The organism is Pseudomonas sp. P1_F7, assembly GCF_056405655.1.
This window is the reverse complement of record NZ_JBFUBR010000003.1, coordinates 113,187-170,857: the sequence shown is the minus strand read 5'-3', so window position 1 is coordinate 170,857 and position 57,671 is coordinate 113,187. Positions and strand designations below refer to the sequence as shown.

Genomic DNA, 57,671 nt, shown 5'->3' with positions numbered 1-57,671 from the left:
CCTGTTCTAGGACTGAAGACAGCCTTCATGTCTAACTCCTTCGCGGCTTATCGCGGTCGAGCCCTGCAAGCAGTCAGCGGTTTTCCTGAGCACGTAATCTTCGCTGAGGACATGTATGTAGCAGCCAAGATGGTGTTAAGCGGTTGGAAGGTTGCCTATGCGGGGGACGCCAGCTGTCGGCACTCACACAACTACTCACTGATGGAAGAATTTCGACGCTATTTCGACATGGGAGTATTCCATGCTAGAGAACCTTGGATTCGCGAGCGCTTTGGTGGTGCGGGGGGGGAAGGCCTGCGCTATGTGAAATCCGAATTGAAGTTTCTCGGACTGTCCCGCCTTCATCACTGGCCCTCAGCAATCCTGCGTAATGCGTGCAAGCTGTTGGCTTACAAGCTCGGTCAAAAGGAGCAGCGCTTGTCGACTGGGTTAAAGAAAAAACTAGGCATGTACAAAGGTTATTGGAATAGTCCCTACGCGGAGAAACAATGATGCGCGTTCTTGTTACTGGCGGCGCAGGCTTTATCGGCTCGGCCGTAATTCGCCACCTGATCGACAGTACCGTCACGGAGATCGCCAACCTCGACAAACTCACCTATGCCGGTAACCTGGAGTCGCTGGCTTCAGTAGCTACCTCGTCACGCTACCGCTTCTATCAGGTGGATATCTGCGACAGCATTGCGCTCGATATGGTGTTCCGCGAGTTTCAGCCCACGGCGGTGATGCACCTGGCGGCCGAGTCCCATGTGGATCGCTCCATCGACGGGCCGTCTGACTTTATCCAAACCAATATTGTCGGCACTTACAGCTTGCTCGAAGCGACCCGCCGTTATTGGAGTGACTTGCCGGCGACGGAGAAGAGCGCATTCCGCTTTCACCATATCTCCACCGATGAGGTGTATGGCGACCTGGAAGGCACGGATGACCTGTTCACCGAAACCACACCCTATGCACCCAGCTCGCCGTATTCCGCCTCCAAGGCCAGTTCGGATCATCTGGTCCGCGCCTGGCAGCGTACCTATGGGCTGCCGGTTCTGGTCACCAACTGCTCGAACAACTACGGGCCGCACCACTTCCCGGAAAAGCTGGTGCCGCATGTAATCCTTAACGCCTTGGCGGGCAAGCCGTTGCCGGTGTATGGCGATGGTTCGCAGATTCGCGACTGGTTGTATGTGGAAGACCATGCTCGGGCGCTGGTCGAGGTGGTGAGCAAAGGCATAGTAGGTGAAACCTATAATATCGGTGGGCATAACGAGAAGCGCAACCTGGAGGTGGTCGAGGCCATTTGCGAGTTGCTGGATGAGTTGGTGCCGTTAGAGGCAAATCGCGAGCAAGCTCGCTCCTACAAGGAGCTGATTACTTTCGTGAAGGATCGGCCGGGACATGATCGGCGCTATGCAATCGACGCATCGAAAATCGAGCGTGAATTGGGCTGGGTACCGCAGGAAACATTTGAGACCGGCCTGCGCAAGACCGTGCAGTGGTATTTGGATAATCGCCAGTGGTGGCAGCGCGTGTTGAGTGGGGACTATCGATTGGGGCGCTTGGGTAGTGATCATTAAATCAAGCGCTTCGTGCCGTGGCAGCGATCCTGCGGAATGGCACCCCCTGGAATACATTTGATTCGTTTTTTAAGGACATTAATATGAAAGGCATCATCCTGGCCGGTGGCTCCGGTACCCGCCTGCATCCCATCACCCGTGGCGTATCCAAACAATTGCTGCCGGTTTACGACAAGCCGATGATCTATTACCCATTGTCGGTGCTGATGCTCGCGGGCATCCGCGAAGTGCTGATTATCTCTACCCCTGAAGATTTACCGAACTTTCGCAAGTTGCTGGGTGATGGTTCGGAGTTTGGTATTGAGCTCAGCTATGCCGAACAACCTTCACCAGACGGGTTGGCCCAAGCCTTTTTGATCGGTGAAGCCTTTATTGGTGACAGCAATGTTTGCTTGATCCTCGGCGACAACATTTTTTATGGCCACGGCTTCAGTGCGATGCTCCACGAGGCGGCCAGTCGTGGCACCGGTGCGACCGTGTTCGGCTATCACGTCAGTGACCCGGAGCGTTTCGGGGTAGTTGAGTTCGATGCAGGTAACAAGGCGATTTCCATCGAGGAAAAGCCCAAGACGCCGAAATCCAACTATGCAGTCACCGGCTTGTATTTCTACGACAACTCGGTGGTGGAAATTGCCAAGCAGGTAAAGCCCTCTGTTCGTGGCGAACTGGAAATCACCGATGTGAACAATGCTTACCTGCAGCGTGGTGATTTGCATGTGAGTTTGTTAGGGCGTGGTTTTGCGTGGCTGGATACCGGCACCCATGACTCACTGATGGAAGCCAGTCACTTCGTTCACACCGTTGAGGCGCGCCAGGGCTTGAAAGTCGCCTGTCTGGAAGAGATTGCCTATCATCAGGGCTGGCTGTCAGCCGAACAGTTGGCTAGCCAAGCCGAGGCGCTGAGCAAGACCGGATACGGAAAATATCTGCAGCGTCTGCTGGTGCAGGAACTCGCGTAATGAAGGTCATTGAAACAGCGCTGGCGGGCGTCCTGATCATCGAGCCAAAAGTGTTTGGCGATCAGCGCGGCTTCTTTCTCGAAAGCTTTCAAACCGAGCGTTATCGCGAGTTGGGTATTGAGTTGCCCTTCGTGCAGGATAATCACACACGCTCGCAGCGCGGTGTGCTACGCGGTTTACACTTTCAGCGCACCCGCCCGCAAGGCAAGTTGGTCAGCGTCAGTCGTGGCTCAGTGTATGACGTGGCGGTGGATATCAACCCCGACTCACCGACCTGTGGTCAGTTCGTTGGCGTCGAGTTGAACGATGAAAATCATCGTCAGCTCTGGGTACCACCGGGCTACGCTCATGGTTTCTGCGTGCTCAGCGAGGTTGCGGATTTTCAGTACAAGTGCACCGATCTGTACTATCCCGAGGACGAGGGCGAGCTGATCTGGAATGACCCTGAAGTCAATATTCCCTGGCCTATCGAAAACCCGAATCTTTCAGGCAAGGATCAGTGCAACCCCACACTGCGCCAACTGCTGGGCAATGAGGACTGAGCATGCGCGTATTGATTACAGGTGCTCAAGGTCAGCTTGGCCACGAGCTGATGCGCTTGGCGTCGCAAGGTTTTGACACGGTGGGAATGGGCTCGGCAGAACTTGATATCAGCGATGCCGAGCGGGTGGCCGCGGTGATCGCCGAGCTACAGCCACAGCTGATCATCAATGCTGCAGCCTACACAGCGGTCGACAAGGCCGAGAGCGAGATGGAGCGCGCTTGGGCGGTCAACCGCGATGGCGTCGCCCATCTCGCAGTTGCCGCCGAGCGGCTGAGTATCCCGGTGCTGCATGTATCGACTGATTATGTGTTCGCCGGTGATGCTCGCGAACCTTATCGGGAGTGCGATCCTACAGGCCCTACCGGGGTGTACGGCACGAGCAAGCTAGGGGGTGAGTTGGAGTTGGCTGCAAAATGCAGTCGCTACATGATCCTCCGTACCAGCTGGGTGTTCGCAGCCCAAGGCAACAACTTCGTCAAGACCATGCTGCGACTGGGTCGTGAGCGGGATCAGTTGGGTGTCGTGGCCGATCAACAGGGTTGCCCGACTTCAGCTGCAAGCATCGCCCGCGCTTTGTGGACACTGGCAATGCAGTACCGTGATCTGGGTTCGCTGCACTGGGGCACCTATCACTTCAGCGGTACCCCGGCCTGTACCTGGCATGAATTTGCCCTGGAGATTTTCCGCCAAGGGCATCAGCACGGTTTAATAACCAAAATACCGCAAGTACGGGGCATCGATTCGGCTGAATATCCTACGCCGGCGAAGCGGCCAGCCTGGTCGGTAATGGATTGCTCGAAATTGCGGGAACAGCTAGGTATTTCGCAACCGGACTGGCGCCTGGAGCTTGCCGCTGTCATAACTGAATTGGCGCAATCGGAAGTCGCTTGAGAAACATGCTTCACTTATGTAATTGAATAGAAAAAGCGGAAAAAAGCCTTCCTCTAAGCAGCTCTAACTTGCATTTCAGACACCTACTGAAATACCCTTAGTCCAATAACCCCCAAGGATTATCCCTTCAAGGAGCATGAATATGAAAAAGCTACTGGCCATCGCCCTCGCTACCTCCATCAGCCTGCCATTGATGGCTGCTGAAACCGCACCTGCAAAAGCCCCTACCACCGCCGCTACAGCGCCTGACGCAACTTCCGGCCTGTCCCTGTCCACTCCAATCGCTGGCGGCGTAACCGTCGGTACTGGTCTGGCAATCGGCGCTGGCGTAATCGCTGCCGGTGTTGCTGCTTCCAACAGCGGTGGCGGCGGCGGTAACGACGGTACCCCAGGTACTACCGGCACCACTGGTACTACCGGCACTACTGGTACCACTCGGTAACAGACCCCTGCTTAAAGTTCGATACGCTAACCTCCCAGCCCGCTGGGAGGTTTTGTTTTGCCTATTCCCTTGAGCAATTTCGACAATGAATCGCGCGCTTCCTTTGGCCATGCTGGTTGGCCTGACCCTGCAAGGCTGCATATTTTCCCCTGGTCAGCACATGGACACGGGCAATCTGGTACGAGAAGGTTCGCCAGAAAGCAGCCGTATCGAGCTGGTTCCGATTACACCGAAGCTGGTCGCTATTGAAGCGGCGGCAGACCACTCCAACGTGGTAGCCCCGGAGCTCCTGCGCTATCAACCGGCCGAGTACCGGATTGGTGCTGGCGACCTGATCTACATCACCGTTTGGGATCACCCCGAGCTGACTGCTCCGTCCGGTCCACAGCAGCAAATTGAAGCAAACGGACGCCTGGTTCGCCCGGATGGCACGCTCTTCTATCCCTATGTAGGTACCATCGAAGCGGCCGGCAAAACCATTGACGAACTGCGTTCGATCATTGCCTCTCGCCTGGCCAAGGTGGTTGCCGAACCTCAAGTGGATGTCAGCATCCTGCGCTTTGTCAGTCAGAAAGTGATTCTCTCGGGGGCCTTTGGTAAAACTGGCCAGTTGCCGATCACCAACACGCCTTTGAGCCTGTTGGACGCTGTTGGCCAAGGTTCAGTACAAACCGGCACTGCCGATATTTCCGGACTGGTGCTCAAGCGCGACGGCCGTGAATACCTGATCGATCTCGACGCGCTCAATCGCAAGAATTCGAATCTGCACAATCTCTACCTGAAAGACGGCGACCAATTGCACCTGCCCTACAACGACCAGAAAAAGGTCTATTTGTTGGGTGAAGTCACTGCAGCCCGTCCGCTTATTTTCAAGGGCAGCAATATGAATCTCACCGATGCCCTTGGCAGTGTTGGCGGCCTACGTCAGGAAACCTCCAGCGGCAAAGAGGTTTATGTAATCCGTGGAGTTGAGAATCTGGCAGACGACCCAGTCAAGGTGTTCCAGATCGACTTGAAGTCGCCGTCTGCGTTTGCCCTTGCCCAGCAGTTCAAACTGAAGCCCCAGGATGTGGTTTATGTCGGCCCGGCCGATGTCACCCGCTGGAACCGCTTTATCAGCCAGGTCTTCCCAACTGCCAACCTGCTGCGTACGGGTGTTGCTATTCAAGATGACATGGGCAGCGAAAACTAAGATTTGGAATTCTTGTGAAATTTCTGCGACTGGCCACCCTATCGGTGGCCTCCTTGCTGGTGAGCGCCTGCAACCCGTTGATGACCGCTTCCATGGACACGCTGAAAGCCGCTTTCGAAGGGCCTGAGCCTCTGGAACTCACACGCCAGCAGGTCGATGCTACGCCTTACTACCAGATCACCATCGAGGCGCCTACGGGTGAAGCGGTGATGGCTTTGGTGCGTCTGCAGGACGGTGTCGGCTTCTGGATGGCTTCGACCCGCCAGATCCTGATGCTCGAGGACGGCCTGGCCATTCGCAGTGTCGGTTTCAACGACAATCTGGATGGCACTCGCTTCGACGGCGTGTCGCCGTTCAAGACCGGACTGCACCGTATTCCCGATGACTTGCAAACCCGACGTCAGGTGGACTTTACCGACGGCTATCGAATGGGTGTCAGCGTGACCAGTCGCTTCAACAAGAAGGGTCTGGAGACCGTGCACATCCTCGACCGCGACGTCGAGTTATTGCGCGTGGACGAAGAGATCTCAATGGACGGCCTGGGCTTCACCGCGCAGAACCGATATTGGGTTGACCCGGCCGACGGTTTTATCATGGCCAGCGTGCAACACCTGACCCCCGAATTGCCCCTACGCATTGTTCAAGTGCGCCCGAATAAGCCGGTAGTGCAATGATTTTTCGCTCTTCCTGGCTGCTTTGCTGCAGCCTGCTCATGACTTTTGCCGTAAATGCCGACTCGCTGGTCACGGTGCAGGGCGATGCCGCCAAGCCCGGGCGTTACTCGATTGTGGACGGCACGCGCCTGCATGACGTGCTGCTGGAGGCTCAGGTGAGTCCCAAGGCTTATCTGCTCGGCGCAGCCTGGTTGCATGCGCCTCTGCGTGATGCGCAAGAAAGCCTGAAAGTCGGCGTTCTTTTCGATCTGTCGACCTTGCACAGTAATGCGCTAGTGGGCGATCAGGCTGGTTTGGCAACGCTTGCCGCACGTCTTCGCGACAAGGTGCAGGCCATGCCGGTGACCGGGCGCAAGGTTGCCCAACTTGATCCGGTACAGGTTGAATTGAACCGCATTAATAACCGCTTCCTGAGTGACGGCGATGTGCTGCTTTACCCGCCTCGCCCAACCACGGTTCGGGTCGAAGGCGCAGTACTGGGTGAGTGCGAATTGCCGTTCCAACCGTTACAAGCTGCGATCGACTATCTCAAGGCTTGCCCACGCGATCCAAACGCTGACGCCGATTGGCTGTTCGTGATTCAGCCTGACGGCCGGGTGTTCAAGGGTGGCGTGGCGTTATGGAACGAAACCACATCCGTACCTCCGGCTCCGGGCGCACGCATTTACGTGCCGGTGCACAACAGCAAACAAGGCGATCCCACGCCTGATCTGAATACCGAACTGGCTGCCTTCATTGCCACCCAGCCGTTGCTGGAGGTGAAGCCATGAAGTATCACTTGATCCCTTGCTTGTTGCTGGGTTGCAGCACGTGGGCGGTGGCAGAGCCGCGTTATACCCAGAATGACTTTGGTGGTGTGGGGCTGCTGCAAACGCCTACTGCGCGTATGGCGCCTGCGGGCGAGTTGTCACTGAACGCTAACCGTACCGATCCTTACAGTCGTTACAGCGTGTCGTTTCAGCCGTTTGATTGGTTGGAGGGGTCGTTTCGCTACACCGCTATCTCTAACCGTGATTATGGTTCGGAAGAGTTGAGTGGCAACCAAAGCTATAAGGACAAGGCAATCGACGCCAAAGTGCGCCTGCTCGAAGAGTCTCACTGGATGCCACAAGTGGCGCTGGGTGCGCGTGACATTGGTGGTACCGGCTTGTTCTCCAGCGAATATTTTGTCGGCAACAAACGCTTTGGCAATTTTGACCTGAGCCTGGGCCTGGCATGGGGTTACATCGGCAATCGTGGCGACATGGACAATCCGTTGGGCTGGATCGACGACAAGTTCGATGAACGTCCCACTACCAACAATAGTCAGGCAGGTGACTTCAACGGCAACCAGTACTTCCGCGGATCGCCCTCCTTCTTTGGCGGCGTAACTTACCAAACGCCCTGGGACCCACTGTCTCTAAAGCTCGAATACGAAGGCAACGACTACCAGCACGAGCCGCAGAACAACAACCAGATCCAGGACTCGCCAATCAACCTCGGCTTCGTCTTCAAAGCCAACGACTGGATCGATCTGAACGCTGCCTGGGAACGCGGCAACACCGCGATGTTCGGCATCACCCTGCACACCAACTTTGCCACCCGCAAGGCACCGACCAAGAGCTTCGACCCGAAGCCTGAACCTGTGTCCGACACCAAACCCATGGTCGCGCCGCAAGATGTGCAGTGGGCCGGCGTCGCCAAGCGCCTGCAAAACAACGCGGGCTACACGGTTTCGCGCATCACCCAGCGGGATTCCGAAGTCATTGTTTATGGCGAGCAAGGCCGTTATTTCTACACGCCGAAAGCCGTGGGCCGCGCTTCGCGCATTCTGGACAACAGCGTCAACGACGAGATCGACTGGTTCACCATGGTCGACACGCGCTACAGTCTGCCGGTCGAGGAAGTCAGCCTGCCGCGGGATACCTTCCGTGAAGTGGTGCAAGAGGATCGTCCGCTGGAAGACCTGCGTCGGGTGACCGAGATGAACGTCCCGGTACCGCATCAGGAGAAGACCCTGTTCGAGCAAAAGCCTGACCCGCTCAGCTATGGCTTGGGTCTGGGCTACAAGCAAAACGTCGGCGGCCCCGACGGGTTCCTGTTGTACCAGCTCAGTGCGGACTTGAACGGCGAGTATCGCTTCAAGCCTGACCTGTGGTGGAGCGGCACCCTGAGCGCGAACCTGGCGAACAACTTCGACAAGTTCAAGTACGACGCACCTAGCGGTCTGCCGCGTGTGCGTACCGACGTGCGCCAGTACATGACGACTTCGGAAGTGACGATGCCGACCTTCCAGATGAACAAGGTCAAACAGCTGGATGAAGACCTCTACGGCATGCTGTACGGCGGCTACCTGGAGTCGATGTTCGCCGGTGTCGGCGGCGAAGCGCTGTATCGTCCGATGGGCGAACGCTGGGCCGTGGGTGTGGACATGAACTGGGTCAAGCAGCGTGAATTCGATCAGGGCTTTGGTTTGCGCGACTACAGCACCGTCACCGGTAATGCCACGCTTTACTATCGCAGTTCGTTCCAGGACATTCTCGGCGCGGTCAGCGTTGGACGTTATCTGGCCGGCGACTACGGGGTTACCGTGGACTTGTCTCGCGAATTCAACAATGGCGTGCGTTTCGGTGGCTGGGTAACGCTGACCAATGCGACCAAGGATGAGTACGGCGAAGGTAGTTTCGGCAAAGGTATCTACTTCTCGATTCCGTTCGACGAATTGATGGCCAGCTCCACCACCCGCCGTGCCAGCCTGGCGTGGACGCCTCTGACCCGTGACGGTGGTGCCGCACTGGCGCGCAGCTACTCGCTGTATTCCCTGACGGAGCGTCGCAACATCGACCTGTTCCACAACAACTTCTACAAGGTCACCGAATGAAGCAGCGAATCCTGCAAACCCTGCCCAAACTGGCGTTTTTCGTGATCTTGCTGGTGCTGGTTTTCGCCGGAATGCGCGGTGAGCCGGTGCCTCAGGTGTTCGAGAACCAGGACAAGCTGCATCACTGGGCAGGTTTTGCCTGCCTGACGGTGAGCGCCTATCTGGCGTTCCCCGGCACGCGGTTGATCTGGTTGTTGTTCTGGCCGTTGGTGGGCTCGATGGTGATTGAGCTGGAACAGAGCTTCATGCCGCTGCGCAGTGCGTCATGGGGCGATATGGTGGCTAATGCCACGGGCGTGACGTGCGGCATGCTGGTGATTCTGGCGTGGCGGGGGTATCGGAACACCAAGTTCAAAAAGACTTCCGAACTGGCGTCGTGAAGCGCTAGCTGATGTTTTGCGGGAACCAGCGCGCTCCCACTCTTTGTTAATTGAAACTATCGAGGCTTATGAATTAGCTGGCTACGTCGCCTGAAGACCTAGCCAGCTCAAAGGTGATGCCTCTCTAAGCGTTTTTAATTGCTACCCAGCAACCTTGCCAATCCGATACTCATCGATGTCTGCTCAGGAAGCTTGAATCGTTCGAGTAATCGCTTGTTGTTCGCTCGCGAATGACGGATGTCACCCGAGCGACCCGGGCCATAATTGATGGGTGGCAACTCTCCCAATACTTCAGTTAAAGCATCGAGCATTTGGTTAAGTGTCGTCGCGCGATTCATTCCGACATTGATTGCGCCTATCTCAACCTGTGGCACCTCAATCGCTTGCACCAACACGTTAACCAAGTCTTCTACGTATACGAAATCTCGGGTTTGCTCACCGTCGCCGAAAATCGTGATAGGCAGTCCTTTCCGAGCTCGCTCACTAAATATGCTGATTACGCCGGAATACGGTGAAGATGGGTCCTGGCGCGGGCCAAAAATATTGAAAAAACGAAATACTACGGGCTCCAGTGCATGCTGGCGCTGGTAGAAATCGAGATAATACTCGCTCGCCAGCTTGTCCGAGGCATAGGGAGTCAATGGCGCTTTTGGTGTTTCCTCATCGATTGGGAAACCCTCACCATTATTTCCGTACACCGCTGCACTCGAGGCAAATACAACGCGTTTGACTTTAGCTTGGCGCATAGCCTCACAAACGTTCATCGTGCCAACGAAGTTGCTTTGATGGGTCCGTACCGGATCATCAACCGAAGCCTGGACTGAAGCCACTGCAGCCAGATGTGCAACCGCCTGACATCCAACCATTGCTTGAGCAACGGCACCGGCATCGGCAACATCGCCCACAATCAACTCAAGCAAAGGGTTATTTAGCGGGAGATTGCAGTGTTTACCGGTCGACAAGTCATCGAAGACCCGAACAGCGTAACCTTTAGCAAGCAATGCGTCTGTCAGGTGGGAACCAATAAATCCGGCACCCCCAGTGATTAAAATAGGGCCATTAGCCATGATCAAAACCTATCCATAATTTTCGGGAGGGATTTACACCCTCTCGATGATGTTCCCTGGTTTCAGTTTGAGTGCAAAGAATGTAAAGCACTTACTTAGATTGCGACTCAGCGAAGTCGAATTATCCCACAGATCATTCGGTAAACACGAGATTGGTTAATGCTAAGCGGTCCATGGATCACGATTTATACCGCTCATCGACTTCTGCATCCGGGCATCGGACGTATCTCGCCTCTGTGCTCGGCGTAAATGTCAGACGCAGGCTTTGGAGGACTCCTGCTGGCGAAATTACCTATTGGGTGAGCACCTCTAATGCGAAAAAATCTGTTCCCATACGCATTTAAATGGACCTCTCGCCCCTCATTTGAAAAATAAACTCAACAAATCCCCTCCCCCGCCGACACCCTGTCAAAGCCTCACGGATTGAAAACGCCATGCGTAACAACCAGCCTATTACACAACGCGAACGAACCTTCCCCGCTCAGCAACGGTTGATTTCCACCACCGATGCCAAGGGCATGATCACCTACTGCAACGATGCCTTCGTTGAGATCAGCGGGTTTTCTCGTGATGAGTTGATTCGTGCACCGCATAACCTGGTGCGTCACCCCGACGTTCCGGCCGCGGTGTTCGCGCACATGTGGGGCACTCTGAAGCAAGGTTTGCCATGGATGGGTATTGTGAAGAACCGCTGCAAGAGCGGCGATCACTACTGGGTCAACGCCTATGTGACGCCGATCTTTGAAGGCAATCAGGTGATCGGTTACGAGTCGGTGCGGGTCAAACCCACCGCCGAGCAGATCCGCCGTGCCGAAGCGCTCTACCAACGCATCAACCTGGGCAAGTCGGCTGTTCCCGCCTCGGATAAATGGCTGCCTATGCTGCAGGACTGGCTGCCGTTCATTCTGGTCAGCCAATTGAGCTTCATGATCGGCGCGTCGCTGAACTCCCATTGGGGGTTTGCCCTGGCGGCCGGTCTTTCGGTGCCGCTGGGCCTGATGGGCCTTCAGTGGCAACAACGCGGCCTCAAGCGCTTGCTGCGCCTGGCCGAGCAGACCACCTCCGATCCGTTGATCGCACAGATGTACACCGACAGTCGCGGCGCCCAGGCGCGTCTGGAAATGTCCATCCTCAGTCAGGAAGCACGCCTGAAAACCTGCCTGACGCGCCTGCAGGACACGGCCGAACACCTGACCGATCAGGCCAGACAGTCCGATGCCCTGGCGCACAACAGCTCCAGCGGCCTGGAACGTCAACGGGTCGAGACCGAGCAAGTGGCCACCGCGGTCAACCAGATGGCCGCTACCACCCAGGAAGTCGCCAGCCACGTGCAACGCACTGCCGACGCTACCCAGGAAGCCAATCGCCTGACCGGTCGTGGTCGTGACATCGCCGGGGAAACCCGCGAAGCCATCCAGCGCCTGTCGGTGGTGGTCGGTGAAACCGGCGTGACCGTGACCCAACTGGCCAAGGACAGCAACGAAATCGGTGGCGTGGTCGACGTGATCAAAGGCATCGCCGACCAGACCAACCTGCTGGCGCTGAACGCCGCCATCGAAGCGGCCCGTGCCGGCGAGATGGGCCGTGGTTTTGCGGTGGTGGCCGACGAAGTCCGTCAGCTGGCGCAACGCACCAGCGAGTCCACCGGGCAGATTCATGCGCTGATCGCCAAGCTCCAGCAAACCGCCGGCACTGCCGTGCAAACCATGGAAGCCGGGCATCGCCAGGCGGAAGAAGGCGTGGCGCGGGTACTGGAAGCGGACCAGGCACTGGTGGGGATCAGCGAAGCGGTGGCCAACATCACCGACATGACCACCCAGATCGCCGCCGCAACCGAAGAGCAAAGTGCCGTGGCCGAAGAAATCAGCCGCAACATCAGCAACATTTCGGAACTGGCAGACCAGACCTCGGAACAGGCGCAGAACTCGGCGTTGTTGAGTGAAGAGCTGACCAAGACTGCGAATACACAGTATTCGTTGGTGGAGCGGTTTAACCGCTGATTGCTGCTGGAATGACAAAACCCGGACAGTGGAAGCTTCCGGGTTTTTTATTGCCAATCTGAAAATGATGTTGCCCAGGAGTGCCTCATCGCGAGCAAGCTCGCTCCCACAGGGTTTTGCGTTGATCACAAAATCAAGTCGCACCACAAATCACTGTGGGAAGCTTGCTCCCACAGGTTTTTTGCATTGACCACAAAATCAAGTCACACCACAAATCACGGTGGGAAGTTTGCTCCCACAGGTTTTTTGCATTGACCACAAAATCAAGTCACACCACAAATCACGGTGGGAAGCTTGCTCCCACAGGTTTTTTTGCATTGACCACAAAATCAAGTCACACCACAAATCACKGTGGGAAGCTTGCTCCCACAGGTTTTTTGCATTGACCACAAAATCAAGTCACACCACAAATCACTGTGGGAAGCTTGCTCCCACAGGTTTTTTGCATTGACCACAAAATCAAGTCACACCTCAAATCACTGTGGGAGCGAGCTTGCTCGCGATGGGGCCATCACAGCCTGCACAAAACCTCACTGAAGGAATGAAGCCACCTTCTGCGCCGCAGCCGCCAAATGCTGCTCATGACTAAACCCCGAAGCCTTCAACGGCTTCAAGTCATGATCCCCCGCCACCAGCCAGAACACCTCGATACCCGGCGATAGCGCATACCCCTCGACCGCCTCGCGATTGCCCAGCGCATCGCGCTCGCCCTGCACGATCAAGGTCCGGGTCTTCAGCCCGGCCAAATGTTCGACCCGTGGTTTCTCCGGTTTACCCACCGCATAGAACGGATAGCCCAGGCACACCAGCGCATCCGCACCCAACTCATCGGCCAGCAGACTGGCCATGCGCCCGCCCATGGACTTGCCGCCGATGGCCAGCGGCCCAGCGACATGGCGTCGCACTTGGGCGTACACCTCGCGCCAGCATTCCAGCAGTTTCGGCGCCGGGTTCGGCGGGCGTTTGCCGCCATCGATGCGCCGCTGCGCCATGTAGAGAAACTCGAAGCGCAACACGTTGACGCCTTGTGCCGCGAGGCGTGCAGCCATGTCGCTCATCCAGTCGCTGTCCATTGGCGCGCCGGCGCCGTGGGCGAGGATCAGCGTCGCCGCAGCCTTGCCAGCCGCGGCATTCCACAACCATCCATGATCCCGCACGCACTGCGCCCATTGATCCCCGTCAATACCGGCCTTGTGCCCTTTGTCCATGCTTGCCTCGCTTTTAGTCTGCCTATAACTCCGGCCGAAGGGTGCGCTGCCTTGCGCGAGTGCGCTCACTTCGGCTGAACCGTGGATGGGGAACCATGAACACTTCTATCAGTACCGCCTACAACTACAAGGTGGTCCGCCAATTCGCCATTATGACGGTGGTGTGGGGCATCGTCGGCATGGGGCTCGGGGTTTTTCTCGCGGCCCAATTGGTCTGGCCCGAACTCAACTTCAATTTGCCGTGGACCAGCTTCGGCCGCTTGCGCCCGCTACACACCAACGCGGTGATCTTCGCCTTCGGCGGCTGCGCGCTGTTCGCCAGTTCGCTCTATTCGGTGCAACGCACCTGCCAGACCCAATTGTTTGCGCCGAAAATCGCCGCGTTCTGCTTCTGGGGCTGGCAGCTGGTGATTCTGCTGGCGGCCATCAGCCTGCCGCTGGGCTACACCAGTTCCAAGGAATACGCCGAGCTGGAATGGCCGATCGACATCCTGATCACCATCGTCTGGGTCGCCTACGCCATCGTGTTCTTCGGCACGATCATGCAGCGCAAGACCAAACACATTTATGTCGGTAACTGGTTCTTCGGTGCGTTCATCATCACCGTGGCGATCCTGCACATCGTCAACAACATGGAATTGCCGGTCAGCTTCACCAAGTCCTACTCGCTGTACTCCGGTGCCACCGACGCGATGGTGCAATGGTGGTACGGGCACAACGCCGTGGGCTTTTTCCTCACCGCCGGTTTCCTCGGGATGATGTACTACTTCGTGCCGAAACAGGCCGAGCGTCCGGTTTACTCCTATCGCCTGTCGATCGTGCACTTCTGGGCGCTGATCACCCTGTACATCTGGGCCGGTCCGCACCACTTGCACTACACCGCGCTGCCGGACTGGGCGCAATCGCTGGGCATGGTGATGTCGCTGATCCTGCTGGCGCCGAGCTGGGGCGGGATGATCAACGGCATGATGACCCTCTCGGGCGCCTGGCATAAGTTGCGCAGCGACCCGATCCTGCGCTTCCTCGTGGTGTCGCTGGCGTTCTACGGCATGTCGACCTTCGAAGGGCCGATGATGGCGATCAAGACGGTCAACGCCCTCTCCCACTACACCGACTGGACCATCGGCCACGTACACGCCGGCGCGCTCGGTTGGGTGGCGATGATTTCCATCGGCGCGCTGTACCACATGATCCCGAAAGTCTTCGGACGCGAGCAGATGCACAGCATCGGCCTGATCAACGCGCACTTCTGGCTCGCCACCATCGGCACTGTTCTGTACATCGCCTCGATGTGGGTCAACGGCATCGCCCAGGGCCTGATGTGGCGTGCGGTGAACGAGGACGGCACGCTGACCTACTCCTTCGTCGAGACCCTGGTGGCCAGCCACCCTGGCTTCGTCGTGCGGCTGGTGGGCGGCGCGATCTTCCTCAGCGGCATGTTCCTGATGGCCTACAACACCTGGCGCACCGTGCGGGCCTCGCAGCCTGCCGACGTCGCCGCTGCCGCGCAGATGGCCTGAGGAGTCCGCCATGAAACACGAAACTATCGAGAAAAACGTCGGCCTGTTGCTGCTGCTGATGATCCTGGCCGTGAGCATCGGCGGCCTGACCCAGATCGTCCCGCTGTTCTTCCAGGACGTGACCAACAAACCGGTGGAAGGCATGAAGCCCTACACCGCGCTGCAACTGGAAGGTCGCGACATCTACATCCGCGAAGGTTGCGTCGGCTGTCACTCGCAGATGATCCGTCCGTTTCGCGCCGAGACCGAGCGCTACGGGCACTACTCGGTGGCCGGTGAAAGCGTTTGGGATCACCCGTTCCTGTGGGGCTCGAAACGTACCGGACCGGACCTGGCGCGAGTTGGTGCGCGTTACTCGGATGACTGGCACCGCGCGCACTTGTACAACCCGCGCAACGTCGTGCCGGAGTCGAAGATGCCCGCCTACCCGTGGCTGGTGGCCAACCAGCTCGACAGCAGTCATACCGAAACCAAGATCAAGGCCATGCGCACCCTGGGCGTGCCGTACACCGACGAAGACATCACCGGCGCCGTCGCTTCGCTCAAGGGCAAGAGCGAAATGGATGCACTGGTCGCCTACCTGCAAGTGCTCGGCACTGCGATCAAGAGCAAGAGGTGAGCTATGGACTTTGAACTGAGTACTGGAATGATCCGTGGTCTGGGCACGGTCGTGGTGTTCGTGGCCTTCGTCGGTCTGACCCTGTGGGTGTTCAACGGCAAGCGCAGCCCGGAATTCGCCGAAGCGCGCCTGCTGCCGTTCGCCGACGAGCCACAACCCGACATCACTGAAGAATCAGCAACAAGGAGTACCCGGCCATGACCACCTTCTGGAGTACGTGGATCTGCGTACTGACCATCGGCAGCCTGATCGGCCTGACCTGGCTGCTGATCGGCACCCGCAAGGGTGAAACCAAGGGCAGCGTCGACCAGACCATGGGCCACAGCTTCGACGGCATCGAGGAGTACGACAATCCGTTGCCGCAATGGTGGTTCATGCTGTTCGCCGGCACGCTGGTATTCGCCGTCGGCTACCTGATCCTTTATCCGGGCCTGGGCAACTGGAAAGGCGTTCTCCCCGGCTATGAAAACGGCTGGACCGGCGTGCACGAATGGGAAAAGGAGATGGCCAAGGCTGACGCGAAGTTCGCGCCGATCTTCGCCAGGTTCGCGGCGATGCCCGTGGAAGAAGTGGCCAAGGACCCGCAGGCACTGAAAATGGGCGGCCGCCTGTTTGCCTCCAACTGCTCGGTGTGCCACGGCTCGGATGCCAAGGGTGCATTCGGCTTCCCCAACCTGACCGACAGCGACTGGCGCTGGGGCGGCAACGCAGAAACCATCAAGACCACCATCATGGGTGGCCGGATGGCGATGATGCCGGCCTGGGGCGAAGTCCTCGGCGAAGCCGGTGTGAAGAACGTCGCCGCGTATGTGCGCCATGGCCTGGCCAAGCTGCCATTGCCTGCCGACAGCAAAGCCGACCTGCAGGCCGGACAACAAGCGTTCAGCACCACTTGCGTGGCCTGTCATGGGGCAAACGGCCAGGGCACTGAAGCCATGGGCGCGCCGAACCTGACGCACCCTGCCGGCTTCATTTACGGGACGAGCCTGACGCAGCTTGAACAGACGATTCGGCATGGCCGCCAGGGCCATATGCCGGCGCAAAACGAACTGCTCGGCAACGATAAGGTGCAATTGCTGGCCGCGTATGTGTACAGCCTGTCCCACGGCTTGAATACCGAGCGCTTACAGGCTGAAGACAACCGCGAATAAATCCCGACCGCTCTGCTGCCGCATTCTCGCGGATGCGGCAGTTCCCTGCCCCTTTGCGACGCATTGTCGCACCCTCTGTGACTCTTTCTTTCGGATCCCAGGATTCGGGTCTAAGCTTCCCCCGATGCGGACTGGCCGGTGCCGGTTCCAGGTCGACCCTGAACGATGTGTTCGACGAATCTGCCCGATGACAGGCCGCAAAGGCTGGTAGATACCGGCTGTCGCGCCAATTGCCTTCGGTCAGCCAAACGTTGCGTTTGAACACACCCCGTTACATCCGACCTGACCCCCTCGCCTGATCAGTCCGCCGGGATGTTTTGCCCGCGGGCAAATTTGTCCCTACGCGGCGCATGGAAAGGCCGCAGAATCAGCTTTTGAAAGCATTGACCCAGGTCATGGCGCGTTGCAATGACCCCTTGCTTTCTCCATACTTGCGGCCGATTTTTAATCCTAATAAAACACCCAAACCGTGGAACCTTAGAATGAGCACAGCAATCAGTCCGACTGCTTATAACTATAAGGTAGTCCGCCAGTTCGCCATCATGACGGTGGTCTGGGGGATCCTTGGCATGGGGCTCGGTGTCTTCATTGCCTCACAACTGGTCTGGCCGGAGTTGAACTTCGGTCTGCCATGGACGAGCTTTGGACGCCTGCGCCCGTTGCACACCAACCTGGTGATTTTCGCCTTCGGTGGATGTGCACTGTTTGCCACTTCTTATTACGTCGTGCAGCGAACCTGCCAAACGCGACTGATTTCCGACAGCCTCGCCGCCTTCACCTTCTGGGGATGGCAAGCGGTGATCGTCGGCGCGATCATTACCTTGCCGATGGGTTTCACCACCACCAAGGAATACGCGGAACTGGAATGGCCCCTGGCTATTCTGCTGGCCATTGTCTGGGTCACCTACGGTCTGGTGTTCTTCGGCACCATCGTCAAGCGCAAGACCAAGCACATCTATGTGGGTAACTGGTTCTACGGCGCGTTCATCGTCGTGACCGCGATGCTGCACATCGTCAACCACATGTCGCTGCCGGTCAGCCTGTTCAAGTCCTACTCGGCCTACTCGGGTGCGACGGACGCGATGATCCAGTGGTGGTACGGCCACAACGCCGTGGGTTTCTTCCTGACCACCGGCTTCCTGGGGATGATGTACTACTTCGTGCCGAAGCAGGCCGAACGTCCGATCTACTCCTATCGCCTGTCGATCGTGCACTTCTGGGCACTGATCACCCTGTACATCTGGGCCGGTCCGCACCACCTGCACTACACCGCGTTGCCGGACTGGGCACAGTCCCTGGGCATGGCGATGTCGATCATCCTGCTGGCTCCGAGCTGGGGCGGCATGATCAACGGCATGATGACGCTGTCGGGCGCCTGGCATAAGCTGCGCACCGACCCGATCCTGCGCTTCCTGGTCGTCTCCCTGGCGTTCTACGGCATGTCGACCTTCGAAGGCCCGATGATGGCGATCAAGACCGTCAACTCGCTGTCGCACTACACCGACTGGACCATCGGCCACGTACACGCTGGCGCCTTGGGCTGGGTTGCGATGATCTCGATCGGCGCCATCTACCACATGATCCCGAAACTGTTCGGTCGTGCGCAGATGCACAGCACCGGCCTGATCAACACCCACTTCTGGCTCGCGACCATCGGTACCGTGCTCTACATCGCCTCGATGTGGGTCAACGGCATTACCCAGGGCCTGATGTGGCGTGCGATCAACGATGACGGCACCCTCACCTACTCGTTCGTCGAAGCGCTGCAAGCCAGCCACCCGGGTTTCATCGTCCGCGCCCTGGGCGGTGCATTCTTCGCCACCGGCATGCTGTTCATGGCCTACAACGTATTCCGTACCGTACGCGCCTCGAACCCGGCTGAAGCCAAAGCCGCCGAACAGATTGCCGTAGTTGGAGCTCACTGATGAAGCATGAAGCAGTCGAGAAGAATATTGGCCTGCTGGCCTTCTTCATGGTCATCGCCGTCAGCGTCGGCGGCCTGACCCAGATCGTTCCGCTGTTTTTCCAGGATGTCACCAACAAGCCGGTCGAGGGCATGAAGCCCCGCACCGCCCTTGAACTGGAAGGCCGGGACATTTATATCGCCAACGGTTGTGTCGGCTGCCACTCGCAGATGATCCGTCCGTTCCGTGCTGAAACCGAACGCTACGGCCACTATTCGGTCGCCGGTGAAAGCGTCTGGGACCACCCGTTCCTGTGGGGTTCCAAGCGTACCGGTCCGGACCTGGCCCGTGTCGGCGGCCGTTACTCAGATGACTGGCAGCGTGCGCATTTGTACAACCCGCGCAACGTCGTGCCTGAGTCGAAAATGCCGGCCTACCCGTTCCTCGTGGAAAACAAGCTCGACGGCAAAGACACCGCCAGGAAAATGGAAGTCTTGCGCACGCTCGGCGTCCCTTACACCGACGAAGACATCGCCGGCGCCAAGGATGCTGTGAAGGGCAAAACCGAAATGGACGCGCTGGTGGCCTATCTGCAAGGCCTGGGCACCATCATCAAAAGCAAACGGTGATCTGGATGGATATCGGGATGATTCGTGGCCTGGGCACCGTTGTCGTGATGGTGGCCTTCATCGGACTGGCACTGTGGGTGTTCAGTCCCAAGCGCAAGTCGGAGTTTGAAGACGCGACCCTGCTGCCTTTCGCGGATGATCCCGAAGCCATCAAGCACGTCGAGCAAGCTTCTAGGAGTAACAAAGAATGACTACATTCTGGAGTCTGTACGTCACAGTCCTCAGTCTCGGTACGATCTTTTCCCTGACCTGGCTGCTGCTGTCGACCCGCAAGGGCCAGCGCGCAGAGCAAACGGACGAGACAGTCGGGCACTCCTTCGACGGGATCGAGGAGTACGACAACCCGCTGCCGAAATGGTGGTTCATGCTGTTCGTGGGCACCATCATCTTCGCACTGGGCTACCTGGCGCTGTATCCGGGCCTGGGTAACTGGAAAGGCCTGCTGCCGGGTTACGGCTACCTCGACAACGAGAAGCAGACCCCGTTCGCCAACGGCCAGAGCGGCTGGACCGGCGTTCACGAGTGGGAAAAGGAAATGGCCAAGTCGGACGCCAAGTTCGGTCCGATCTTCGCCAAGTTCGCTGCCATGCCAATCGAAGAAGTGGCCAAGGACCCGCAAGCGCTGAAGATGGGTGGCCGTCTGTTCGCCTCCAACTGCTCGGTTTGCCACGGTTCCGACGCCAAGGGCGCCTATGGTTTCCCTAACCTGACCGATGCCGACTGGCGCTGGGGTGGCGAACCGCAAACCATCAAGACCACCATCATGGGCGGCCGTCACGCAGTGATGCCTGCCTGGGCTGAAGTGATCGGCGAGCAAGGCGTGGCCGATGTGGCCGCGTTTGTCCTGACCAACCTCGATGGCCGCAAGCTGCCGGAAGGCACCAAGGCCGACCCGGTTGCCGGGCAGAAACTGTTCGCCACCAACTGCGTGGCGTGCCACGGTCCTGAAGGCAAGGGCACGCCAGCGATGGGCGCACCCAACCTGACTCACCCTGCAGCGTTCATCTACGGTTCGAGCTTCGCTCAACTGCAACAGACCATCCGTTACGGCCGTCAGGGCCAGATGCCTGCGCAAGAGCAACTGCAAGGCAACGACAAGGTTCACCTGCTGGCCGCTTACGTCTACAGCCTTTCTCACGGCGAGAAGGCAGCGGACGCCGAGTAAGGCAAACGCTTGAAGCAACAAAAAACGGCCCCGCCAATGTGAATTGGCGGGGCCGTTTTGTTCTTGATGCCTATTTCATGACCGGTATCGTCTGGACGACCTTGCGACTTGGCCAGTTGTTGCCTCTAACAACGCTAATGGCGAGCGACTGCTTATCATCGGAAAAACTGGCAATAAGATACGTTTGCTGAGAAGCCGAACCGCTAAGAAATACGGGCACATCACCAAAACGCTCAGATTTTCCCCAATCGAACCAGCTGCCGGCACCCCAGTGATCGTGTCCACCAAAAATCGCCGTCACCCGGTACGTTTCGATCATCTGCTGAAACCTGGCGATCTGCTCGCTCGTTCCGTTCCAGTCATACACCTTGTGCATATTAAGAATAATGATCTTGCCCTGCTGGCGGGCACTTCTTAAATCCCGCTCAAGCCAATCGAGTGCAGGCGTGATCTCAAAAGCGGTCGGTCCCAGTGGATTTCCGGACGAAAACTCCACAGCGTAGGTCGGTTCGTTATGCAACTGCACCATATGCACATCACCGAAGTTCTTCGAATAGGCAAGACTGCCATAATAAATCTTTCCCAGACCCGAGCTTCTAATTCCAAGATCCATTGAATCGGCCTTCCCCCAATAACGCTCCTTGAGTTCGACGATACTGCCCGCGGCGCAATTATTCAGAAAACAGTCGTCAACGTTATTCGCGTAATCATGATTACCCAGCCCATAATCATAAATACCTTCAAGTTTCCTCTCGAATACCGCTTTCATGTACGAGCGTTCACCACCATGACCGAACGCAGTGATATCGCCATTGATCATCACGGGTATACGGGATGCACCGCCATTGTGCCTCCTGAAATCTGCAATGTCGGAATATTGCAACTCTACCAACTCCTTCGCCCGCGCATCGTTGCTTGGAAGTCCTTCATCGGTGAGATCGGTCCAAGGGTACTGCGGATCCGAGACCAGAACCAGATGCTTCGGTGTTTCGGTTGCTGCAACGGCAAGGAGCAGGGGACATAGCAACGAGAATGCAGTCGCCACCAGCAGACCATATTTTCCATGTAAGTTCATAAAAATCCATTTCATCAATAATTAATAGTTACCCCGCAGTAGCGGCGTCCCGCCAGACACTAATCAACCACACAAACAAACCAAACAACAAAACCAATAGAGCAAATTTCCAGTCAATCGCGGAAACATGTCTTATCAACAAAACATCAACGCCAGATTGCTTCGGCAAAAACCGTCACATACATTCATATGTTTCGCCCCCCCCGAACTGCAAGACAACCAACTTCAACAAAACGGAAATGGACTTCCATGAGTATTTCAAATAGCTGCAAACTACTTTCCTTACTGGTATTGACCGGTGTTCCCGTCATGTTCTCGATGGCCAGCCAATCCCAGCCACAACACCTGGTATTTGCTTCGGAACCGAAGTATCCCTCCAGTGAAAAATCCGATAACAAAGAAACCGAATCCGCGGCCGACAAGGAAGCGCGGTCAAAATGGCTGATCAACGCCCAGTACAGCAGCATCGCCGACTTCAGGAACCAACTTGGAGGAGCTGCCACCGTCCCGGTGATGATCAACGGCAACCTGACCGCTTCCGGGCATCCCGGAGAACGCGCCTACATCCATTCAGTACTGCAAGACAAACTCAAAAACCTTTACGACTATGGTCTGGGCAATCACGACTATGACTTCAATGTCGCAGCTTGCCCCGATTGCGCCGCCGGGAGCGTCGAAGACCTGAAGAATCGCTACTGGGGCAAAGTCGCCACCATGGACCTTTCCGCCAGGGCATCTGTTTTCACGAAGACCTGGTACGGCAGCCTGGCGTATTCCAGGGACTACGGCGACGTTCACCTGGTCCAACTGCACAACGAGCCCACCTACTCCGTCAACTTTTCCACTCAGTCGCTTTTCAATACGACCGCCTACGAGATCAGCGCCTCACTGGACTGGCTGGAGCGCGACCTGCAACGTGCTCGTGCCCAGGGCAAAATCATTCTGCTGAACTTGCACCAGCCGTTTAACTGGCCGGTCCAGGAGCGCGAAATCATGAGGTTTTCCCGGATGCTCGAGGACTATCGCGTGACCGCCGTGTTTTCCGCCGATGCAAACAGGCAGAACGGAAGGTACCCGGCCAGCAACTACATCTATGGTGATACGCCACTCTTCATGAGTGGCTCGGCGACCAGGCAAAGCTGGTTGTCGGCCAGTTTTTCCCCCGACAGAAAGCACCTCACCGTCAACGTCATCGCCGGCAATGACTGGCGCAATCCGGTTGCCAGCCATACCGTCCCGGTTAAATAAAACCGCCGCGACGCCATCGGAGGACCTGATGGCGTCGATGCCCGACAACCGGGCAGCTATACTGCGGATGTCAATTGACCTGCATCATGTTTTGTTACATTCGCTACACCATCCGCGGCTTTCTCCCAACGCGACCAAAGGTCGCACCCGCAGGCTAGAGCGACAGGCGTATCATTGCGCCACTGCAACACCCCTTTTTGACCGCGGTCGGCACGTACTGACCGAGGCACTTTTCCACTGCCGTGGGATGCAATGATGAGCAACCAGATTCCGGTACACGACGTCACTCCACCCGCCAGGAACGCGAACAACAGCGTCGACCTCTACGCCTCCAGAGAAAAAATCTACACCCGCGCCTTCACCGGCGTGTTTCGCAACCTGCGGATGACCGGTGGTGCCCTGTTGTTCCTGCTGTATTTCGGCACGGTGTGGCTGAGCTGGGGCGGTCATCAGGCCGTCTGGTGGAACCTGCCGGAGCGCAAGTTCTTCATTTTCGGCGCTACCTTCTGGCCTCAGGATTTCATTCTGCTGTCCGGCATGTTGATCATCGCCGCATTCGGCCTGTTCTTCATCACCGTGTACGCCGGACGGGTCTGGTGCGGCTATACCTGCCCGCAAAGCGTCTGGACCTGGATCTTCATGTGGTGCGAAAAAGTCACCGAAGGTGACCGCAACCAACGCATCAAGCTCGACAAGGCGCCGATGAGCGCCAACAAGTTCCTGCGCAAACTCAGCAAGCACGCCATGTGGCTGTTGATCGGTTTCGTCACCGGCATGACCTTCGTCGGCTACTTCTCGCCGATCCGCGAACTGGTGTTCGACTTCTTCACCGGCCAGGCGGATGGCTGGTCGTACTTCTGGGTCGGTTTCTTCACCCTCGCCACTTACGGCAACGCCGGCTGGTTGCGCGAACAGGTGTGCATCTACATGTGCCCGTACGCACGCTTCCAGAGCGTGATGTTCGACAAGGACACCCTGATCGTTTCCTACGACCCGCGCCGTGGCGAAGGCCGTGGCCCGCGTAAAAAAGGCATCGACTACAAGGCCCAGGGCCTGGGTGACTGCATCGACTGCACCATGTGCGTCCAGGTCTGCCCGACCGGTATCGACATCCGCGACGGCCTGCAAATCGAATGCATCGGTTGCGCCGCCTGCATCGATGCCTGCGATACCATCATGGACAAGATGGAATACCCGCGCGGGCTGATCAGCTACACCACCGAGCACAACTTGTCCGGGCAGAAAACCCATAAACTGCGTCCGCGCCTGATTGGCTATGCCATTGTGCTGCTGGCGATGATCAGCTTGCTGGTGACCGCATTCTTCATGCGTGCGCTGGTAGGTTTCGATGTCAGCAAGGACCGCGTGCTGTACCGCGAGAACGCCGAAGGCCGGATCGAAAACGTCTACAGCCTGAAAATCATGAACAAGGACCAGCGCGACCATACCTACCTGCTCGAAGCCTCTGGCCTGCCGGATCTCAAATTGCAGGGCCGGCGCGAGATCAGGGTCGCCGCCGGCGAGATCGTCAGCCAGCCGGCCGAACTGTCCGTCGCGCCGGAAAAACTGCCATCGAGCACCAACGAGGTGAAATTCACTCTCAAGGATGCCGATGACGACAGCGTCCACATTGAAGCCAAGAGCCGATTCATCGGCCCACAAAATCGTTGAGAGAACTGAAAACATGCCCGCAGCAACTGCCGCAAGTCCCTGGTACAAGCACCTCTGGCCGTGGATCATCATCGGGATCCTGGCCTGCTCGGTGACCCTGACCTTGTCCATGGTGACCATCGCGGTGAAGAACCCGGACAACCTGGTCAACGACAACTACTACGAGGCCGGCAAAGGCATCAACCGCTCCCTTGACCGTGAGCTGCTGGCCCAGAACCTGAAAATGCGCGCCAGCGTTCATCTCGATGGCGTGACCGGCGAGGTTGACCTGCGCCTGAGCGGCGAGAGCCAGCCCAAGACCCTGGAGCTGAACCTGATCTCGCCGACCCAGCCGGAGAAGGACCGCAAGATCACCCTGAGCCGCAGCGAAACCGAACAGGGCCGCTACATCGGCCAGTTGAGCGACAAGATCGAAGGCCGGCGTTTTGTCGAGTTGCTTGGCACTCAGGACGAGCACATCTGGCGCATGTTCGAAGAAGAACTGGTCAGCCATGACAAGGATCTGCTGCTCGGTGATGAACCGTTGCAGGGTGCCGAAGACCTGAAGAAATAAAGCCGCGCTTCGCGCATCGCGAGCAAGCTCGCTCCCACAGTTGATCAGCGCCATGCTCAGATCCTGAGTACACCAACGATCCCTGTGGGAGCGAGCTTGCTCGCGATGAGGCCCTATCAGACGCTAGAGATTCAGCAGTACCAGTGAATACTCCATGACCACCACCCCACTCCCCTGCTACCACTGCGCCCTGCCCGTCCCGGCCGGCAGCCGCTTCACCGCGGCGGTCCTGGGGCAAACCCGCGAATTCTGCTGCCCGGGTTGCCAGGCCGTGGCCGAGGCCATTGTGGCTGGCGGTCTGGAAAGCTATTACCAGCACCGCAGCGAAGCCTCGGCCAACCCCGAAGCGCTGCCGGTGCAACTGGTGGATGAACTGGCGCTGTACGACCGTGCCGATGTGCAGCAACCCTTCGTTCGCCACGAAGGCGAACTCGCCGAAACCACACTATTGATGGAAGGCATCAGCTGCGCCGCCTGCGGCTGGCTGATCGAAAAACACCTGCGCACCTTGCCGGCGGTGGCTGAAGCGCGCCTGAACCTGTCCAACCATCGCCTGCACGTACGCTGGGCCGATGCGCAATTACCCCTGAGCCAGGTCCTCAGCGAACTGCGTCACATCGGTTACGCCGCACACCCGTATCAGGCCGACCGCGCCAGCGAACAACTGGCCAGCGAAAACCGCCTGGCCCTGCGCCAGCTCGGCGTGGCCGGGTTGCTGTGGTTCCAGGCGATGATGGCAACCATGGCCACCTGGCCTGAATTCAACATCGACCTCAGCCCCGAACTGCACACCATCCTGCGCTGGGTCGCCCTGTTCCTCACCACCCCGATTGTGTTCTACAGCTGCGCGCCGTTCTTCAAAGGCGCCATGCGCGATTTGCGCACCCGCCACCTGACCATGGACGTTTCCGTGTCGCTGGCCATCGGCAGTGCCTACGTTGCCGGGATCTGGACTTCGATCACCGGAGTCGGCGAACTGTATTTCGATGCCGTCGGTATGTTTGCCCTGTTCCTGCTGGCCGGGCGTTATCTGGAGCGGCGCGCCCGCGAGCGCACCGCCGCCGCCACCGCGCAGCTGGTGAATCTATTGCCCGCCTCGTGCCTGCGATTAATGCCTGACGGCCAGAGCGAACGCATTTTGCTCAGTGAACTGCGCATTGGCGATCAGGTGCTGGTTCATCCGGGCGCCATTCTCCCGGCTGACGGCAAGATCCTCGACGGTCAGTCGAGTGTCGACGAATCGCTGCTGACCGGCGAATACCTGCCGCAACCACGCACCCTCGGCGACGCGGTCACCGCCGGCACAATGAACGTCGAAGGCGCGCTGACCGTCGAGGTTCAGGCCCTGGGCCAGGACACTCGCCTTTCGGCCATTGTTCGCCTGCTCGATCGTGCCCAGGCCGAAAAGCCGCGCCTGGCGGAAATCGCCGACCGCGCCGCGCAATGGTTCCTGCTGTTGTCGCTGATCGCTGCCGCCGTGATTGGGCTGCTGTGGTGGCAACTGGATGCCTCGCGAGCCTTCTGGATTGTGCTGGCGATGCTCGTGGCGACCTGCCCGTGCGCCCTGTCGCTGGCGACGCCGACCGCCCTCACCGCTGCCACCGGCACACTGCATAAACTCGGTCTGTTGCTGACCCGCGGCCATGTCCTGGAAGGACTGAACCAGATCGACACGGTGATTTTCGACAAGACCGGCACCCTCACCGAAGGACGCCTGGCGCTGCGCTCGATCCGCCCCCTCGGCGCGCTCGACAGTGATCAATGCCTGAGCCTCGCCGCGGCCCTGGAAAATCGCTCCGAACATCCGATCGCCCGTGCTTTCGGACGCGCGCCGATGGCTGCCGAAGAAGTCCACAGCACACCGGGCCTTGGCCTGGAGGGGCTGGTTGAAGGGCGACGCCTGCGCATCGGCCAACCGCGTTTCGTCTGCGAACTCAGCGGCGCCGTGGTGCCGTCGATGCCTGAGGAAGCCGGCCAATGGCTGCTGCTCGGCGACAACCAGGGACCGCTGGCCTGGTTCGTCCTCGATGATCGCTTGCGCGCCGACGCGCCCGCGCTGCTGGCCGCGTGCAGGGCGCGTGGCTGGCGCACGTTGTTGTTGTCTGGCGATAGCTCGCCGATGGTCGCCAGCGTGGCGGCGGAACTGGGCATCGATGAAGCCCGTGGCGGGTTGCGTCCGGACGATAAACTGCAGGTCCTGCAACAGCTGCATAAAGAAGGTCGCAAGGTGTTGATGCTGGGGGACGGGGTCAATGACGTGCCGGTGCTGGCGGCTGCGGATATCAGCGTCGCCATGGGCTCGGCCACCGACCTGGCGAAAACCAGTGCCGACGCCGTGTTGTTATCCAACCGCCTTGACGCGCTGGTGCAAGCCTTCAGCCTGGCGCGACGTACCCGCCGGGTCATTATCGAGAACCTGCTGTGGGCGGGGCTGTACAATGGCCTCATGTTGCCCTTCGCCGCCCTCGGCTGGATCACTCCGGTCTGGGCGGCGGTGGGCATGTCGATCAGTTCGTTGACCGTGGTGTTGAACGCGCTGCGCCTGACTCGCATGCCGAGCGCGCCCGCCGCCAGCACCTCGCCAGAAACCCGCCCGCTGCCGGCCTGAGCCGCGTGGGCATGGAGTCCAGATGCCAGCTCTTTACGTGATGATTCCCGCTGCGCTGCTGATCGTGGCCATCGCCGTCTATATCTTCTTCTGGGCGGTGGACAGCGGTCAGTACGACGACCTCGACGGCCCGGCTCACAGCATCCTGTTCGACGACCAGGACCCGAACCACACCGCTGCTGTCGATGAGGCCAGCGGCCAACCGGCCAAACCGCAAGACAAGGCCCCACCCCATGCTTGAATTGGCGCCCCTGCTGGTGTCTGCGGTGATCCTCGGCTTGCTCGGCGGCGGCCATTGCCTGGGCATGTGCGGCGGCTTGATGGGCGCGTTGACCCTGGCGATCCCCAAGGAACAACGCAGCCGCCGCTTTCGCCTGTTGCTGGCCTACAACCTGGGACGGATTCTGAGCTATGCCTGCGCCGGACTGCTGATCGGCCTCGCCGGATGGGCCGTGGCCAGCAGCCCGGCGGCGATGTTCCTGCGTATCCTCGCCGGATTGCTGCTGATTGCCATGGGCCTGTACCTGGCCGGCTGGTGGAGCGGCCTGACCCGTATCGAAAGCCTCGGCCGAGGCTTGTGGCGGCACATCCAGCCAGTCGCCAACCGGTTGCTGCCGGTATCGAGCGTGCCGCGTGCGCTGCTGTTGGGCGCGCTCTGGGGCTGGCTGCCCTGCGGCCTGGTTTACAGCACCTTGCTATGGTCGGCCAGCCAGGGCAACGCGCTGGACAGCGCATTGTTGATGCTCGCGTTCGGGCTCGGCACCTGGCCGGTGCTGCTGGCGACAGGCCTTGCCGCCGAGCGCATCACCGCACTGTTGCGCAAACGCAGCGTACGGATGGCGGGCGGGATGCTGGTGATGTTGTTTGGTATCTGGACACTGCCGGGACCGCATCAGCATTGGCTCATGGGGCATTAAACCGGCGGCGCGCCCATCGCGAGCAAGCTCGCTCCCACAGGGGAGTCGCTGTGTACACAAAACCTGTGGGAGCGAGCTTGCTCGCGATGAGGCCCTCACAAACGACAAAGATTCTGACCTTGATGCAAATCAAGATGCCCCGCCCCTCCCCCGCATAAAGTGGCTGACACTGCCAGCCTATCCGGGGAATGCCCGCATGATGCTCGACGCCATTCGTTGGGACACCGATCTGATCCGCCGTTATGACCTGGCGGGACCACGCTACACCTCGTATCCGACCGCCGTGCAATTCAATAGCCAGGTCGGCACCTTCGACCTGTTTCATGCCCTGCGCGACAGTCGCAAGGCCCAACGCCCGTTGTCGCTGTACGTGCACGTGCCGTTCTGCGCGAACATTTGCTATTACTGCGCCTGCAACAAGGTCATCACCAAGGATCGCGGGCGGGCGCAGCCGTATTTGCAGCGCCTGGAACAGGAAATCCAGTTGATCGCCTGCCACCTCGACCCCACGCAGAAAGTCGAGCAACTGCACTTCGGTGGCGGCACGCCGACCTTTCTCAGCCACGACGAACTGCGCCAGTTGATGGCGCATTTGCGCAAACACTTCAATTTGCTGGACGACGATTCGGGCGACTACGGCATCGAGATCGACCCCCGTGAGGCCGATTGGTCGACCATGGGCCTGCTGCGCGAACTGGGCTTCAATCGGGTCAGCATCGGCCTGCAAGACCTCGACCCGGCGGTCCAGCGCGCGGTCAATCGCCTGCAAAGCCTGGAAGAAACCCGCGCGGTGATCGATGCCGCCCGCACCTTGCAGTTTCGCTCGATCAATATCGACCTGATCTACGGCCTGCCGAGACAAACGCCGGAGAACTTCGCCCGCACCGTCGAAGAGGTCATCAACCTGCAACCGGACAGGTTATCGGTGTTCAACTACGCCCACCTGCCGGAACGCTTCATGCCGCAGCGGCGCATCAACAGCAACGAACTGCCGACGCCTGCTCAGAAACTGGAAATGCTGCAGCGCACCATCGAGCAACTGATCAGCGCCGGCTACCGCTACATCGGCATGGACCACTTCGCCCTGCCCGACGATGAACTGGCGATTGCCCAGGAAGAATCGACCCTGCAACGCAATTTCCAGGGCTACACCACCCACGGTCATTGCGATTTGATCGGCCTCGGCGTGTCGGCAATCAGCCAGATCGGCGACCTGTACTGCCAGAACAGCAGCGACCTGACCGAGTACCAGAACGTCCTTGCATCAATGCAACTGGCCACCAGCCGCGGCCTGCTGTGCAACGCCGATGACCGGCTGCGGCGCGCGGTCATCCAGCAATTGATCTGCAATTTCAACCTGGAATTTTCCGATATCGAACAGGCCTTCAACATCGATTTCCAGGGCTACTTCGGCGATCTCTGGCCCCAGTTGCAAGACATGGCCAAAGACGGGCTGATCGAACTCGATCGCGACAGAATCACTATCCTGCCCGCCGGGCGGCTGCTGGTGCGCTCGGTGTGCATGGTGTTCGACGCGTACCTGGAACAACACAGTCGCCAGCGCTTTTCACGGGTAATCTAATTCTGCAAGCAAGCGCCCCAGACTGGCCTCGATCTCCTATGGTGAGTTACCCTTACGTCTTATGTGTGAATTCCCACAAGGATTGAAGAAATGTCCGAGCCAGTAAAACTGCGCGCTCATAATCAAGCCCATTGCAAGGATTGCAGCCTGGCCCCTCTTTGCCTGCCACTTTCGCTGAATCTGGAAGACATGGACGCGCTGGACGAAATCGTCAAACGCGGCCGGCCGCTGAAAAAAGGCGAATTTCTGTTTCGCCAGGGCGATACCTTCGATTCTGTCTACGCAGTCCGTTCTGGCGCCCTCAAGACCTTCAGCCTGAGCGACACCGGTGAAGAACAGCTCACCGGTTTCCACCTGCCCAGCGAACTGGTGGGCCTGTCGGGCATGGACACCGAAAAGCACCCGGTGTCGGCACAAGCCCTGGAAACCACCTCGGTGTGTGAAATCCCTTTCGAACGCCTCGACGAACTGGCCCTGCAACTGCCGCAGTTGCGCCGTCAGCTGATGCGCGTGATGAGCCGCGAAATCCGTGACGATCAGCAGATGATGCTGCTGTTGTCGAAAAAGACCGCCGACGAACGCATCGCCACGTTCCTGGTCAACCTCTCGGCACGTTTCCGTGCCCGGGGTTTTTCCGCCAACCAGTTCCGCCTGAGCATGTCGCGCAACGAAATCGGCAACTACCTGGGCCTGGCGGTGGAAACCGTTTCCCGCGTCTTCACGCGCTTCCAGCAAAACGAACTGATCGCGGCAGAAGGCAAGGAAATACGGATTATCGACCCGATCCAGCTTTGCGCCCTGGCCGGTGGCTCGCTGGAAGGCTGAAACAAAACGTTGCGGCTGAGCGAAACGGTTCAGCCGCCGTTATACTTTGTTGTTTGCAGCCCTGCCAGGACACCACGACGATGGTCTTCGACTCCTTCGACATCAAATCCCTCATCCGCCCTGTCATCGACTTCCCGAAACCGGGTGTGATCTTTCGCGACATCACCCCGCTGTTCCAGTCGCCCACGGCCCTGCGCCTGGTGATGGACAGCTTCGCCCACCGTTACGTCGAGGCTGACTTCACCCACATCGGCGCGATGGACGCCCGTGGCTTCCTGATCGGTTCGGTACTGGCCTATCAGTTGAACAAGCCGCTGGTGCTGTTCCGCAAGCAAGGCAAACTGCCGGCTGAAGTGTTGGCCGAGGGCTATGCGACCGAATACGGCGAAGCCTTCCTGGAAGTGCACGCCGACAGCCTGTGCGAGGGGGATTCGGTGGTGATGTTCGATGACCTGATCGCCACCGGTGGAACCCTGATTGCCGCTGCCAACCTGATCCATCGCATGGGCGCGCGGGTGCATGAAGCGGCGGCGATTATCGATCTGCCGGAACTGGGCGGTTCGCAGCGCCTGGAAGACATGGGTATTCCTACGTTCTGCCTGACGCAGTTTGCTCTGACCGATAAATAAGTTGCGCCTGTCCTGACGCCATCGCGGGCAAGCCCGCTCCCACAGGATTTGTGTGAAGCCAAAGATTGCAGTTTCACCCTGTAACCTGTGGGAGCGAGCTTGCTCGCGATGGCGTCAGCGGCAACACCACTAAATTCAAGATCGGTTCAAAGCCCCATCTGCTTGCTGATGATTTCGTTCATCACTTCCCGCGTCCCGCCGCCAATCGACAGGATCCGGTTGTCGCGGTACAGCCGCTCCACCAGACTCTCGCGCATATAACCCAACCCACCGAGTATCTGCACCGCATCGTTGACGATCCGGTCTGCCGTATCCGTCGCAAAATTCTTGGCCATGGAAATTTCCTTGATCACGCTCTGCCCCGCCGCCATTTTCGCAGCCTGGCGGTAGGTGAACTCCCGGGACACTTCCAGCGCGGTCGCCATCTCGGCGAGGCGATGCTTGATCACCTGAAACTTGCCGATCGGCTTGCCAAAGGCTTCGCGCTGGCGCGCCCATTTCAGGCTCTCCTCCAGCGCCAGTTGTGCGGTCATGTTGGCCATCAACGCCAGGGCCAGGCGTTCGCTCTGGAAATTGCCCATGATGCAGGCAAAGCCCATGTTCTCGGCGCCGATCAAATTTCCTACGGGTACCCGGCAATCAGCGAAGAACAGTTCAGCGGTGTCTGACGCCCACCAGCCCATTTTCTTCAGCTGCCGTCCTACGGTGAAACCGGGCGTGCCCTTCTCGATCAGTAACAGGCTGATGCCCGCGAAACCCGGCTCGCCCGTTCGCACCGCGACGGTATAGAAATCCGCGCGCACGCCGCTGGTGATAAAGGTCTTGCTGCCACTGACCCGGTAGAAATCACCGTCGCGCACGGCACGGGTTTGCAGGTTGGCGACGTCGGAGCCACCGCCGGGCTCGGTAATGGCCAGGGCGCTGATCTTCTCTCCCGACAGCACCTGGGGCAGCACACGATCACGCACTTCGGGCCGGGCCCACTTGAGAATGGGCGGCAAGCCGATATCCAGCGACCCCAGGCCGGCAACCAGCCCGCCTGAGCCGCAGCGCATCAACTCTTCACTGGCGGCAACCTTGGCGAACAGATCCCCTTCGTGGCTGCCTCCGTAAGCTTCGGGGTAACCGATGCCGAGAATCCCCGCCGCGCCGGCCTTGAGATAGAGCTCGCGAGGAAAGCTTTCGGCTTCTTCCCACTGCTCGATATCAGGAAGGATCTCGCGTTCGACGAAACGTCTGACGCTGTCACGGACCAATTGGTGGCTGGGGTCGAAGTATTCCTGAAAGGCAGACATCGGCGAGCTCCACTGAAGGGGTCAGTGAAGTTAACCGAGCGCTTGCTTGGTTTTCAACAGGATTGTGTAAGTCAGGTAGACCGAGGTGCCCTTATCGCGAGCAAGCTCGCTCCCACATTGGTTTTGTGTGCACCGCAGAACCCCTGTGGGAGCGAGCTTGCTCGCGATGGCGTCAGCCCGAACAACACAAATTACAGAATGATCGGCTTACGCCCGGCAAACGAATGCGCCAGCGTCCCGCCATCCACCAGCTCCAGCTCACCACCCAGCGGTACGCCGTGGGCGATGCGCGAGGCGACCAGGCCTTTGCTGCTGAGCAATTGGGCGATGTAGTGCGCTGTGGCTTCACCTTCCACGGTCGGGTTGGTGGCCAGGATGACTTCAGCGAAGGTACCCGCCTCTTCGATCCGCGCCATCAATTGCGGAATGCCGATGGCTTCCGGCCCCAGGCCGTCGAGCGGCGACAGATGCCCCTTGAGCACGAAATAGCGCCCGCGGAAACCGGTCTGCTCCACTGCATAGACGTCCATCGGGCCTTCCACCACGCAAAGCAAGGTGTCGTCGCGACGGGTATCGGCGCATTGCGGGCAGAGATCATCTTCCGTCAGCGTACGGCACAAGCGGCAGTGACCGACCCCCTCCATGGCCTGGCTCAGGGCCAGCGCCAGTCGCGAGCCGCCGCTGCGGTCACGTTCGAGCAACTGCAATGCCATGCGCTGGGCGGTTTTCTGACCCACGCCAGGCAAAATTCGCAGGGCGTCGATCAGTTGGCGAATCAAAGGGCTGAAGCTCATGGTGGAAAAGTCCGACAAAACAACGAGACGCGGTTTATACCCGCGCCTCGGTTTAGCGTCAAATTGCAGCGTCAATTACTCAGTCACGAGAAACCCGAACCACTAATTTGCCGAAGTTGCGCCCTTCCAGCATGCCGATGAACGCATCAGGCGCCTGTTCCAGGCCATCGACCACGTCTTCGCGAAACTTCACCTTGCCATCGCGTACCCAGGGCGCCATGGCACTGAGGAATTCCGGCTGGCGATCACCATAGTCATCGAACACGATGAAGCCCTGGATGCGCACCCGTTTGGTCAACAGGGTGCGCTGCAACAGTGGCAGGCGATCCGGTCCACTCGGCGCTTCATAGGCGTTGTAGGAGGCAATCAGGCCGCAGAGTGGAATTCGTGCCTTCGGATTGAGCAACGGCACTACGGCGTCGAATACCTTGCCGCCGACGTTCTCGTAGTAGATGTCGATTCCCTTGCCACAGGCCTTGGCCAGTTCATCGGCAAAGTCCGGGCTCCTGTGGTCGATGCAGGCATCGAAGCCCAACTCTTCGACGACATAGCGGCACTTGTTCGCACCACCCGCCACACCGACCACGTGCAGGCCTTTGATCTTCGCTACCTGGCCGACCACCGAACCCACCGCGCCGGACGCCGCTGCAACCACCAGGGTCTCGCCAGCCTTTGGCTGGCCGATGTCCATCAGGCCCATGTACGCGGTCATGCCCGGCATACCCAGTACCCCAAGGGCCATCGAAGGGCTTGGCAGCGCGGGAATCGGAATGATGCTGCGACCGTCATTGATGCTGTGGCTTTGCCAACCGGTGGCACCGACCACCAGATCACCTTCCTGAAACTTCGGATTGAGCGAACGCTCGACCCGGCTGACCGCGCCCCCGGTCATGACTTCGCCGATTTCCACCGGTGCCGCGTAGGACGGTGCGTCACTCATGCGCCCGCGCATGTAGGGATCCAGCGACAGGAAAATGGTCTTGAGCAGCACCTGACCGTCGGTCAGGTCCGGCAGCGCCACCCGCTCCAGGCGGAAGTTTTCCGGCGTTGGCGCGCCCACCGGGCGAGAAGCCAGGACAATGCGTTGATTGAGGGTCATGGGGTCGGACATGGCAGCGTCTCCTGTGATCGATGGGGTTCGGTGATATAGGGAGCAGACCTTTGTGGCGGTATGGCGGTGATGAGTGGCATGGTGAAGACAGTTGCTCCCACAAGATTCGCGGCGTTCGCAAAACCTGTGGGAGCGGGCTTGCCCGCGATGGCGGCATGTCAGCCAAACATATCTATCAGCCAGAAACAAAAATGCCAGGCGCTATGCCTGGCATTTTTGTAACTCATCTGCCGCCTGAAGGCGAATCAGAATGGCAGTTTCATGCCCGGCGGCAGTTGCATGCCGGCAGTCATGCTGCCCATTTTGTCCTGGCTGTTGGCTTCGATCTTGCGCACGGCATCGTTGACCGCGGATGCGATGACCGCTTCCAGCATTTCCTTGTCGTCTTCGCTCATGCCTTCGACCAGGCTTGGGTCGATGGTCACGCTCTTTACGTCATGACGACCGGTCATCACCACGGTGACCATATCGCCACCGGCCTTACCGGTGACTTCGGCGTTGGCCAGCTCTTCCTGCATCTTGGCCATTTTTTCCTGCATCTGCTGCGCCTGCTTCATCAGGCCGGCCATGCCACCTTTCATCATGGTAATCACCTCAAAAGTACTTGGATTAAAACAGCGCCCGGCCCATGCGGCCGGGTGCCTTCAGTTATTAGCCCTGAGTGACCAGGGCGTCGACAGGTTCAATAGTATCGTTACGGACCACCGCACCGAACTGCTGCATCATTTGCTGGATGAACGGATCACCGTGGATCGATTCCTCCGCCTCGCGCTGACGGTTGGCGCGGCGGCGCGAAGCCGCTTGTGCCGGGGTTTCCTGCTCGGGCTTGATCAGCTCGATGCTCAGGGTCAGCGTGCGCTGGTGATACTGGTTCAGCGCATCGTTGAGGCGACGCTGTTGAGTGGCGTTGAACAAGGCACTGTGGGCCGGGTCCAGGTGCATCAGCCAATTGTCGCCATCCACCGCGATCAGCGTGCAGTTGGCGGCGATGCTGCCGGTCATGCCGGAGATCGGCAATTTCGGGAACAGCTCCAGCCATTGCAGGGCCAGACCGGTGGCCGGCATCGCCGCGGGCTCAGGCTCGGGCTCCGGAGCCGGGTCGGCGGCATGCTCGCTGGCCAGTTCGTCGAGGTAACTGTAGGCCGAATCCATGTCCGGCTCGATGTAATCCTCGTCCAGCGGCGGCTCGTCATCCAGGTCCATGCCCGGCGTCGCGGCATCGACGTCGGCCACCGAAGGTTCCGGGATCGGCGCGGCGGCCCACTCCGGGGCGTCCGGCACCACGCTGTCCGGCGCCGGCAACGGCATCGGCGGTAATTCGGGTTGTTCGCTGGCGGTTTCCAGCATCGGCTCCGTTGCCGGTTGCTGAACGGGCGCCGGCTCGACCGGGTCATTCCACGGCAGGTCGACAACCTCTTCGACCACGACCGCTTCAACCACAGGCGCAGGCTCTGGCACAGCGACCGGCGCAACCGGTTCCGGTGCTGGCGCTGGCGCTGGAGCCGCCACTGGCGCAGCGACTACCGGCGCAACAACCGGCGCGGCAGCCACTGAGTTTGCGGAATCAACTGTGGCCTGGCTGATCCCCACTGGCTTTAGCGGTTGCCTCGGGGCATCCGCGGTGTCTGCGGGCCGGAACGCCAGCATCCGCAGCAACACCATTTCAAAACCGCCCCGGGGATCCGGCGCCAGCGGCAAGTCGCGGCGGCCGATCAGGCCCATCTGGTAGTAGAACTGCACATCTTCGGCCGGCAACGCCTGGGCCAGTGCCAGCACGCGATCACGGTCGCCGTGACCGTTGTCGACACCTTCCGGCAAGGCCTGGGCGATGGCGACGCGGTGCAGCACATTGAGAATTTCCGAAAGCACGCCGTTCCAGTCCGGGCCTTGTTCGGCCAGGTGGCGGACGGCTTCGAGCAACGCCTTGGCATCGCCTTCGATCAGGGCATGCAGGACGTCGTAGACCTGCCCGTGATCGAGGGTCCCGAGCATCGCCCGCACGTCGGCGGCCATGACCTTGCCTTCACCGAAGGCAATCGCCTGATCGGTCAGGCTCATCGCGTCACGCATCGACCCGTCGGCAGCGCGGCCCAGCAACCACAGCGCATCGTCCTCGAACGGCACGTTCTCGACACCCAGCACGTGGGTCAAGTGCTCGACCACGCGTTCCGGCGTCATGTTCTTCAGGGAGAACTGCAGGCACCGCGACAGAATCGTTGCAGGAAGTTTCTGCGGGTCGGTGGTGGCCAGGATGAACTTGACGTAGGGTGGTGGCTCCTCGAGGGTTTTGAGCAGCGCGTTGAAGGAATGACTGGAGAGCATGTGCACTTCGTCGATCAGGTAGACCTTGAAGCGCCCGCGGCTCGGGGCGTACTGCACGTTGTCGAGCAACTCGCGGGTGTCTTCGACCTTGGTGCGGCTCGCGGCGTCGATCTCGATCAAGTCGACAAAGCGGCCTTCGTCGATCTCGCGGCACACCGAGCATTCGCCACAGGGGGTCGAAGTGATACCTGTTTCACAGTTCAGGCATTTGGCAATGATCCGCGCGATGGTGGTCTTGCCGACCCCCCGGGTACCGGTAAAGAGGTAGGCGTGGTGCAGCCGCTGGCTGTCCAAGGCATTGATCAGAGCCTTGAGCACATGGGTCTGGCCGACCATTTCGCGGAACGAGCGCGGACGCCATTTACGTGCAAGAACCTGATAACTCATCGAAAACCGTCGCAGCGAAGGAAGCAGAAGCGGCTAATGCTAGCGGAGCAAGGCACAAATTGCATCCGGTGCGCTCGTGTATTCTGGCCAAGCTGCCCATCGGGGACATTTAACGGAGTGTTTATGCGGCTGGCCTTGGGGGCATTGCTGTTGATCAGCCTGGACAGTGTGGCCGCGCAAGCGCCGCTACGCTTCGTGATACCCGATAGCTGGACCATGCCCATGGTGCAACTTGAACAGGGCAAACCAACCCAGGGCATCCTGTATGACGTGATGCTCAGCCTCGCGACTCAGGTCGGCGTACCGGCCGAATTCCATGTATTGCCCCGCGCGCGGGTGCAAAACGCCATGGAGCAACGCGAGGTCGATGTCCGCTGTTATGCCGCGCAAGCGTGGCTGCCCCATCAGTCGGGCGACTACCTCTGGAGCAACCCGCTCTTTACCCAGCCCGACCTGTTGATCACACAGAATGCGCGCCCCACCGCTGTGAATCCGGCGGATTTGTCACACCAGTCCATCGGCACCGTGCTGGGCTACAGCTACCCGAACCTGCAACCGCTGTTTGACACCGATCAACTGTATCGCGACGACGCACGCAATCAGGAACTGGTGCTGGAAAAGCTCCTCGCCGGCCGCAACCGCTATGCCGTCAGCAATCAATGGAGCCTGGACTGGTTCAATCAGCGCCTGCTGCCGGACCAACAGTTGCACAGCGTGGCGGTGCTGCAGGAGCAGAATGTCGGCTGCTACGTGCGCAATGACCCGAAATTGCCCGTGCAGCGCATTCTGCGCACCCTGGTGCAGATGAAAATGTCCGGGGAGATCGATGCGATTGTTCGGCTGTATATCGGTGGCGAGCCTGCGGTCGTCGACAAATCGGAAACGACGAAAAACCGCCCCGGACAAGATCCTGGCAGCTAGCGAAAGTCTGTTTTCAGAAAGATAGCGCGAGAGAACACTCGCGTGGCGTTAAGGTGGTAACCCCACCAGCCACACCCCGGCACACAATGTCACCGCTGCGACGGCTCCTGACCAAACGACCATGTAAGCGTGCTAGCCAACACCCGGAAACTAAAATATGAATGGAACAAGCCGATAACGAACACCCTGCATATACTCTCGATATAATGGATCAAGAGAAAGATGCGCTTCCTCTCGAAATATTCGCGCGATCAGAAAACCGATAGTTACTGCATAGATAGTTATATTCGCCAGCGATGTATTTGCCAATACATAGCCCGTAAACGTCAGACAGTAACTAGCATAGATCGGGTGACGCACCACGCGATACATCCACGCAGTCTTGATAACCCGCTTTGCTGCAACGAGTGCAAAGCTGCGATTTAGAGAAATTACACCCAGCACCTGAATGACCGTCCCCACAACTATCAGAAAACTTGCCCACGGGAGCACCCCCCAAGCCTCCGGCCGGAACATTAACGGGGCAAAAGTCCCACCTACCGCCATCAACCAGTCGACCGGAATGAGCGAAACCGTCTTTGGCTCGCTTCGAAAAATGTACAAAACTGCTGTCAGCGTCTCAGAGAGACAGAACAAAAGCAGAGTCAGTTGATGCGTTTCTTGAAATTGAACCAGATGAACATAGGCAAAAATAGCCCACACCCCCGCCAGGAAAACTCCGCTATAGAATCCGACCCATCTCGATTGCAGTACTGCAGACAATGAATTCATGCCACACACTCCCGCCCGAAAAGTAACCAAAATCCATTTTGAGGCGCCCTGATTGCACCCCCTAACCCAATGATGTTTTCGACGCTGTGATTGCGCCACCACTGTTCATCACAGCATGGCCAAAAATCAAACTTCAAGATCCATCTTGCAAATACTCTAATAGCAAGACTGAAGCCCGTCCCCGCCTGACTCTGCAGAAAGACAAAACTCCGACGCTCTCACGACTTTCTAGCTAAGCACACGCCCGTCTTTATGCCTTGGAACTACTTCACCTTACAACTTTATAGAATTAAGCATTTACCCCTAATAACAAATAGGACCAAATAGCAATCCGCGCAAATATCGAATCCTCATAACGACATGACCAGCTATTCGATTTGCCCATCGCGATGACTCCGGCAAGCCCAAAAAGTCAGCAGGGAACTGCTCCTAATCGGGCCAGGACACGTAGCCGTGTGGAGTACAGAGTGTTTACTTCGGTCCAACTTTTAGCGGATGGCTGGATGAACGAGAAACCAGGAACAAGTATCTGCCCCTGAAAGGGTCACCCACATGACTGAACTTTTTTGTTACCCGCCCCTACAGGGCTACGGTGAATTTGCCACCCACCTCCACTTAGTCACGACGCACTTAATACGACGTAGTTTGCCAACCTGGGCCAGCAGCGAGAAGGCGTGCAGACATGCCACAGCAAGGAAATTGGAGAGTGCAGAAAATGAGGGGATGCAACAAGGCTTTGAAGAGTGCAAACGTAAAGCCAGCCTGCCTCGTATGGCGCACCACTTCGGTGTACCTAACGCTGTCACACTTCGAGATTTTTTACTGATAAATCCTTGCATAATCAAGGACTTATAGATAGGTGGTAACCCCACCAGCCACACCCCGGCACACAATGTCACCGCTGCGGCTGCTCCCTTCCAGGCCTGACCGGGTTCACGGCTGATCGTTGCGGGGGGACCGATGGGGTCACCATAACGACGCTCACCTGTCGGCGAGCCGCGCCATTGTACCTATCTGAGGCGAAGTTACAACCGTTGGTTTCGGATTAAAAATATGAGGGGGTTCAAGCACTTGCTATTGCGCCTGTAGCACCTCATCCGCCCTGCCGCCCTCCTGCTGAATCACCAGGTGAATAAAGTGCAGCTTGGCAATGACGACTGGCGGCAGGACGAACGGATAGAAATCCGGCTGCCCCATGCTGCGCGACAGTTCATTGAGCATGCCGGCCAGTTCGATCCACGCATTGACGAACGACAGAAATGCCGCGCCACCGGGATGCTGCGGGTCGTAAAGGGTATCCGGCGGAAACGGCTGATAGTCGAAGTCCATGTCCCGGGCGCTCATGCCGAAGCCCAGCGCGGTGTCCACCGCATCCATCATGTGCAGGTAATGCGCCCAGGTTTCGGCCCAGTCTTCCCACGGGTGCATGGTCGCGTAGGCGCTGACGTAGTGTTGCTGCCAGTCGAGTGGTGCGCCCTGCTGATAATGCCGTTCGAGGGCATCGGCGTAGCTGGCGCGCTCATCACCGAACAGATCGCGAAAAGGCTCAAGCCAATGGCTGCTGGCGATCAATCGGTCCCAGTAGTAATGCCCTACCTCGTGACGAAAGTGACCGAGCAGCGTGCGATAGGGTTCGTGCATTTGCACCCGCACCTGCTCGCGGTGCGCGTCGTCGGCCTCCTTGATATCGAGGGTGATCAGGCCATTGGCGTGTCCAGTGGTGGGTGGCTTGCCTTCGAGGTCCACGCCGATGAAATCGAAGGCAAGGCCCGTGTCCTCATCGACTGTTTTGGGAGTTACCTGCAACCCCAGACTGAACAGTTGCGCGACCAGACGCCGCTTGGCGGTTTCCACCTTGCGCCAGCGCTCGTGGTTGTCGGCTACCGACAGGTCAGGAATGGTGCGATTGAGGCTGCAGGCAATGCACAAGACGTCATGGTCATTGGCAGGCAGCAACCAATTACAGGCCGCCGGGGAGTCGAGGTTGGCGCAGCGTCGAAACAGGCCAGCCTCGGGATCGGCATCAAGCTGCCAGATGCCCGCTTGCACACCCGGCTGCAGCGCAGACAAGCGACTCTGCTCCGGCTGATAACCCAATGCCGCCGAACAGGCCAGGCACTGGCTGTTGCGAAAGAACAGCGACTGCCCGCAACGACAGGACCAGACCCTGCTGTTGCGCGAGCGTTCGCCTATGAACGGCGCGGCGATGCGCGAGCTGAGTTGCTCGAAGAAAGGGTACATGGCGATCTCTCCCTGGGGCTTGCAGAGACTAGATTATGGATGGCTGTCGATCGTTCCACGTTTTGCTGATTTCAACTGGCGGCCTGCAACAAATGATTCTTTCGCTACCTACGGATTTCCAGATACGTCCTACAACCCCACCAACCAACACAGAGTAGGAAAAATCTGATTTCACCCATCAGTGGCTTTGGGATGAGCCATGCCTGCCCGGAAGAACGTACATTCCCTCCCGCAAAATTTGATTGCCAAGGAGAGGTCGCATGGCGTTTGACGCATACATCAAAATCGAAGGTATTCCGGGCGAAGCCCTGGACGAAAAGTACCGCGACTGGATCGAGGTCGACGGATACAGCTTTGGCACTCGTCAAAGCACTTCAGCCACCGCCAGCTCTGCCGGTGGCGCGACTGCCGGCCGTGCAACGTTGAGCAACTTCACCTTTACCAAAGCATTGGACAAGTCCAGCTGCAAGTTGATGGAAGCCAGTTGCGCCGGTGAACACCTGAAACAAGTCACGCTGGTGCTCAGCCGTGCGGGCACTGACAAACTCAAATACTTCGAGATCGTGCTCGAGGAAGTCATCATTGCCGACTACATGCAAAACGCCAGCGCCGGCACTCCCGTAGAAGTCGTGCAACTGGACTATGGCCGCATCAAGACGGTCTATACCCAGCAAAAACGCAGCGATGGGGCCGGCGGTGGCAATGTAGCCGGTGGTTGGGATCGAATCGGCAACAAACGTTATTCGTGAGGCTGACATGGCACAGCCTCTGGCGTTCATCAATTCGCAATCCCAGACTTACGCGTCCCTCAAGGCCCACCTGGGCCTGACTGGCATCGCCAAAAACAAGTTCGATGCACTCAACAGCCATATCGCTAACTCAGTGGTGCTGGCAGGCGAGCTTGTGATCATCGGCGATGTGTCGACGCCATCGAGTACCAATGAAGAAGCGTACCTGATGGCCAGGGCAAGCGAAATCCACATCGCCCTGCTGACCAATCAGGTAGACGCCGATGACTTCCTGCTCGATAACTTCGAACTGCTCCAGGAAATGCTCGCCGACGGTGCTATCGGTGCCGGTGTCGTCAGTGACGGCTGGAGCAAACACATGGCCGCGATCAAGACCACCTTGGAGGAAATAGAACACGCCCATAAAGACTACCTGCGCAGCGGATCGCTAGCCGCCCGGGACAGGTTTTACACCGAACGCGCCAGACTGTTCGGCAAGCTGGACAAACAACTGGGCAATGTCGCGTCCTATGGGTCCGGGCTGCGTTATCAAGGTTCGATAAAACGGATGCTGGGGATTTCGACCAAGAGCTACATGAGCACCGGTGAGATTGCCGGCTATGCGCAAAAGGTCAGCGGCGTGGCCAGGGCGGCGAAGCTGATCAAGCGCGGGGTTTATATAGGCACTGCGTTGGACGTTGCTTCTGCCGGGCTGAGTATCCGGCAAGCATGTGCGTTGGGGCGGGAGGATGAATGTACGAAGGCCAAGTATGTTGAGGGGGCTTCGCTGGCGGGAAGCTTAGTGGGGGGTAGCGCTGGGGGAGTCGTTGGCGGCTATACAGCAACGCTCGGATGTTTGTTTGTTTTGGGAATAGCAACTGGTGGTCCTGGAGGGCTCGTGTGTGGCGTCGTAGGTGGAGCAGTAGGTGGATGGGCGGGAGGAAAACTGTTGGGTGGCGCAGGCGAAAAAATTGGTGAGCACCTATATGAAGGCATGAGCCAATGAGTCATATACCTCTTGGTCTAATATCAATTTTCCTCTTAACCCCCCTTGCACTCATAGAGGTATGGTTGATTTATATAATTCATGTTTATACAGAAAAGGCGGAAGAATTATTGCCAAAAAGCAGTTTTGTAAAAGCAAATAAGGCAGCATATTCTCACGCCGGATTTATTGGGAAAGCTATGCGTAATGGCTTTCTTACCATGGCATTATTACTGCAGGGAACGAGCATCAGGAAGGGGATTTTAGATACGACCGAAGCAAGAAACTTCCCAAAACACCTGAAACGAATCTTATTCACATCCTGGGGACTATGTTGGTTTTTTTTATTCACCTCCATGGCTTTCGGCCTTTACCTTCGCTGCACAAACCAAGTATCTGGAAGTTGAGTCAGCCCTAACAGGCGAACTCCTGATTACCTGCGATGTATCAACTTCATCAATTACAAATCAGGGTGGCTCACTTGATGACAAAGGTGAAGAGAACCCACATCGCCCTGCTGACCAATCAGGTCGATGCCGATGACTTCCTGCTCGATAACTTCGAACTGCTCCAGGAAATGCTCGCCGACGGTGCTATCGGCGCCGGTGTCGTCAGTGACGGCTGGAGCAAACACATGGTCGCGATCAAGACCACCCTGGAGGAAATAGAACACGCCCATAAAGACTATCTGCGCAGCGGATCAATAGTGGCCCGGGACAGGTTTTACACCGAACGCGACAGACTGTTCGGCAAGCTGGAAAAACAACTAGGCAATGTAGCGTCCTATGGGGCCGGGCTGCGTTATCAAGGCTCGATAAAACGGATGCTGGGGATTTCGACCAAGAGCTACATGAGCACCGGTGAGATTGCCGGTTATGCACAAAAGGTCAGCGGCGTGGCCAGGGCGGCGAAGCTGATCAAGCGCGGGGTTTATATAGGCATTGCGTTGGACGTTGCTTCAGCCGGATTGAATATCCGGCAGGCGTGTGCGCTGGGGAGGGAGGATGAGTGTACGAAGGCGAAGTATGTTAATGGGGGATCGCTGGCTGGAAGCTTAGGCGGGAGTGCTGTGGGCGGCGCTTTCGGTAGTGTAGCTGGATCGAGTGGTTGTTATTTCGCATTGGGGATTGTCACGGGAGGCCCAGGGGCCTTGGTTTGCACCGTAATTGGAGGAGCAGTAGGAGGATGGATCGGTGGTGAGCGTGGTGGAATTGGCGGTGAAATCATAGGGGAACGCCTTTATGACATGGTGGAGAAATGAATAACGTAGAGCCCGGGATAATCGCACTAGCAATATTCATCCCAATGTTTATGTCTTTATTCATGGTGTTTTACCTAGCATGTTTTTACACCGAAAAAATAGAGGAACTACTATCTCGCAGCGAATTCATAATACATCACAAACGAACCTTTTCCGGATTAGGCCTCATGGGAAAAATCATACGTAGTGGCTTTATTGCGAGCGTATTGCTAACCCCCCAGTTGATGGCGCGGAGAGGCGGTATCGACACAGATCAAATAAAATACTTTCCGCGCACACTGAAGAGACTCCTACTGGGATCGTGGCTCACACTTTCCTTCTCGTTTTTTGCACTCATACTGTTTTTACCTGTGCAGTAAATCTTAAACCTCGTCAATTCAGTGGCGCTGGTGGGCGAGTTTGTGATCATTGGCGATGGAGTACCTGTGAAGAGGCGTACCTGATGGCTAGGGCAAGCAAAATTCACATCGCTCTGCTGACAAATGAGGATGAGTGTACGAAGGCCAAGTATGTTGAGGACTTTTCGTTGGCTGGAAGCCTAGCTGGTAGTTCCGTAATAGGAAGTGATTTGCTCGGAGAAATGGCGGGTGAAAGCGCTGGTGAATACCTGCATGAAACGATAGAACAATGAGCCATGCCCCCCCTCGGCCTGGTATCAGCCATCCTTTTCGCGCCGTTTATCCTGACAACCATTTGGGTATTTTTAATGGTTCATATCTATACAGAAAAAGCGGAAAGTTTGCTGCCAAACAGCAGGCTCGTAAAAGATAATAAAAAGCTGTTTTCTCAAATGGGCCTTATGGGAAAAGCCACTAGCAATGGGGTGATCACCCATATTCTCCTAATGCCAAAGCCTTTCGCAAAGAAAGGCCTGGTGGATGCCAACGAAGTCAAAAACTTCCCAAGAAAACTGAAATTGATACTGGCCCTATCATGGGGTTCTAGCTCATTTTTCCTTTTCGCCCTGATCGCAGTCGATATTTACAGTAGATATTTTCTGTAATTGATCGCCTGAAGCCAATGGGAGCTTTAGCGATGCAGGGAGAGATGCCGCATGGATCATGCTCTCCCTTCACAATATCTGCATCAGACCGAAATACCCTGCACCTTCAAAAACACCACAAACGCCTCTTCATCCAGCACCTTCAACCCCAGCTCATTGGCCTTGGTCAACTTCGAACCGGCGCCCGGCCCAGCGACCACGCAATGGGTCTTGGCCGACACCGAGCCCGCTACCTTGGCACCGAGGCTTTCGAGTTTGTCCTTGGCGATATCGCGGCTCATCAGCTCCAGCGAACCGGTCAGCACCCAGGTCTGCCCGGCCAGCGGCAAGCCTTCGACGACTTTCTTCTCGCTCTGCCAGTGCATGCCGAAATCGGCCAGTTGCTTCTCCGCCGCTTCGGCTAATTGGCGATTGTCCTCGACCGCAAAGAACTCGCGCACCGAATTGGCCTGCTTCTCCGGCAGCGCCTGGCGCATATCCAGCCAGTCAGCACCGATCACCGCCTGCAGTGAGCCGAATTTGTCCGCCAGTTTCTGCGCCCCGCCCGGCCCGACCAAGGGGATATGCAGCTTGTCGAGGAAACCACCCAGTGTGGTGCTCGCCGAAAACTCGGCACCCAACTCACCCTGATCCTGAATCTGCATGCCATGCCTGAGCAAATCAGCGATCACCTGCTGGTTATGCGCATCCTCGAAGAAGCTGTGGATCTCGTGCGCGACTTCCAGGCCAACATCCGGCAAGTACGTCAGCACCTGCGGCAAGGCCTGCTGCACCCGCTCCAGCGAACCCAGGGAGCGCGCCAGAACCTTGGCCGTTTCCTCACCGACATCGGGAATCCCTAGGGCATAGATGAACCGCGCCAGGCTCGGCTTCTTGCTGTCTTCGATGGCGCCGAGCAGGTTCTTGCTCGACAGTTCGGCAAAGCCTTCCAGATCGACGATCTGCTCGAAGGTCAGGGCGTACAGATCGGCAGGCGAGTTCACCAGGCCTTCGTCGACCAGTTGCTCGACGCTCTTCTCACCCAGGCCTTCGATGTCCATGGCGCGACGGGAAACGAAGTGAATGATCGCCTGCTTGAGCTGCGCACCGCAGGCCAGACGACCGACGCAGCGATACACCGCGCCTTCACTGACCGTCTCGCGACCCTTGCTGCGTTTGATCAGTTGCGTGCGCTCGACATGGGAACCGCACACCGGGCACTGCTCCGGGATTTGCACAGATCGCGCGTTTTCCGGACGGCGCTCCATCACCACTTGCACCACCTGCGGAATCACGTCACCGGCGCGGCGGATGATCACCGTGTCGCCGATCATCAGGCCCAGACGCGCAACTTCGTCCATGTTATGCAGCGTGGCGTTGGCCACCGTGACGCCCGCGACCTTGACCGGTTTCAGACGCGCCACAGGCGTCACCGCGCCGGTGCGGCCGACCTGAAACTCCACATCGAGCAGTTCGGTGAGCTCTTCCATTGCCGGGAATTTGTGAGCGATGGCCCAACGCGGCTCACGGGCGCGAAAACCCAGTTCGCGCTGGGAGGCAATGCTGTTGACCTTGAACACCACGCCGTCGATCTCATACGGCAGTGCATTGCGGCGTTCACCGATGTCGCGGTAGTAATCCAGGCATTCGGCGATACCCTGCGCCAATTTCAGCTCATGGCTGATCGGCATGCCCCAGGCCTTGAGTTGCTGCAGATTGCCGATGTGCGTATCGGCAATGTCCGCCGACACCTGGCCAATGCCGTAGCAGCAGAACTCCAGTGGACGATTGGCGGTGATCTTCGAATCCAGCTGACGCAAACTGCCCGCCGCCGCATTGCGCGGGTTGGCGAAAGTCTTGCCGCCGACTTCCAGTTGCGTGGCGTTGAGCCGCTCGAAACCGGCCTTGGACATGAACACTTCACCGCGCACTTCCAGGGTCGCCGGCCAGCCAGTACCGTGCAGCTTGAGCGGGATATTGCGCACGGTACGCACGTTGACGCTGATGTCTTCGCCAGTGGTGCCATCTCCGCGGGTTGCGCCGCGCACCAGCACGCCATCCTGATAAAGCAGGCTGACGGCCAGGCCATCGAGCTTGGGTTCGCAACTGTATTCGACTGTCGCGCCGCCACCGAACAGATCGCCGGCCGGCAGGTCCAGGCCTTCGGTCACCCGGCGGTCGAACTCGCGCATGTCGGTTTCTTCGAAGGCGTTGCCGAGGCTGAGCATCGGCACTTCGTGGCGCACCTGGGTAAACGCCGACAGCGCCGCGCTGCCCACTCGCTGGGTTGGCGAGTCGCTGGTGATCAGTTCGGGATTGGCCGCTTCCAGCGCCTTGAGCTCGTTGAACAAACGGTCGTATTCGGCGTCCGGAATGCTCGGCTCGTCGAGCACGTGGTACCGATAGTTGTGCTGATCCAGCTCAGCGCGCAGCTCTAAAATTCGGTTCTTGGCGGCGGTCATGGGTGTTCTCTCATAAAGCAAAAGAGCAGCCGAGGCTGCTCAATCTGTTTTGCCGATTATCCCGCGCACCGCGCGGGAATAACCATTTCAATCAACGTTTCTGGGTCAGGGCGCGGCGTTCGAATTCCACGATGCGCTGACGGTAGTGCTCGATCGTCTGGGCGGTCAGCACGCTGCGCTGGTCGTCTTTCAATTCGCCGTTCAGCTCTTGCGACAATTTACGCGCCGCTGCCACCATCACATCGAAGGCTTGCTTCGGATGGCGTGGGCCTGGCAGGCCCAGGAAGAAGCTCACCGCCGGAGTGCTGAAGTGGTCGATGTCGTCCAGGTCGAATACGCCAGGCTTGACGGCGTTGGCCATGGAGAACAGCACTTCACCGTTGCCGGCCATGCTTTCGTGGCGATGAAAAATGTCCATCTCGCCGAAACGCAACCCGCTTTCCAGAATGTTCTGTAACAGCGCCGGGCCCTTGAAGCCGGCGGCGTCGCGGCAGATCACGCTGATCACCAGCACTTCTTCAGCTTGCGGCTGCTCTTTGTCGCTGAGCGATGACGAGGACTTGGTGTCGTCCGGGAAATCGTCGTCGCGGCTGCTGAAGCTCGGGCCGCCGTCCAGATCCAGGCTGAGGTTCATGTCGCCCTGGGAAGGCTCGCTGTGGCTACGCTTGCCGCGCCTGGAGCCCGACTCGCGAGGCTCGCGGGCCGGCATGCTCACCGACGGTAGATCGTGCTCGTCCAGTTGCGGCTCTTTATGCGTGTCCAGCACGCGCGGCGGGCCCAGCAGCTCGGCGCTGGCGCTGCTGTCCTCGTCCGGCAGGTTGGACAGACTTCGGTCAAGACGGAACTTCAGTTTTCCCTTGCCGCCGCGCATACGGCGCCAGCCATCAAAAAGAATACCGGCAATGACAATAATGCCGATGACGATCAGCCACTCGCGCAGACCGATTTCCATGTAATCCCGTGCCTCTATAAAAAATGCTGAAAAATAAGGGGTTTACAACCTGCAAACCGCTTTAAAACGTGGCGCCAACTCTATGTTCTGACAGGCGTTTTGCCCACGTATACGAAAAATTGACATTAAACTAGCACGACCAAAGGCAACTTTACACCGTCTACCACGTTGGCTAGCGCGAATATGTCGATTGGCCAGCAAGTCGAAGCCAGTAAAAGAGTCCTACACACCGTAAACACCCCTTCCCACAACCACGACTCAGGCGTCCACCATCGCCATCGCCTCCTCGACATCCACGGCCACCAGACGTGAACAACCGGGTTCGTGCATCGTCACACCCATCAGTTGTTCGGCCATTTCCATGGCGATCTTGTTGTGGGTGATATAGATGAACTGCACTGTCTGTGACATCTCTTTTACCAATCGCGCGTAGCGTCCAACGTTAGCGTCATCCAGTGGCGCGTCAACCTCATCGAGCATGCAGAACGGCGCCGGGTTCAATTTGAAGATCGCAAAAACCAGGGCCAATGCGGTCAGGGCTTTTTCGCCGCCGGAGAGCAAATGGATGGTGCTGTTCTTCTTTCCTGGCGGCTGCGCCATGATTGTTACCCCTGTATCGAGTAGATCTTCGCCCGTCAGTTCCAAATACGCGCGGCCTCCACCGAAAACTTTTGGGAAAAGCGCCTGTAAACCGCCATTGATCTGATCAAAGGTATCTTTGAAACGGTTGCGGGTTTCCTTGTCGATCTTGCGAATCACGTTCTCAAGGGTATCGAGCGCTTCCACCAGATCGTCGTTCTGCGCATCCAGATAACGTTTACGCTCCGATTGTTGCTGGTACTCATCGATGGCCGCGAGGTTGATCGCGCCCAGACGCTGAATCCTCGCGGCGATGCGCTCGAGTTCTTCCTCGGCTTCCTTTTCGCTGGCCTCGGCGGTCAACGTCGCGAGTACGCCGTGGAGATCGTAGCCGTCTTCCAGCAACTGGTCCTGCAAAGTCTTGCGACGCACGCTCAGGGCTTGCCATTCCATACGCTGGGTTTCGAGCTGACTGCGAATCAACTGGGATTGTTGTTCAGCCTGGCTGCGGCGCTTCTCGGCGTCACGCAGTTCGCGATCGGCGTCTTCGAGGGCGATCTGCGCGGTCTTGAGTTCTTCGTCGACGGTCATGCGCTTGTCGAGCAACTCCTCGAGCTTCAGACGCAGCTCTTCCAGTGGCGCTTCGCCCTCCTCCAGATTGAGGCTCAGTTGTTCGCGCTTTTCGGTCAGGCGTTCGGACTGCATCTCCAGCCGCTCCAGCGCCTGGCGCGTCGAATCATGCTGCGCCTTGAGCGAGCCCAGACGCACTGCCAGTTGATGGGCGTGGTCCTTGTGTTGCCGCGCTTCCTGACGCACACGATCCAGACGCTCACGCAGGCTGTCGCGCTGGGCCAGCAGCAACTCCCGCTGCTCGGTGTCCAGCGCCATGCTGTCGAGGGCTTCCTGCAATTGCAGGCGCGCTTCACCGATGTTTTCGTGCTCCTGGGCCCGCTGTTCGTCTAGCTCGGTGAGCTCTTCGTCGAGACGGGTACGGCGCAGGGTCAACTGTTCGGCCTTGGCTTTGCCGGCAGACAATTGAGCCTTCAATTCACCTTGCTGGCGTGCTTCGTCCTGCAGCAAGCGACGCAGATGTTCGCGACCGTTTTCCTGCTGACGCTGCTGCGCCCTGAGATTCTGCAGTTGGGCTTCCAGGGTTTCGACCGCGGCTTCGCGCTCTTCACGCTCAAGGCCCAGTTGCTGGATTTCCTGGCCACGGGCGAGCACGCCGCTTTCCGCTTCACTGGCCCGACGCACCCGCAGAAAATGCCGACCGACCCAGTAACCGTCACGGCTGATGAGGCTCTGCCCGGCGGTCAATTGACCGCGCAAGGCCAAGGCCTGTTCGAGGCTGTCGACCGGTTTGACCTGCCCCAGCCATGGCGACAGATCGATTTGCGCCTCGACCTTGTCCAGCAAGCTGCCCGGCACCCGTACGCCGTCGCTGGCCGGGCTGAGCAAGCGCAAATCGCCCTGGGCAAACCCGGACAGATCGAAATCGTTGAAATCGTCCACCAGCACCGCTTGCAGGTCGGCGCCGAGCACGGTTTCCACCGCCAGTTCCCAACCTGTCGCAACCTTCAAGCCTTCGGCCAGGCGCGGGCGATTCGCAAGATTCTGTTCGCGCAACCATTCGGCGGTGCCGGTGCCCGGATCGAGCGCGGCTTGCTGCAAGGCTTCGAGCGAAGCCAGTCGACCGTTGAGGCGCTGCAAATCGCCCTGGGCCTGCTGTTGAGCCGATAGCGCCTGCTGCAGTTCCTGACGCAATTGCTCAAGCTTTTCGACCTGGGCTTCTTCGCTGGTCTGCAAATCCTCAAGCGTCGCTTCGGATTCAGCGAGCTGCTCGCTGAGCTCCATGATCGCCGCGTCTTCCGGGTCCGCCGAGAGCAAGGCGCGTTCTTCGCCAAGACGCTTCTGCCGGTCGGCCAGGCGCTCCAGGCTGGTTTCCAGTTGCTGGATCCGCGACTGCTGCACTTCGGCCTGACGCCGCGGCTCGGCGGCGGTGAGGTTGAACGCATCCCACTGCTCTTGCCAGCCGTGCATGGTGGTTTCGGATTCTTCCAGCGCGGCAGCGGCCTCTTCAGCGGCGGCACTGGTGACTTCCTGCTCCGGGGTGAGCATATCCAGCTCTTCGCCGAGGGTCAGCAGCAGCGTGCGGTCGTGACCCAGGTGCGATTCGGTTTCCAGGCGTGCGCGCTCGGCCTCTTTCAGGTCTTCCTGCAACTGGCGCAAACGCTGCTGGCCGTGCTGGATGCTCTGCTCGACCCGGGCAATGTCGCCGCCGACCGAGTAGAAGCGCCCCTGCACCAGATTGAAGCGTTCCGAGAGATCGTGGTGCCCGTCACGCAGGCGCTCGATGCTTGCGTCGGCATTGCGCTGTTCGGCCACCAGGGCTTCGAAAGAAACTTCCTGGTTGCCAATGATCGCTTCACGCTGGCCGACCTGATCGTTCAGCGCCTGCCAGCGCAGAGCCGACAGCTGGGCCTTGAGCTGACGCTCCTCGCCCTTGAATTCCTGATACTTCTTCGCGGCCTCGGCCTGGCGGTGCAAGCGTTCGAGCTGACGCTCAAGCTCTTCGCGCAGGTCAGTCAGGCGCTCAAGGTTTTCGTGGGTGCGACGGATGCGGTTTTCAGTCTCGCGCCGGCGCTCCTTGTACTTGGAGATGCCCGCCGCTTCTTCGATGAAGTTACGCAGGTCTTCCGGCTTGGACTCGATCAGCTTGGAGATCATCCCCTGCTCGATGATCGAGTAGCTGCGCGGGCCGAGGCCGGTGCCGAGGAAGATGTCGGTGATGTCGCGACGCCGGCATTTGGTGCCGTTGAGGTAATAGGTGGTCTGGCTGTCGCGGGTCACTTTGCGGCGAATGGAAATTTCCGCGTAGGCGGCGTATTCACCGAGCAAGGTGCCGTCGGAGTTATCGAATACCAGCTCGATGCTGGCCTGGCTCACTGGCTTACGACTGGTGGAGCCGTTGAAGATGACGTCTGTCATCGACTCGCCGCGCAGGTTCTTCGCCGAGCTCTCGCCCATCACCCAACGCACGGCGTCGATGATGTTCGATTTGCCGCAACCATTGGGCCCGACCACCGCCGCCATGTTACTGGGGAAGTTCACCGTGGTCGGATCGACGAAGGACTTGAACCCCGCCAGCTTGATGCACTTGAGCCGCACGCTTAAGCGTCCGTCAGGGCGGAGATCACCAGATCGCAACTGCGCTGGGCATAAGCCGTCAGCACCACGCGAATCTGCGCAAAGTCACGGGCCAGCACGGCAGCGAGCAAGCGTTCGAACAACTCGAGAAATTCGCTCATCGACGCTTTGCGCAGGTCCAGCGCGAGGAAATACGCGCGGCTCATGGCCGGCTGTAGATTCTCGACTGTCTCCTGCAAGTACGGGTTGTTGGCGAACGGGTACGCGGCGCGCATCACATTGAAGCTGTCGTCGACGAAAGTGCGGATGTCCTGACGCTCGTAGCTGGCAGTCAGGCGTTGCTGGATCTGCACGAACGGCGCCATGTCGGCCTGGGTTTTCCAGCCGCTGGCCACCGAGTTACCGAGCAGAATATAGAGCTCGCACATCAGCGTGCACAGGCTCTGGACCTTGTGCGGCGTGAGCTCGGTGACGTGGGCGCCCCGTCGCGGCAGGATCGCGATCAAGTGGCGGCGCTCAAGGATCAGCAAGGCCTCGCGGACCGAACCGCGACTGACGTTGAGGGCCAGCGTGACCTTCTGTTCCTGGATGCGCTCCCCGGGCTTCATTTCGCCGCGAATGATACGTTCGGCGAGGTGGTGAGCGATTTGCTCGGCGAGGCTGTCCGGCGCCTTGAACGTCATGGTTGTCCTTCAAACTCTTCGATCTGTACAAGCGGCGCAGTGTAGCGCAATTGCCGCGTCAGGGCGGAGTGCCCGCCCGGTGGTTTTTGGCACGATTCAAGCAAAAAAGCAGGCTATCGAACCAACGACAATAATTAAGGAACAGGTGGTTAATCGACAAATTGCAATTTCCTGACCTTTAAGTCAGAAAATTATTGACCGAAAAGTCAGACCTGCTAAATTCAGTTCCTATCGGTTAACAACAATAATGAGTCTGCGAGGCCTTCCGTGATCCAGTTTTTACTAAACCAGGAACTCCGTAGCGAGCACGCCCTGGACCCGAACCTGACCGTGCTCAATTATCTGCGCGACCATGTGGGCAAACCCGGCACCAAAGAAGGCTGCGCCAGCGGTGACTGCGGCGCCTGCACCGTGGTGGTCGGCGAATTGCAGACGGATGATGACGGCCGCGAACACATTCGCTATCGCAGCCTCAACTCGTGCCTGACCTTCGTGTCGTCCCTGCACGGTAAACAACTGATCAGCGTTGAAGACCTCAAGCACAAAGGTGAACTGCACAGCGTGCAGAAAGCCATGGTCGAGTGCCACGGCTCGCAATGCGGCTTCTGTACTCCCGGCTTCGTGATGTCGCTGTTTGCCCTGCAAAAGAACAGCGATGCACCGGATCATGCCAAGGCCCACGAAGCACTGGCCGGCAATCTCTGCCGTTGCACCGGCTACCGGCCGATCCTGGAAGCCGCCGAGCAGTCCTGCTGTGGCAAGCAACCGGACCAGTTCGACGCCCGCGAGGCCGACACCATCGCGCGCCTGAAAGCCATTGCCCCGACCGATATCGGCGAACTCAACAGCGGCGACAAACGCTGCCTGGTGCCGCTGACCGTGGCCGACCTGGCCGACCTCTACGACGCTTATCCACAGGCCCGCCTGCTGGCCGGCGGTACCGACCTGGCACTGGAAGTCACGCAGTTCCACCGCACCCTGCCGGTGATGATCTACGTCGGCAACGTCGCCGAGATGAAGCGCATTGATCGTTTTGACGATCGCCTGGAAATCGGCGCCGCCACGTCCCTTTCCGACTGCTACGAAGCCCTGAACGCCGAGTACCCGGACTTCGGTGAATTGCTGCACCGCTTCGCCTCCTTGCAGATCCGCAACCAGGGCACCCTGGGCGGCAACATCGGCAACGCCTCGCCGATTGGTGACTCGCCACCCTTGCTGATCGCCCTCGGCGCGCAAATAGTGCTGTGCAAGGGCGAAACCCGCCGCACCATGGCCCTGGAAGATTACTTCATCGATTACCGCGTCACTGCGCGCCAGGAAAGCGAGTTCATCGAGAAGATCATCGTGCCCCGCGCCAGCGTCGAAAAACTGTTCCGCGCCTACAAAGTCTCCAAGCGCCTGGACGATGACATTTCTGCGGTGTGCGCCGCCTTCAACATTCGCCTGGAAAACGGCGTAGTCGCTGAAGCCCGCGTCGCCTTCGGCGGCATGGCAGCCATCCCGAAACGCGCCGCTGCCTGCGAAGCCGCGTTGCTCGATGCGCCGTTCAACAACGCCACTGTCGAACGCGCCTGCGCTGCCTTGGGCGAAGACTTCACGCCGCTCTCGGACTTCCGCGCCAGCAAGGAATATCGCCTGCTCAGCGCGCAGAACCTGCTGCGCAAATACTTCATCGAACTGCAAACACCGCACATCGAGACTCGGGTGACCGCTTATGTCTAATCATCACGCCGTAGAGAAGACCCAAGCCGAATTGGCTGAACTGTTCGCCAAGGACCTGACCACCGGTGTCGGCCGCAGCGTCAAGCACGACAGCGCTGCCAAGCATGTGGCCGGCGAAGCGCAGTACATCGACGATCGCCTGGAGTTTCCGAACCAGTTGCACGTTTATGCGCGCATGTCGGACCGTGCCCACGCCCGGATCATCAGTATCGATACCGCGCCCTGCTACGCCTTCGAAGGCGTGCGCATCGCCATCACCCACGAAGACGTGCCAGGCCTGAAGGACATCGGTCCGTTGCTACCGGGCGATCCGCTGCTGGCCATCGATACCGTGCAATTCGTCGGTCAACCGGTAGTCGCCGTGGCGGCGAAAGACCTGGAAACTGCGCGCAAAGCGGCCATGGCCGCGATCATCGAATACGAAGACCTCGAACCGGTACTGGATGTCGTCGAAGCACTGCGCAAACGCCACTTCGTACTCGACAGCCACACCCACAAACGCGGCAATTCGGCCACGGCGCTGGCAACCGCCGAGCACCGCATCCAGGGCACGCTGCACATCGGCGGCCAGGAACACTTCTACCTGGAAACCCAGATCTCTTCGGTGATGCCCACCGAAGACGGCGGCATGATCGTCTACTGCTCCACGCAGAACCCCACCGAAGTGCAGAAACTGGTCGCCGAAGTGCTGGACGTGTCGATGAACAAGATCGTCGTCGACATGCGTCGCATGGGCGGTGGTTTCGGCGGCAAGGAAACCCAGGCGGCGAGCCCGGCGTGCCTGTGCGCGGTGATCGCGCACCTCACCGGCCAGCCGACCAAGATGCGTCTGCCGCGCGTCGAAGACATGCTGATGACCGGCAAGCGTCACCCGTTCTATGTCGAGTACGACGTCGGCTTCGACAGCACCGGCCGCCTGCACGGCATCAACCTGGAACTGGCCGGCAACTGCGGTTGCTCGCCTGATCTATCGGCTTCGATCGTCGACCGGGCGATGTTCCACTCGGACAACTCGTACTACCTGGGCGACGCGACCATCAACGGTCACCGCTGCAAGACCAACACCGCGTCGAACACCGCCTACCGTGGTTTCGGCGGCCCACAAGGCATGGTCGCCATCGAAGAAGTGATGGACGCCATCTCTCGCCATCTGGCCCTGGATCCTTTGGCCGTGCGCAAGGCCAACTACTACGGCAAGACCGAGCGCAACGTCACCCACTACTACCAGACTGTCGAGCACAACATGCTCGAAGAGATGACCGCCGAACTGGAAGAAAGCAGCCAGTACGCCGAGCGCCGCGAAGCGATCCGTCGCTACAACGCCAACAGCCCGATCCTGAAAAAAGGCCTGGCGCTGACCCCGGTGAAATTCGGCATTTCCTTCACCGCGAGTTTCCTCAACCAGGCCGGTGCGCTGGTGCACGTCTACACCGACGGCAGCATCCACCTGAACCATGGTGGCACCGAAATGGGCCAGGGCCTGAACACCAAAGTCGCGCAGGTCGTGGCCGAAGTGTTCCAGGTGGAAATGGACCGCGTACAGATCACCGCGACCAACACCGACAAAGTGCCGAACACCTCGCCGACCGCGGCGTCCAGCGGCGCCGACCTGAACGGTAAGGCCGCACAGAATGCCGCCGAAACCATCAAGAAACGCCTGGTGGAATTCGCTGCTCGCCAATACAAGGTCAGCGAAGAAGACGTGGAATTCCACAACGGCCACGTGCGGGTCCGCGATCACATCCTGACCTTCGAAGCACTGATCCAGCAGGCGTATTTCGCCCAGGTGTCGCTGTCGAGCACCGGCTTCTACAAGACCCCGAAAATCTACTACGACCGCAGCCAGGCCCGTGGTCGGCCGTTCTACTACTACGCCTTCGGCGCGGCGTGCTGCGAAGTGCTGGTCGACACCCTGACCGGCGAATACAAGATGCTGCGCACCGACATCCTCCACGACGTCGGCTCCTCGCTGAACCCGGCCATCGACATCGGTCAGGTCGAGGGCGGTTTCATCCAGGGCATGGGCTGGCTGACCATGGAAGAGCTGGTGTGGAACAACAAAGGCAAGCTGATGACCAACGGCCCGGCCAGCTACAAGATCCCGGCCGTGGCGGACATGCCGCTGGACCTGCGGGTGAAGCTGGTGGAAAACCGCAAGAATCCGGAAGACACGGTGTTCCATTCCAAGGCCGTGGGTGAGCCGCCGTTCATGCTCGGCATCGCCTCGTGGTGTGCGATCAAGGACGCCGTGGCGAGCCTTGGCGATTACAGGCATCAACCGAAAATCGACGCCCCGGCGACCCCGGAGCGAGTGTTGTGGGGCTGTGAGCAGATGCGTCAGCTGAAGGCGGCAAAAGCTGTCGGGGCTGAGACCGAGATGGCTTCGCTCTAAGACCGAGGTGCGGCTATCGCGAGCAAGCTCGCTCCCACAGGGTTATGTGCTGACTGATGGA

51 protein-coding genes and 1 other RNA gene (1 of these 52 only partly in view) are annotated in these 57,671 nt (G+C 58.6%); 37 read left to right on the top strand and 15 right to left on the bottom strand.

Features of this window, described 5'->3' with window-relative positions:
* The 11 genes from AC1D1M_RS04830 to AC1D1M_RS04780 form a co-directional block, all read left to right on the top strand.
* Positions 1-492, top strand: the 3' portion of a protein-coding gene (locus tag AC1D1M_RS04830) for a glycosyltransferase family 2 protein (RefSeq protein ID WP_477774757.1). The gene continues 462 nt to the left of window position 1, outside the view; the window shows 492 of its 954 coding nt (coding positions 463-954); its start codon lies beyond the left edge, outside the window; it ends in the stop codon at positions 490-492.
* Positions 492-1,562, top strand: a complete 1,071-nt coding sequence (gene rfbB / locus AC1D1M_RS04825) for a dTDP-glucose 4,6-dehydratase (RefSeq protein WP_477774944.1) — start codon at positions 492-494, stop codon at positions 1,560-1,562. The genes AC1D1M_RS04830 and rfbB overlap by 1 nt, the downstream gene beginning before the upstream one ends.
* A gap of 83 nt (positions 1,563-1,645) precedes the next feature.
* Entirely contained in the window at positions 1,646-2,521 is an 876-nt protein-coding gene (rfbA, locus tag AC1D1M_RS04820) for a glucose-1-phosphate thymidylyltransferase RfbA (protein ID WP_477774943.1), read from the top strand.
* Positions 2,521-3,063, top strand: coding sequence for a dTDP-4-dehydrorhamnose 3,5-epimerase (gene rfbC, locus AC1D1M_RS04815; protein ID WP_477774756.1), 543 nt, complete (start codon positions 2,521-2,523; stop codon positions 3,061-3,063). The genes rfbA and rfbC overlap by 1 nt, the downstream gene beginning before the upstream one ends.
* A gap of 2 nt (positions 3,064-3,065) precedes the next feature.
* A complete protein-coding gene (rfbD, locus tag AC1D1M_RS04810) occupies positions 3,066-3,956 on the top strand; it encodes a dTDP-4-dehydrorhamnose reductase (protein WP_477774755.1) in 891 nt (296 codons plus the stop codon).
* A gap of 142 nt (positions 3,957-4,098) precedes the next feature.
* A complete protein-coding gene (locus tag AC1D1M_RS04805) occupies positions 4,099-4,398 on the top strand; it encodes a hypothetical protein (RefSeq protein ID WP_477774754.1) in 300 nt (99 codons plus the stop codon).
* A gap of 85 nt (positions 4,399-4,483) precedes the next feature.
* Positions 4,484-5,590: a polysaccharide biosynthesis/export family protein gene (locus AC1D1M_RS04800; RefSeq protein WP_477774753.1), complete on the top strand. Its 1,107-nt coding sequence runs from the start codon at positions 4,484-4,486 to the stop codon at positions 5,588-5,590.
* A 14-nt stretch (positions 5,591-5,604) separates the two neighbouring features.
* Positions 5,605-6,264, top strand: a complete 660-nt coding sequence (locus tag AC1D1M_RS04795; protein ID WP_477774752.1) for a YjbF family lipoprotein — start codon at positions 5,605-5,607, stop codon at positions 6,262-6,264.
* Between the two features lie 38 nt (positions 6,265-6,302).
* Positions 6,303-7,034, top strand: coding sequence for a capsule biosynthesis GfcC family protein (locus AC1D1M_RS04790; protein WP_477774751.1), 732 nt, complete (start codon positions 6,303-6,305; stop codon positions 7,032-7,034).
* A complete protein-coding gene (locus AC1D1M_RS04785) occupies positions 7,031-9,124 on the top strand; it encodes a YjbH domain-containing protein (RefSeq protein WP_477774750.1) in 2,094 nt (697 codons plus the stop codon). Before AC1D1M_RS04790 ends, AC1D1M_RS04785 begins: the two co-directional genes overlap by 4 nt.
* Positions 9,121-9,504, top strand: a complete 384-nt coding sequence (locus AC1D1M_RS04780; RefSeq protein WP_477774749.1) for a VanZ family protein — start codon at positions 9,121-9,123, stop codon at positions 9,502-9,504. Before AC1D1M_RS04785 ends, AC1D1M_RS04780 begins: the two co-directional genes overlap by 4 nt.
* A gap of 134 nt (positions 9,505-9,638) precedes the next feature.
* On the opposite strand, the gene AC1D1M_RS04775 is transcribed toward AC1D1M_RS04780, so the two are convergent.
* On the bottom strand, positions 9,639-10,571 hold the full coding sequence (locus AC1D1M_RS04775; RefSeq protein WP_477774748.1) for an NAD-dependent epimerase/dehydratase family protein: 933 nt from the start codon (positions 10,569-10,571) through the stop codon (positions 9,639-9,641).
* A gap of 434 nt (positions 10,572-11,005) precedes the next feature.
* Between AC1D1M_RS04775 and AC1D1M_RS04770 the strand changes: the two genes are divergently transcribed.
* Positions 11,006-12,571, top strand: coding sequence for a methyl-accepting chemotaxis protein (locus tag AC1D1M_RS04770; RefSeq protein WP_477774747.1), 1,566 nt, complete (start codon positions 11,006-11,008; stop codon positions 12,569-12,571).
* A 530-nt stretch (positions 12,572-13,101) separates the two neighbouring features.
* On the opposite strand, the gene AC1D1M_RS04765 is transcribed toward AC1D1M_RS04770, so the two are convergent.
* Entirely contained in the window at positions 13,102-13,779 is a 678-nt protein-coding gene (locus AC1D1M_RS04765) for an alpha/beta family hydrolase (RefSeq protein ID WP_477774746.1), read from the bottom strand.
* A gap of 95 nt (positions 13,780-13,874) precedes the next feature.
* Here AC1D1M_RS04765 and ccoN (AC1D1M_RS04760) point away from each other — a divergent pair, with 95 nt between their 5' ends.
* From ccoN (AC1D1M_RS04760) to ccoP (AC1D1M_RS04725), 8 genes are all read left to right on the top strand, one after another.
* Positions 13,875-15,299 (top strand): cytochrome-c oxidase, cbb3-type subunit I, encoded by a 1,425-nt coding sequence (ccoN, locus tag AC1D1M_RS04760; RefSeq protein WP_103394981.1) that lies wholly within the window; start codon positions 13,875-13,877, stop codon positions 15,297-15,299.
* Positions 15,300-15,309: 10 nt separating this feature from the next.
* On the top strand, positions 15,310-15,918 hold the full coding sequence (ccoO, locus tag AC1D1M_RS04755; RefSeq protein ID WP_008020035.1) for a cytochrome-c oxidase, cbb3-type subunit II: 609 nt from the start codon (positions 15,310-15,312) through the stop codon (positions 15,916-15,918).
* A gap of 3 nt (positions 15,919-15,921) precedes the next feature.
* On the top strand, positions 15,922-16,119 hold the full coding sequence (locus AC1D1M_RS04750; protein WP_154910018.1) for a cbb3-type cytochrome oxidase subunit 3: 198 nt from the start codon (positions 15,922-15,924) through the stop codon (positions 16,117-16,119).
* Positions 16,116-17,069, top strand: coding sequence for a cytochrome-c oxidase, cbb3-type subunit III (gene ccoP / locus AC1D1M_RS04745; protein ID WP_477774745.1), 954 nt, complete (start codon positions 16,116-16,118; stop codon positions 17,067-17,069). The genes AC1D1M_RS04750 and ccoP (AC1D1M_RS04745) overlap by 4 nt, the downstream gene beginning before the upstream one ends.
* Before the next feature lie 482 nt (positions 17,070-17,551).
* Positions 17,552-18,994: a cytochrome-c oxidase, cbb3-type subunit I gene (ccoN, locus tag AC1D1M_RS04740; protein WP_046041350.1), complete on the top strand. Its 1,443-nt coding sequence runs from the start codon at positions 17,552-17,554 to the stop codon at positions 18,992-18,994.
* Positions 18,994-19,602: a cytochrome-c oxidase, cbb3-type subunit II gene (ccoO, locus tag AC1D1M_RS04735; RefSeq protein ID WP_154910016.1), complete on the top strand. Its 609-nt coding sequence runs from the start codon at positions 18,994-18,996 to the stop codon at positions 19,600-19,602. The genes ccoN (AC1D1M_RS04740) and ccoO (AC1D1M_RS04735) overlap by 1 nt, the downstream gene beginning before the upstream one ends.
* Positions 19,603-19,607: 5 nt before the next feature.
* Positions 19,608-19,793: a CcoQ/FixQ family Cbb3-type cytochrome c oxidase assembly chaperone gene (locus tag AC1D1M_RS04730; protein ID WP_003175465.1), complete on the top strand. Its 186-nt coding sequence runs from the start codon at positions 19,608-19,610 to the stop codon at positions 19,791-19,793.
* Complete coding sequence (gene ccoP, locus AC1D1M_RS04725) at positions 19,790-20,767, top strand: cytochrome-c oxidase, cbb3-type subunit III (protein ID WP_154910015.1); 978 nt, start codon at positions 19,790-19,792, stop codon at positions 20,765-20,767. The genes AC1D1M_RS04730 and ccoP (AC1D1M_RS04725) overlap by 4 nt, the downstream gene beginning before the upstream one ends.
* A gap of 70 nt (positions 20,768-20,837) precedes the next feature.
* Here ccoP (AC1D1M_RS04725) and AC1D1M_RS04720 read toward each other — a convergent pair whose 3' ends face one another.
* Positions 20,838-21,842 (bottom strand): metallophosphoesterase family protein, encoded by a 1,005-nt coding sequence (locus AC1D1M_RS04720; RefSeq protein ID WP_154910014.1) that lies wholly within the window; start codon positions 21,840-21,842, stop codon positions 20,838-20,840.
* Between the two features lie 249 nt (positions 21,843-22,091).
* Between AC1D1M_RS04720 and AC1D1M_RS04715 the strand changes: the two genes are divergently transcribed.
* The 9 genes from AC1D1M_RS04715 to AC1D1M_RS04675 all read left to right on the top strand — a co-directional run bounded on the left by AC1D1M_RS04715 (position 22,092) and on the right by AC1D1M_RS04675 (position 31,875).
* Complete coding sequence (locus AC1D1M_RS04715) at positions 22,092-23,090, top strand: metallophosphoesterase family protein (RefSeq protein ID WP_154910013.1); 999 nt, start codon at positions 22,092-22,094, stop codon at positions 23,088-23,090.
* Between the two features lie 255 nt (positions 23,091-23,345).
* On the top strand, positions 23,346-24,761 hold the full coding sequence (ccoG, locus tag AC1D1M_RS04710) for a cytochrome c oxidase accessory protein CcoG (RefSeq protein ID WP_477774744.1): 1,416 nt from the start codon (positions 23,346-23,348) through the stop codon (positions 24,759-24,761).
* A gap of 13 nt (positions 24,762-24,774) precedes the next feature.
* On the top strand, positions 24,775-25,314 hold the full coding sequence (locus tag AC1D1M_RS04705; RefSeq protein WP_154910011.1) for a FixH family protein: 540 nt from the start codon (positions 24,775-24,777) through the stop codon (positions 25,312-25,314).
* A 154-nt stretch (positions 25,315-25,468) separates the two neighbouring features.
* On the top strand, positions 25,469-27,922 hold the full coding sequence (locus AC1D1M_RS04700; protein ID WP_477774743.1) for a heavy metal translocating P-type ATPase: 2,454 nt from the start codon (positions 25,469-25,471) through the stop codon (positions 27,920-27,922).
* A gap of 22 nt (positions 27,923-27,944) precedes the next feature.
* Positions 27,945-28,163: a cbb3-type cytochrome oxidase assembly protein CcoS gene (ccoS, locus tag AC1D1M_RS04695; RefSeq protein WP_007971444.1), complete on the top strand. Its 219-nt coding sequence runs from the start codon at positions 27,945-27,947 to the stop codon at positions 28,161-28,163.
* Positions 28,156-28,839: a sulfite exporter TauE/SafE family protein gene (locus tag AC1D1M_RS04690; RefSeq protein ID WP_154910009.1), complete on the top strand. Its 684-nt coding sequence runs from the start codon at positions 28,156-28,158 to the stop codon at positions 28,837-28,839. Before ccoS ends, AC1D1M_RS04690 begins: the two co-directional genes overlap by 8 nt.
* A 199-nt stretch (positions 28,840-29,038) precedes the next feature.
* Positions 29,039-30,421 carry an oxygen-independent coproporphyrinogen III oxidase gene (gene hemN, locus AC1D1M_RS04685; RefSeq protein ID WP_477774942.1) on the top strand — a complete coding sequence of 461 codons (1,383 nt, stop codon included), beginning with the start codon at positions 29,039-29,041 and terminating at the stop codon, positions 30,419-30,421.
* A gap of 90 nt (positions 30,422-30,511) precedes the next feature.
* The gene (gene fnr, locus AC1D1M_RS04680) at positions 30,512-31,246 is read left to right on the top strand and encodes a fumarate/nitrate reduction transcriptional regulator Fnr (protein WP_046041331.1); all 735 of its coding nucleotides are present in this window, start codon (positions 30,512-30,514) and stop codon (positions 31,244-31,246) included.
* 80 nt (positions 31,247-31,326) lie between these two features.
* Positions 31,327-31,875: an adenine phosphoribosyltransferase gene (locus AC1D1M_RS04675; protein WP_154910008.1), complete on the top strand. Its 549-nt coding sequence runs from the start codon at positions 31,327-31,329 to the stop codon at positions 31,873-31,875.
* A gap of 146 nt (positions 31,876-32,021) precedes the next feature.
* Here AC1D1M_RS04675 and AC1D1M_RS04670 read toward each other — a convergent pair whose 3' ends face one another.
* From AC1D1M_RS04670 to dnaX, 5 genes are all read right to left on the bottom strand, one after another.
* Entirely contained in the window at positions 32,022-33,170 is a 1,149-nt protein-coding gene (locus AC1D1M_RS04670; RefSeq protein ID WP_154910007.1) for an acyl-CoA dehydrogenase family protein, read from the bottom strand.
* 191 nt (positions 33,171-33,361) lie between these two features.
* Positions 33,362-33,964 (bottom strand): recombination mediator RecR, encoded by a 603-nt coding sequence (recR, locus tag AC1D1M_RS04665; protein ID WP_477774742.1) that lies wholly within the window; start codon positions 33,962-33,964, stop codon positions 33,362-33,364.
* Between the two features lie 79 nt (positions 33,965-34,043).
* Positions 34,044-35,075 (bottom strand): NADP-dependent oxidoreductase, encoded by a 1,032-nt coding sequence (locus AC1D1M_RS04660; RefSeq protein ID WP_154910005.1) that lies wholly within the window; start codon positions 35,073-35,075, stop codon positions 34,044-34,046.
* 245 nt (positions 35,076-35,320) lie between these two features.
* On the bottom strand, positions 35,321-35,659 hold the full coding sequence (locus AC1D1M_RS04655; RefSeq protein WP_007971455.1) for a YbaB/EbfC family nucleoid-associated protein: 339 nt from the start codon (positions 35,657-35,659) through the stop codon (positions 35,321-35,323).
* Between the two features lie 67 nt (positions 35,660-35,726).
* Entirely contained in the window at positions 35,727-37,784 is a 2,058-nt protein-coding gene (gene dnaX / locus AC1D1M_RS04650; RefSeq protein ID WP_477774741.1) for a DNA polymerase III subunit gamma/tau, read from the bottom strand.
* A gap of 123 nt (positions 37,785-37,907) precedes the next feature.
* Here dnaX and AC1D1M_RS04645 point away from each other — a divergent pair, with 123 nt between their 5' ends.
* The gene (locus AC1D1M_RS04645) at positions 37,908-38,705 is read left to right on the top strand and encodes a substrate-binding periplasmic protein (protein ID WP_154910003.1); all 798 of its coding nucleotides are present in this window, start codon (positions 37,908-37,910) and stop codon (positions 38,703-38,705) included.
* 150 nt (positions 38,706-38,855) lie between these two features.
* Here AC1D1M_RS04645 and AC1D1M_RS04640 read toward each other — a convergent pair whose 3' ends face one another.
* The 3 genes from AC1D1M_RS04640 to AC1D1M_RS04630 form a co-directional block, all read right to left on the bottom strand.
* Entirely contained in the window at positions 38,856-39,476 is a 621-nt protein-coding gene (locus AC1D1M_RS04640; RefSeq protein WP_477774740.1) for a methyltransferase family protein, read from the bottom strand.
* Between the two features lie 866 nt (positions 39,477-40,342).
* An RNA gene (gene ffs, locus AC1D1M_RS04635) (signal recognition particle sRNA small type) lies at positions 40,343-40,439 on the bottom strand.
* Between the two features lie 111 nt (positions 40,440-40,550).
* Positions 40,551-41,717: a zinc-binding metallopeptidase family protein gene (locus AC1D1M_RS04630; protein WP_477774739.1), complete on the bottom strand. Its 1,167-nt coding sequence runs from the start codon at positions 41,715-41,717 to the stop codon at positions 40,551-40,553.
* Between the two features lie 260 nt (positions 41,718-41,977).
* Between AC1D1M_RS04630 and AC1D1M_RS04625 the strand changes: the two genes are divergently transcribed.
* From AC1D1M_RS04625 to AC1D1M_RS04605, 5 genes are all read left to right on the top strand, one after another.
* Complete coding sequence (locus AC1D1M_RS04625) at positions 41,978-42,466, top strand: Hcp family type VI secretion system effector (protein ID WP_154910001.1); 489 nt, start codon at positions 41,978-41,980, stop codon at positions 42,464-42,466.
* Between the two features lie 7 nt (positions 42,467-42,473).
* On the top strand, positions 42,474-43,451 hold the full coding sequence (locus tag AC1D1M_RS04620; RefSeq protein ID WP_154910000.1) for a hypothetical protein: 978 nt from the start codon (positions 42,474-42,476) through the stop codon (positions 43,449-43,451).
* A complete protein-coding gene (locus AC1D1M_RS04615) occupies positions 43,448-43,837 on the top strand; it encodes a hypothetical protein (protein WP_154909999.1) in 390 nt (129 codons plus the stop codon). Before AC1D1M_RS04620 ends, AC1D1M_RS04615 begins: the two co-directional genes overlap by 4 nt.
* Positions 43,838-43,872: 35 nt before the next feature.
* The gene (locus AC1D1M_RS04610) at positions 43,873-44,691 is read left to right on the top strand and encodes a hypothetical protein (protein WP_477774738.1); all 819 of its coding nucleotides are present in this window, start codon (positions 43,873-43,875) and stop codon (positions 44,689-44,691) included.
* A gap of 634 nt (positions 44,692-45,325) precedes the next feature.
* Positions 45,326-45,694 (top strand): hypothetical protein, encoded by a 369-nt coding sequence (locus AC1D1M_RS04605; protein ID WP_154909998.1) that lies wholly within the window; start codon positions 45,326-45,328, stop codon positions 45,692-45,694.
* 83 nt (positions 45,695-45,777) lie between these two features.
* Here AC1D1M_RS04605 and ligA read toward each other — a convergent pair whose 3' ends face one another.
* The 4 genes from ligA to AC1D1M_RS04585 all read right to left on the bottom strand — a co-directional run bounded on the left by ligA (position 45,778) and on the right by AC1D1M_RS04585 (position 53,496).
* Entirely contained in the window at positions 45,778-48,135 is a 2,358-nt protein-coding gene (gene ligA / locus AC1D1M_RS04600; protein ID WP_154909997.1) for an NAD-dependent DNA ligase LigA, read from the bottom strand.
* Positions 48,136-48,226: 91 nt separating this feature from the next.
* The gene (gene zipA, locus AC1D1M_RS04595; RefSeq protein ID WP_154909996.1) at positions 48,227-49,087 is read right to left on the bottom strand and encodes a cell division protein ZipA; all 861 of its coding nucleotides are present in this window, start codon (positions 49,085-49,087) and stop codon (positions 48,227-48,229) included.
* Positions 49,088-49,345: 258 nt separating this feature from the next.
* Entirely contained in the window at positions 49,346-52,834 is a 3,489-nt protein-coding gene (smc, locus tag AC1D1M_RS04590) for a chromosome segregation protein SMC (protein WP_477774737.1), read from the bottom strand.
* Positions 52,835-52,836: 2 nt separating this feature from the next.
* Positions 52,837-53,496 (bottom strand): GntR family transcriptional regulator, encoded by a 660-nt coding sequence (locus tag AC1D1M_RS04585; protein ID WP_154909994.1) that lies wholly within the window; start codon positions 53,494-53,496, stop codon positions 52,837-52,839.
* Between the two features lie 267 nt (positions 53,497-53,763).
* Here AC1D1M_RS04585 and xdhA point away from each other — a divergent pair, with 267 nt between their 5' ends.
* Complete coding sequence (gene xdhA / locus AC1D1M_RS04580; RefSeq protein WP_477774736.1) at positions 53,764-55,218, top strand: xanthine dehydrogenase small subunit; 1,455 nt, start codon at positions 53,764-53,766, stop codon at positions 55,216-55,218.
* Positions 55,211-57,610, top strand: a complete 2,400-nt coding sequence (gene xdhB, locus AC1D1M_RS04575; RefSeq protein ID WP_477774735.1) for a xanthine dehydrogenase molybdopterin binding subunit — start codon at positions 55,211-55,213, stop codon at positions 57,608-57,610. Before xdhA ends, xdhB begins: the two co-directional genes overlap by 8 nt.
* Positions 57,611-57,671: the final 61 nt, after the last annotated feature.

Coding starts and splice junctions, on each gene's coding strand:
- rfbB (WP_477774944.1), top strand. CDS start 492: ATGCGCGTTCTTGTTACTGGCGGCGCAGGCTTTATCGGCTCGGCCGTA.
- rfbA (WP_477774943.1), top strand. CDS start 1,646: ATGAAAGGCATCATCCTGGCCGGTGGCTCCGGTACCCGCCTGCATCCC.
- rfbC (WP_477774756.1), top strand. CDS start 2,521: ATGAAGGTCATTGAAACAGCGCTGGCGGGCGTCCTGATCATCGAGCCA.
- rfbD (WP_477774755.1), top strand. CDS start 3,066: ATGCGCGTATTGATTACAGGTGCTCAAGGTCAGCTTGGCCACGAGCTG.
- AC1D1M_RS04805 (WP_477774754.1), top strand. CDS start 4,099: ATGAAAAAGCTACTGGCCATCGCCCTCGCTACCTCCATCAGCCTGCCA.
- AC1D1M_RS04800 (WP_477774753.1), top strand. CDS start 4,484: ATGAATCGCGCGCTTCCTTTGGCCATGCTGGTTGGCCTGACCCTGCAA.
- AC1D1M_RS04790 (WP_477774751.1), top strand. CDS start 6,303: ATGACTTTTGCCGTAAATGCCGACTCGCTGGTCACGGTGCAGGGCGAT.
- AC1D1M_RS04785 (WP_477774750.1), top strand. CDS start 7,031: ATGAAGTATCACTTGATCCCTTGCTTGTTGCTGGGTTGCAGCACGTGG.
- AC1D1M_RS04780 (WP_477774749.1), top strand. CDS start 9,121: ATGAAGCAGCGAATCCTGCAAACCCTGCCCAAACTGGCGTTTTTCGTG.
- AC1D1M_RS04775 (WP_477774748.1), bottom strand. CDS start 10,571: ATGGCTAATGGCCCTATTTTAATCACTGGGGGTGCCGGATTTATTGGT.
- AC1D1M_RS04770 (WP_477774747.1), top strand. CDS start 11,006: ATGCGTAACAACCAGCCTATTACACAACGCGAACGAACCTTCCCCGCT.
- AC1D1M_RS04765 (WP_477774746.1), bottom strand. CDS start 13,779: ATGGACAAAGGGCACAAGGCCGGTATTGACGGGGATCAATGGGCGCAG.
- ccoN (WP_103394981.1), top strand. CDS start 13,875: ATGAACACTTCTATCAGTACCGCCTACAACTACAAGGTGGTCCGCCAA.
- ccoO (WP_008020035.1), top strand. CDS start 15,310: ATGAAACACGAAACTATCGAGAAAAACGTCGGCCTGTTGCTGCTGCTG.
- AC1D1M_RS04750 (WP_154910018.1), top strand. CDS start 15,922: ATGGACTTTGAACTGAGTACTGGAATGATCCGTGGTCTGGGCACGGTC.
- ccoP (WP_477774745.1), top strand. CDS start 16,116: ATGACCACCTTCTGGAGTACGTGGATCTGCGTACTGACCATCGGCAGC.
- ccoN (WP_046041350.1), top strand. CDS start 17,552: ATGAGCACAGCAATCAGTCCGACTGCTTATAACTATAAGGTAGTCCGC.
- ccoO (WP_154910016.1), top strand. CDS start 18,994: ATGAAGCATGAAGCAGTCGAGAAGAATATTGGCCTGCTGGCCTTCTTC.
- AC1D1M_RS04730 (WP_003175465.1), top strand. CDS start 19,608: ATGGATATCGGGATGATTCGTGGCCTGGGCACCGTTGTCGTGATGGTG.
- ccoP (WP_154910015.1), top strand. CDS start 19,790: ATGACTACATTCTGGAGTCTGTACGTCACAGTCCTCAGTCTCGGTACG.
- AC1D1M_RS04720 (WP_154910014.1), bottom strand. CDS start 21,842: ATGAACTTACATGGAAAATATGGTCTGCTGGTGGCGACTGCATTCTCG.
- AC1D1M_RS04715 (WP_154910013.1), top strand. CDS start 22,092: ATGAGTATTTCAAATAGCTGCAAACTACTTTCCTTACTGGTATTGACC.
- ccoG (WP_477774744.1), top strand. CDS start 23,346: ATGAGCAACCAGATTCCGGTACACGACGTCACTCCACCCGCCAGGAAC.
- AC1D1M_RS04705 (WP_154910011.1), top strand. CDS start 24,775: ATGCCCGCAGCAACTGCCGCAAGTCCCTGGTACAAGCACCTCTGGCCG.
- AC1D1M_RS04700 (WP_477774743.1), top strand. CDS start 25,469: ATGACCACCACCCCACTCCCCTGCTACCACTGCGCCCTGCCCGTCCCG.
- ccoS (WP_007971444.1), top strand. CDS start 27,945: ATGCCAGCTCTTTACGTGATGATTCCCGCTGCGCTGCTGATCGTGGCC.
- AC1D1M_RS04690 (WP_154910009.1), top strand. CDS start 28,156: ATGCTTGAATTGGCGCCCCTGCTGGTGTCTGCGGTGATCCTCGGCTTG.
- hemN (WP_477774942.1), top strand. CDS start 29,039: ATGCTCGACGCCATTCGTTGGGACACCGATCTGATCCGCCGTTATGAC.
- fnr (WP_046041331.1), top strand. CDS start 30,512: ATGTCCGAGCCAGTAAAACTGCGCGCTCATAATCAAGCCCATTGCAAG.
- AC1D1M_RS04675 (WP_154910008.1), top strand. CDS start 31,327: ATGGTCTTCGACTCCTTCGACATCAAATCCCTCATCCGCCCTGTCATC.
- AC1D1M_RS04670 (WP_154910007.1), bottom strand. CDS start 33,170: ATGTCTGCCTTTCAGGAATACTTCGACCCCAGCCACCAATTGGTCCGT.
- recR (WP_477774742.1), bottom strand. CDS start 33,964: ATGAGCTTCAGCCCTTTGATTCGCCAACTGATCGACGCCCTGCGAATT.
- AC1D1M_RS04660 (WP_154910005.1), bottom strand. CDS start 35,075: ATGTCCGACCCCATGACCCTCAATCAACGCATTGTCCTGGCTTCTCGC.
- AC1D1M_RS04655 (WP_007971455.1), bottom strand. CDS start 35,659: ATGATGAAAGGTGGCATGGCCGGCCTGATGAAGCAGGCGCAGCAGATG.
- dnaX (WP_477774741.1), bottom strand. CDS start 37,784: ATGAGTTATCAGGTTCTTGCACGTAAATGGCGTCCGCGCTCGTTCCGC.
- AC1D1M_RS04645 (WP_154910003.1), top strand. CDS start 37,908: ATGCGGCTGGCCTTGGGGGCATTGCTGTTGATCAGCCTGGACAGTGTG.
- AC1D1M_RS04640 (WP_477774740.1), bottom strand. CDS start 39,476: ATGAATTCATTGTCTGCAGTACTGCAATCGAGATGGGTCGGATTCTAT.
- AC1D1M_RS04630 (WP_477774739.1), bottom strand. CDS start 41,717: ATGTACCCTTTCTTCGAGCAACTCAGCTCGCGCATCGCCGCGCCGTTC.
- AC1D1M_RS04625 (WP_154910001.1), top strand. CDS start 41,978: ATGGCGTTTGACGCATACATCAAAATCGAAGGTATTCCGGGCGAAGCC.
- AC1D1M_RS04620 (WP_154910000.1), top strand. CDS start 42,474: ATGGCACAGCCTCTGGCGTTCATCAATTCGCAATCCCAGACTTACGCG.
- AC1D1M_RS04615 (WP_154909999.1), top strand. CDS start 43,448: ATGAGTCATATACCTCTTGGTCTAATATCAATTTTCCTCTTAACCCCC.
- AC1D1M_RS04610 (WP_477774738.1), top strand. CDS start 43,873: ATGTATCAACTTCATCAATTACAAATCAGGGTGGCTCACTTGATGACA.
- AC1D1M_RS04605 (WP_154909998.1), top strand. CDS start 45,326: ATGCCCCCCCTCGGCCTGGTATCAGCCATCCTTTTCGCGCCGTTTATC.
- ligA (WP_154909997.1), bottom strand. CDS start 48,135: ATGACCGCCGCCAAGAACCGAATTTTAGAGCTGCGCGCTGAGCTGGAT.
- zipA (WP_154909996.1), bottom strand. CDS start 49,087: ATGGAAATCGGTCTGCGCGAGTGGCTGATCGTCATCGGCATTATTGTC.
- AC1D1M_RS04585 (WP_154909994.1), bottom strand. CDS start 53,496: ATGACGTTCAAGGCGCCGGACAGCCTCGCCGAGCAAATCGCTCACCAC.
- xdhB (WP_477774735.1), top strand. CDS start 55,211: ATGTCTAATCATCACGCCGTAGAGAAGACCCAAGCCGAATTGGCTGAA.